Source organism: Pseudomonas alkylphenolica, from assembly GCF_004025535.1.
GTDB classification, from domain to species: Bacteria; Pseudomonadota; Gammaproteobacteria; order Pseudomonadales; family Pseudomonadaceae; genus Aquipseudomonas; species Aquipseudomonas alkylphenolica_A.
The window spans coordinates 170,573-228,243 of record NZ_QJRG01000047.1; the positions used below are offsets into that span (position 1 = coordinate 170,573).

At 61.1% G+C, this 57,671-nt stretch carries 50 protein-coding genes and 1 other RNA gene (1 of these 51 cut by a window edge); 15 read left to right on the forward strand and 36 right to left on the reverse strand.

All coding sequences use genetic code 11. The features are described 5' to 3' along the window. The 9 genes from DM813_RS16170 to gcl all read right to left on the reverse strand — a co-directional run. Positions 1-427 carry the start of a mechanosensitive ion channel family protein gene (locus DM813_RS16170; RefSeq protein ID WP_128324397.1) on the reverse strand. Its footprint begins 1,610 nt before the window's first position, so only the first 427 of its 2,037 coding nucleotides appear in the window; the start codon lies at positions 425-427; its stop codon lies off the left edge, out of view. 200 nt (positions 428-627) lie between these two features. Next, on the reverse strand, positions 628-1,629 hold the full coding sequence (locus tag DM813_RS16175; protein ID WP_128324398.1) for a sulfate ABC transporter substrate-binding protein: 1,002 nt from the start codon (positions 1,627-1,629) through the stop codon (positions 628-630). A gap of 93 nt (positions 1,630-1,722) precedes the next feature. Beyond that, complete coding sequence (locus DM813_RS16180; RefSeq protein ID WP_128324399.1) at positions 1,723-2,547, reverse strand: ion transporter; 825 nt, start codon at positions 2,545-2,547, stop codon at positions 1,723-1,725. Between the two features lie 44 nt (positions 2,548-2,591). Next, a complete protein-coding gene (locus tag DM813_RS16185; protein WP_128324400.1) occupies positions 2,592-3,479 on the reverse strand; it encodes an urea transporter in 888 nt (295 codons plus the stop codon). Positions 3,480-3,623: 144 nt separating this feature from the next. Next, positions 3,624-5,039 (reverse strand): pyruvate kinase, encoded by a 1,416-nt coding sequence (gene pyk / locus DM813_RS16190; RefSeq protein ID WP_128324401.1) that lies wholly within the window; start codon positions 5,037-5,039, stop codon positions 3,624-3,626. After that, positions 5,036-6,310: a glycerate kinase type-2 family protein gene (locus DM813_RS16195; protein ID WP_128324402.1), complete on the reverse strand. Its 1,275-nt coding sequence runs from the start codon at positions 6,308-6,310 to the stop codon at positions 5,036-5,038. Before DM813_RS16195 ends, pyk begins: the two co-directional genes overlap by 4 nt. A gap of 159 nt (positions 6,311-6,469) precedes the next feature. After that, positions 6,470-7,363, reverse strand: a complete 894-nt coding sequence (locus DM813_RS16200) for a 2-hydroxy-3-oxopropionate reductase (RefSeq protein ID WP_128324403.1) — start codon at positions 7,361-7,363, stop codon at positions 6,470-6,472. Between the two features lie 29 nt (positions 7,364-7,392). Next, the gene (gene hyi / locus DM813_RS16205) at positions 7,393-8,175 is read right to left on the reverse strand and encodes a hydroxypyruvate isomerase (protein WP_128324404.1); all 783 of its coding nucleotides are present in this window, start codon (positions 8,173-8,175) and stop codon (positions 7,393-7,395) included. A 56-nt stretch (positions 8,176-8,231) separates the two neighbouring features. Next, positions 8,232-10,007, reverse strand: coding sequence for a glyoxylate carboligase (gene gcl / locus DM813_RS16210; RefSeq protein WP_128324405.1), 1,776 nt, complete (start codon positions 10,005-10,007; stop codon positions 8,232-8,234). Between the two features lie 256 nt (positions 10,008-10,263). Here gcl and DM813_RS16215 point away from each other — a divergent pair, with 256 nt between their 5' ends. After that, positions 10,264-10,704, forward strand: coding sequence for a GlcG/HbpS family heme-binding protein (locus DM813_RS16215; RefSeq protein ID WP_128324406.1), 441 nt, complete (start codon positions 10,264-10,266; stop codon positions 10,702-10,704). Positions 10,705-10,771: 67 nt separating this feature from the next. On the opposite strand, the gene DM813_RS16220 is transcribed toward DM813_RS16215, so the two are convergent. After that, positions 10,772-11,380 carry a TetR/AcrR family transcriptional regulator gene (locus DM813_RS16220; protein WP_128324407.1) on the reverse strand — a complete coding sequence of 203 codons (609 nt, stop codon included), beginning with the start codon at positions 11,378-11,380 and terminating at the stop codon, positions 10,772-10,774. 115 nt (positions 11,381-11,495) lie between these two features. Then, the gene (locus DM813_RS16225) at positions 11,496-11,933 is read right to left on the reverse strand and encodes a DUF3757 domain-containing protein (RefSeq protein ID WP_164897259.1); all 438 of its coding nucleotides are present in this window, start codon (positions 11,931-11,933) and stop codon (positions 11,496-11,498) included. Positions 11,934-12,113: 180 nt separating this feature from the next. Between DM813_RS16225 and DM813_RS16230 the strand changes: the two genes are divergently transcribed. Next, positions 12,114-13,022 (forward strand): DUF808 domain-containing protein, encoded by a 909-nt coding sequence (locus DM813_RS16230; RefSeq protein WP_128324409.1) that lies wholly within the window; start codon positions 12,114-12,116, stop codon positions 13,020-13,022. Between the two features lie 72 nt (positions 13,023-13,094). Here the strand turns inward: DM813_RS16230 and DM813_RS16235 are convergent, their stop codons facing one another. The 7 genes from DM813_RS16235 to puuE all read right to left on the reverse strand — a co-directional run bounded on the left by DM813_RS16235 (position 13,095) and on the right by puuE (position 20,005). After that, on the reverse strand, positions 13,095-13,883 hold the full coding sequence (locus DM813_RS16235) for an outer membrane protein OmpK (RefSeq protein ID WP_128324410.1): 789 nt from the start codon (positions 13,881-13,883) through the stop codon (positions 13,095-13,097). A 361-nt stretch (positions 13,884-14,244) separates the two neighbouring features. Continuing rightward, on the reverse strand, positions 14,245-15,030 hold the full coding sequence (locus DM813_RS16240) for an outer membrane protein OmpK (RefSeq protein ID WP_128324411.1): 786 nt from the start codon (positions 15,028-15,030) through the stop codon (positions 14,245-14,247). Between the two features lie 131 nt (positions 15,031-15,161). Beyond that, entirely contained in the window at positions 15,162-16,517 is a 1,356-nt protein-coding gene (locus DM813_RS16245) for a nucleobase:cation symporter-2 family protein (protein ID WP_128324412.1), read from the reverse strand. A gap of 118 nt (positions 16,518-16,635) precedes the next feature. Next, positions 16,636-17,961, reverse strand: coding sequence for a urate hydroxylase PuuD (locus DM813_RS16250; RefSeq protein ID WP_128324413.1), 1,326 nt, complete (start codon positions 17,959-17,961; stop codon positions 16,636-16,638). A 50-nt stretch (positions 17,962-18,011) separates the two neighbouring features. Further along, on the reverse strand, positions 18,012-18,515 hold the full coding sequence (locus DM813_RS16255; RefSeq protein WP_128324414.1) for an ureidoglycolate lyase: 504 nt from the start codon (positions 18,513-18,515) through the stop codon (positions 18,012-18,014). A gap of 48 nt (positions 18,516-18,563) precedes the next feature. Next, the gene (uraD, locus tag DM813_RS16260) at positions 18,564-19,079 is read right to left on the reverse strand and encodes a 2-oxo-4-hydroxy-4-carboxy-5-ureidoimidazoline decarboxylase (protein WP_128324415.1); all 516 of its coding nucleotides are present in this window, start codon (positions 19,077-19,079) and stop codon (positions 18,564-18,566) included. Then, positions 19,076-20,005 carry an allantoinase PuuE gene (gene puuE / locus DM813_RS16265; protein ID WP_128324416.1) on the reverse strand — a complete coding sequence of 310 codons (930 nt, stop codon included), beginning with the start codon at positions 20,003-20,005 and terminating at the stop codon, positions 19,076-19,078. Before puuE ends, uraD begins: the two co-directional genes overlap by 4 nt. 384 nt (positions 20,006-20,389) lie before the next feature. Between puuE and uraH the strand changes: the two genes are divergently transcribed. Continuing rightward, positions 20,390-20,743, forward strand: coding sequence for a hydroxyisourate hydrolase (gene uraH / locus DM813_RS16270; protein ID WP_128324417.1), 354 nt, complete (start codon positions 20,390-20,392; stop codon positions 20,741-20,743). Positions 20,744-20,987: 244 nt separating this feature from the next. Here uraH and DM813_RS16275 read toward each other — a convergent pair whose 3' ends face one another. Next, the gene (locus DM813_RS16275) at positions 20,988-22,337 is read right to left on the reverse strand and encodes an NCS2 family permease (protein WP_038613228.1); all 1,350 of its coding nucleotides are present in this window, start codon (positions 22,335-22,337) and stop codon (positions 20,988-20,990) included. 359 nt (positions 22,338-22,696) lie between these two features. Here DM813_RS16275 and DM813_RS16280 point away from each other — a divergent pair, with 359 nt between their 5' ends. Further along, entirely contained in the window at positions 22,697-23,461 is a 765-nt protein-coding gene (locus DM813_RS16280) for a GntR family transcriptional regulator (RefSeq protein ID WP_128324418.1), read from the forward strand. A gap of 190 nt (positions 23,462-23,651) precedes the next feature. Then, complete coding sequence (aqpZ, locus tag DM813_RS16285; RefSeq protein WP_128324419.1) at positions 23,652-24,350, forward strand: aquaporin Z; 699 nt, start codon at positions 23,652-23,654, stop codon at positions 24,348-24,350. Here the strand turns inward: aqpZ and guaD are convergent. From guaD to xdhA, 4 genes are all read right to left on the reverse strand, one after another. After that, the gene (guaD, locus tag DM813_RS16290; protein WP_128324420.1) at positions 24,347-25,651 is read right to left on the reverse strand and encodes a guanine deaminase; all 1,305 of its coding nucleotides are present in this window, start codon (positions 25,649-25,651) and stop codon (positions 24,347-24,349) included. The two genes, aqpZ and guaD, sit on opposite strands and share 4 nt — an antisense overlap. Before the next feature lie 10 nt (positions 25,652-25,661). Further along, complete coding sequence (gene xdhC, locus DM813_RS16295; protein ID WP_128324421.1) at positions 25,662-26,507, reverse strand: xanthine dehydrogenase accessory protein XdhC; 846 nt, start codon at positions 26,505-26,507, stop codon at positions 25,662-25,664. Between the two features lie 88 nt (positions 26,508-26,595). Beyond that, on the reverse strand, positions 26,596-28,992 hold the full coding sequence (xdhB, locus tag DM813_RS16300; protein WP_128324422.1) for a xanthine dehydrogenase molybdopterin binding subunit: 2,397 nt from the start codon (positions 28,990-28,992) through the stop codon (positions 26,596-26,598). Continuing rightward, positions 28,985-30,439: a xanthine dehydrogenase small subunit gene (gene xdhA / locus DM813_RS16305; RefSeq protein WP_128324423.1), complete on the reverse strand. Its 1,455-nt coding sequence runs from the start codon at positions 30,437-30,439 to the stop codon at positions 28,985-28,987. The genes xdhB and xdhA overlap by 8 nt, the downstream gene beginning before the upstream one ends. Positions 30,440-30,734: 295 nt before the next feature. Here xdhA and DM813_RS16310 point away from each other — a divergent pair, with 295 nt between their 5' ends. The 7 genes from DM813_RS16310 to DM813_RS16340 all read left to right on the forward strand — a co-directional run bounded on the left by DM813_RS16310 (position 30,735) and on the right by DM813_RS16340 (position 41,120). After that, a complete protein-coding gene (locus DM813_RS16310; RefSeq protein ID WP_128324424.1) occupies positions 30,735-31,394 on the forward strand; it encodes a GntR family transcriptional regulator in 660 nt (219 codons plus the stop codon). Between the two features lie 2 nt (positions 31,395-31,396). After that, entirely contained in the window at positions 31,397-34,885 is a 3,489-nt protein-coding gene (gene smc / locus DM813_RS16315; protein WP_128324425.1) for a chromosome segregation protein SMC, read from the forward strand. A 203-nt stretch (positions 34,886-35,088) separates the two neighbouring features. Then, positions 35,089-35,967: a cell division protein ZipA gene (zipA, locus tag DM813_RS16320; RefSeq protein ID WP_128324426.1), complete on the forward strand. Its 879-nt coding sequence runs from the start codon at positions 35,089-35,091 to the stop codon at positions 35,965-35,967. A 99-nt stretch (positions 35,968-36,066) separates the two neighbouring features. Then, a complete protein-coding gene (gene ligA / locus DM813_RS16325; protein ID WP_128324427.1) occupies positions 36,067-38,421 on the forward strand; it encodes an NAD-dependent DNA ligase LigA in 2,355 nt (784 codons plus the stop codon). A 59-nt stretch (positions 38,422-38,480) separates the two neighbouring features. Further along, positions 38,481-39,620: a zinc-binding metallopeptidase family protein gene (locus DM813_RS16330; RefSeq protein WP_128324428.1), complete on the forward strand. Its 1,140-nt coding sequence runs from the start codon at positions 38,481-38,483 to the stop codon at positions 39,618-39,620. Positions 39,621-39,734: 114 nt separating this feature from the next. Then, positions 39,735-39,831, forward strand: an RNA gene (ffs, locus tag DM813_RS16335) — signal recognition particle sRNA small type. Between the two features lie 233 nt (positions 39,832-40,064). Continuing rightward, a complete protein-coding gene (locus DM813_RS16340; RefSeq protein ID WP_128324429.1) occupies positions 40,065-41,120 on the forward strand; it encodes a restriction endonuclease in 1,056 nt (351 codons plus the stop codon). Here DM813_RS16340 and DM813_RS16345 read toward each other — a convergent pair. Next, entirely contained in the window at positions 41,110-41,886 is a 777-nt protein-coding gene (locus DM813_RS16345) for a substrate-binding periplasmic protein (RefSeq protein WP_128324430.1), read from the reverse strand. The two genes, DM813_RS16340 and DM813_RS16345, sit on opposite strands and share 11 nt — an antisense overlap. Before the next feature lie 129 nt (positions 41,887-42,015). Here DM813_RS16345 and dnaX point away from each other — a divergent pair, with 129 nt between their 5' ends. From dnaX to recR, 3 genes are all read left to right on the forward strand, one after another. Then, entirely contained in the window at positions 42,016-44,091 is a 2,076-nt protein-coding gene (gene dnaX, locus DM813_RS16350; RefSeq protein ID WP_128324431.1) for a DNA polymerase III subunit gamma/tau, read from the forward strand. A 69-nt stretch (positions 44,092-44,160) separates the two neighbouring features. Next, positions 44,161-44,487, forward strand: a complete 327-nt coding sequence (locus tag DM813_RS16355; protein ID WP_128324432.1) for a YbaB/EbfC family nucleoid-associated protein — start codon at positions 44,161-44,163, stop codon at positions 44,485-44,487. 95 nt (positions 44,488-44,582) lie between these two features. After that, positions 44,583-45,185, forward strand: coding sequence for a recombination mediator RecR (gene recR, locus DM813_RS16360; protein ID WP_128324433.1), 603 nt, complete (start codon positions 44,583-44,585; stop codon positions 45,183-45,185). 100 nt (positions 45,186-45,285) lie between these two features. Here the strand turns inward: recR and DM813_RS16365 are convergent, their stop codons facing one another. From DM813_RS16365 to ccoN, 12 genes are all read right to left on the reverse strand, one after another. Next, positions 45,286-45,834, reverse strand: a complete 549-nt coding sequence (locus DM813_RS16365; RefSeq protein ID WP_128324434.1) for an adenine phosphoribosyltransferase — start codon at positions 45,832-45,834, stop codon at positions 45,286-45,288. Positions 45,835-45,888: 54 nt separating this feature from the next. After that, complete coding sequence (gene fnrA / locus DM813_RS16370; RefSeq protein ID WP_128324435.1) at positions 45,889-46,623, reverse strand: Crp/Fnr family transcriptional regulator FnrA; 735 nt, start codon at positions 46,621-46,623, stop codon at positions 45,889-45,891. Positions 46,624-46,805: 182 nt separating this feature from the next. Further along, the gene (gene hemN / locus DM813_RS16375; protein ID WP_128324436.1) at positions 46,806-48,188 is read right to left on the reverse strand and encodes an oxygen-independent coproporphyrinogen III oxidase; all 1,383 of its coding nucleotides are present in this window, start codon (positions 48,186-48,188) and stop codon (positions 46,806-46,808) included. Between the two features lie 83 nt (positions 48,189-48,271). After that, positions 48,272-48,955 (reverse strand): sulfite exporter TauE/SafE family protein, encoded by a 684-nt coding sequence (locus DM813_RS16380; protein ID WP_128324437.1) that lies wholly within the window; start codon positions 48,953-48,955, stop codon positions 48,272-48,274. Then, on the reverse strand, positions 48,948-49,160 hold the full coding sequence (gene ccoS / locus DM813_RS16385; RefSeq protein ID WP_128324438.1) for a cbb3-type cytochrome oxidase assembly protein CcoS: 213 nt from the start codon (positions 49,158-49,160) through the stop codon (positions 48,948-48,950). Before ccoS ends, DM813_RS16380 begins: the two co-directional genes overlap by 8 nt. 12 nt (positions 49,161-49,172) lie before the next feature. Then, the gene (locus DM813_RS16390; protein WP_128325244.1) at positions 49,173-51,626 is read right to left on the reverse strand and encodes a heavy metal translocating P-type ATPase; all 2,454 of its coding nucleotides are present in this window, start codon (positions 51,624-51,626) and stop codon (positions 49,173-49,175) included. Positions 51,627-51,713: 87 nt separating this feature from the next. Further along, positions 51,714-52,253, reverse strand: coding sequence for a FixH family protein (locus DM813_RS16395; RefSeq protein WP_128324439.1), 540 nt, complete (start codon positions 52,251-52,253; stop codon positions 51,714-51,716). Positions 52,254-52,265: 12 nt separating this feature from the next. Next, entirely contained in the window at positions 52,266-53,681 is a 1,416-nt protein-coding gene (gene ccoG / locus DM813_RS16400) for a cytochrome c oxidase accessory protein CcoG (protein ID WP_128324440.1), read from the reverse strand. A 267-nt stretch (positions 53,682-53,948) separates the two neighbouring features. Further along, complete coding sequence (gene ccoP, locus DM813_RS16405) at positions 53,949-54,929, reverse strand: cytochrome-c oxidase, cbb3-type subunit III (protein ID WP_128324441.1); 981 nt, start codon at positions 54,927-54,929, stop codon at positions 53,949-53,951. After that, complete coding sequence (locus tag DM813_RS16410) at positions 54,926-55,129, reverse strand: cbb3-type cytochrome oxidase subunit 3 (RefSeq protein ID WP_128324442.1); 204 nt, start codon at positions 55,127-55,129, stop codon at positions 54,926-54,928. The genes ccoP and DM813_RS16410 overlap by 4 nt, the downstream gene beginning before the upstream one ends. 5 nt (positions 55,130-55,134) lie before the next feature. Then, positions 55,135-55,743: a cytochrome-c oxidase, cbb3-type subunit II gene (gene ccoO, locus DM813_RS16415; protein ID WP_128324443.1), complete on the reverse strand. Its 609-nt coding sequence runs from the start codon at positions 55,741-55,743 to the stop codon at positions 55,135-55,137. Beyond that, positions 55,743-57,185 (reverse strand): cytochrome-c oxidase, cbb3-type subunit I, encoded by a 1,443-nt coding sequence (gene ccoN, locus DM813_RS16420; RefSeq protein ID WP_128324444.1) that lies wholly within the window; start codon positions 57,183-57,185, stop codon positions 55,743-55,745. Before ccoN ends, ccoO begins: the two co-directional genes overlap by 1 nt. Positions 57,186-57,671: the final 486 nt, after the last annotated feature.

The following is a 57,671-nucleotide window of genomic DNA, read 5'->3' on the forward strand; positions in this document are numbered from 1 at the left end:
CCAGCAGGTATTTGATCACATGGCTGGCGCGCGGTCGTTCGCGCAATACACGTGACTGGCTGGACTTGCGTGTCAGCAGGCGGCCACCGTGGGTGAGCAGGGCATAGGCGAGTAACCAGGTGATCGTCAGCAGGGCGAAGTCGGTCCACAGCTCCAGAGAGGTGAAGCCTGCGGGCTGGCTGACCAGTTGATCGACTTCATCGGCAGCGCGATCGGCGCGCAGGCGCCAGTTGTCGATCAGGTGATTGTCGACCTCCAGCTCCTGGCTGACATCGTCCAGGCCGTCGGCAATCGCGCCGAGCAGGCCGCCCTGAACCACGGGCTCTGCAGGTTCGGCCGGCTTTGCCGTGGGCAGCAATGCTGCGGCGTACGCCAACTGCACGCTGAGCAGGCAACCGAGCAGGGCGGCGATGAGGGATCGGATCACTGGGTACTCCTTGAACCGTGGATGACGGAAAGGGTAGTCAATGAACGCGAGGGGCAGGGGAGGAAGTGAGGTGAATGGGCGGTCCGGTGGCCCGGTAAATCCGCCCCTACAGGCTTTTCGCGGGTAAACCCGCTCCCACAGGTAGGGGCAGGTCTCAACCATTGCACTTCCCTGTGGGAGCGGGTTTACCCGCGAAGTTGTTACTGCCCGGTGTAGATCTGGTCGAACACGCCACCGTCATTGAAGTGGGTTTTCTGCACGGTGCGCCAGTCACCGAAGGTTTTCTCTACCGACAGGAAGTCGACTTTCGGGAAACGGTCGGTGTACTTGGCCAGCACGGCCGGGTCACGTGGGCGCAGGTAGTTGTTGGCGGCGATTTCCTGAGCTTCTGGCGACCACAGGTACTTCAGGTAAGCCTCGGCGGTGGTACGGCTGCCTTTCTTGTCGACGACCTTGTCGACCACGCTCACTGGCGGTTCGGCTTCGGCAGAGACGCTTGGGTAGATGACTTCGAACTGATCACGGCCAAACTCGCGGGCGATCATTTCGGCTTCGTTCTCGAAAGTCACCAGTACATCGCCAATCTGGTTGGTCATGAACGTGGTGGTGGCGGCACGGCCACCGGTATCGAGCACAGGCGCCTGCTTGAACAGCTTGCCGACGAAGTCCTTGGCCTTGTTTTCGTCGCCGCCGTTCTTCAGGACATAGCCCCAGGCGGAGAGGTAGGTGTAGCGGCCGTTACCCGAGGTCTTGGGGTTGGGGACAATGACCTGGACGCCGTCTTTGAGCAGGTCCGGCCAGTCTTTCAGAGCCTTGGGGTTGCCCTTGCGCACGATGAACACGGTAGCCGAAGTGAACGGCGCGCTGTTGTTCGGCAGGCGGGTGACCCAGTTGTCTGGTACCAGCTTGCCGTTGTCGGCCAGGGCGTTGATGTCGGTGGCCATGTTCATGGTGATGACATCGGCAGGCAGGCCGTCGATGACCGAGCGCGCTTGCTTGCTCGAGCCACCAAAGGACATCTGCACGGTGATTTTCTCTTTGTGCTCGGCTTCCCAGTGCTTCTGGAACGCGGCGTTGTAGTCTTTGTAGAAGTCGCGCATCACGTCATAGGAGACGTTCAGCAGCGGCGCCGGAGCGGCCTGGGCGAGGGAGCCGAAGGCCAGGCCTGCGGCCAGAAGCGAGGCACTGAAGAGTTTTTTCACTGCGCTTTCCTTGTTCGAATTAGCGTTAAAGGCATTATGCCAGCGACTATAGCGGTTGGCGCTTAGGCGCTAAAAGATTAAAAAGTACTTTACTTATTCCAATTTCTTGAATAGCGCGTTGCCACAGCGTGAACAGAAGGCTGCGCCATGTTCGTGGTGGTTTTTGTTGCATACCGGGCAGTCGTGCTTGAGCTGTTCACCGCGCATGGCATTGGCCAGTTCGGCGGTGAAGATCCCGGTGGGTACGGCGATGATCGAGTAGCCGGTGATCATCACCATCGAGGAAATCACCTGACCGAGCGGTGTCTTGGGCACGATGTCGCCGAAGCCGACCGTGGTCAGGGTGACGATTGCCCAGTAGATCCCTTTGGGAATGCTGGTAAAGCCGTGTTCGGGGCCTTCGACCACATACATCAGGGTGCCGAACACCGTAACCAGGGTCGAGACACTGACCAGGAACACGATGATCTTCTGCTTGCTGCCGCGCAGGGCCTCGAGCAGGTAATGCGCCTGCTTGAGGTAGGGGCTGAGCTTGAGCACGCGAAAGATCCGCAGCATCCGGATCACCCGGATGATCAGCAGGTACTGGGCATCGCTGTAGTAGATGGCAATGATCCCCGGCACGATCGCCAGCACGTCGACCAGCCCGTAAAAACTGAAGGCATAGCGCAACGGCTTGGGTGAGCAATACAGCCGCGTCAGGTACTCGACCAGAAAGATCGCGGTGAACACCCACTCGATAATCGCCAGCACCCTGGCATAGTTCTGGTGAACCTCGTCGATACTGTCGAGGATCACTGTCACCAGGCTGGCGAGGATGATCAGCAGCAGGGTTTTGTCGAAGCGCCGGCCGGCGACGGTGTCGGTCTGGAAGACGATGACGTAGAGCCGCTCGCGCCAGCTCGAAGGGGTGTCCATATTCAGCTCCATTGCACAATGGAGCTGAGCCTAGGGGCAGCCTCTCAGCTATGCAAGCGACCGGCACGGCGAGCCAGGGGCTGGCGCATCAGGCGCTGGCCGATCAGTACCAGCCAGCAGGCAAGGATGAACGGTGCAGTCAGGCCGGGAACCGGCAGGTGCGCCACTATCGGTTGCAGAATGATCGCCAGGAGCATCGCCAGCAAGGGCAGCCAGGGCTGTTTGCGGGTCTGGCTGAAAGCCAGGGCAGCGAGTGCGGCATTGAAGCCGTAAAGCCCGGCATAAGCAGCATTGGCGTCGCCACCGAGCAGCGCGACACTACCGCCCAGCGCGGCGCCGAGCAACGCCCAGGCGGCGGCATAGCGGTTGGCGATGAGCAAGCCGATGGCGATCAGCAGACCGGCAAGCGGGTTGTCCAGCAGGAAGATCTGACCCAGGCCTCGGGCCAGGGCGTAAAGCGCATTGTGTTCGACCGGGCTGGCGGCGCTGGCGTCCGGGCTGCTTGCCAACAGCACGGCCCAGCCGATCAGCACGAACGGCGCGGTGTAAGCCGGCAGCAGCAGGTTGGAGCTGGCCCGTTTGAGCCACTGGTGCACGAACATGCTGCTCAGGCCACCGGCGGCGATGATCAACGGCGGCAGGATCGCCGACCACGGCAGGGCGTAGCTGAGCAGCAGGCCGATCAGCACGCCGTTGTAGCTGTACAGGCCGGCCTGGCGATCAGTGCGGTTGTAGCCACGGCGTTGCGCGGTAAGCAGCCCGGCCAGTGCGCCGAGCAGGGCGCCGCCTACCAGGTCGGGGGCGGTCAGGGTGATGGCCAGCAGGCAGAACAGGCCGCACAGCGGGTTGCGCTGCAGCAGCACCTGGCTGAAGCCATTGAGTAGCGCCGTAGCCCAGTCGGGGCACGGGTTGACGAAATTTTTGGTGTACATGGGGGCAGTCTGGGTTGATGTGGAGTGGGGGAGCCTCTTTGGGCCGGGTTTTCCCACGTTAATGTCTGTTTGGCGGTCTGGCCCCATCGCCGGCAAGCCGGCTCCCACAAGGCAGGAGCCGGCTTGCCGGCGATGGGGTTCAACTCAGATCAATGTCTCGATCCGCAGCGTGTTAGTCGACCCCGGCTTGCCAAAAGGCACACCGGCGGTGATCAACAGGGTATCGCCACGGCTGGCCATGCCTTGTGCCTGGGCGATTTCCAGCGCGGTGGAGCAGATTTCATCAACCTGACGCAGGCGATCGTTGACCACCGAGTGCACACCCCAGGCCACGCTCAGACGGCGGGCAGTGGACAGGTTGGGGGTCAGGTTGAGAATCGGTGCCCGTGGCCGCTCGCGTGCAGCGCGCAGCGTCGAGGCGCCCGACTCGCTGTAGTTGACCAGCACCGCCACCGGCAGAATACCGCTGATGCGGCGGATCGCGCAGCTGATGGCGTCGGAAACCGTCGCTTCGGCTTTCGGACGGCCGACGTCCAGTTGCACCTGATAATCCGGGCCGTTTTCCACCTGGCGGATGATCTTGCTCATCATCTGCACGGCTTCCAGCGGGTAGTCGCCGGAGGCGGTTTCGGCCGACAGCATCACTGCATCGGCGCCTTCTGCCACCGCATTGGCAACGTCGGTGACTTCAGCGCGGGTCGGCGCCGGGGAAAAACGCATCGATTCCAGCATCTGGGTGGCAACCACCACCGGTTTGCCCAGCTCGCGGCAGGTGTTGATGATGCTCTTCTGGATCTGCGGCACGCTCTCGGCGGGAACCTCCACACCCAGGTCACCACGGGCGACCATGATCGCGTCGCTGAGCTCGGCGATGGCGCGCAGTTGGGTAACGGCCGAGGGTTTCTCGATCTTGGCCATCAGGTAGGCACGGTCACCGATCAGCTGGCGGGCTTCGACGATGTCCTCAGGACGCTGCACGAACGACAGCGCCACCCAGTCCACGCCCAGCTCCAGGCCGAAGGTCAGGTCGCGGCGGTCCTTGGCAGTCAGCGGGCTGAGGTCCAGCACCGCTTGCGGGACGTTGACACCTTTGCGGTCGGACAGCTCACCACCGTTGAGCACTTCGGTCTCGATGGCGTCGCTGTGCTTGGCGGTCACCCGCAGGCGCAGCTTGCCGTCATCGAGCAGCAGGTCCATGCCCGGCTCCAGTGCAGCGATGATTTCCGGATGCGGCAGGTTGACCCGCTCGACGGTGCCCGGGGTGCTGTCCAGATCCAGGCGCAAGGCCTGGCCGCGTTGCAGCTGGACCTTGCCTTCGGCAAAGCGGCCGACGCGCAGCTTGGGGCCCTGCAGGTCCATGAGGATACCCAGCGGGTAATTGAGCTGGCTCTCTACTTCACGGATCCACTGGTAGCGCAGGGCGTGGTCTTCGTGTTCGCCGTGGCTGAAGTTGAGGCGAAAGATGTTCACCCCGGCCTCGACCAGCTGGCGGATGTCGTCGATACCCTTGATGGCAGGCCCCAGGGTGGCGAGGATTTTGACTTTTTTATCAGGCGTCATGGTTTGGCACTCTCGAGAATCAGAATCGCGCGAAAATCGTTGACGTTGGTCCGCGTCGGCTCGGTGACGATCAAGGCATCCAGAGCGGCGAAGTAGCCATAGCCATTGTTGTTGTCCAGTTCGTCGCTGGCCGACAGGCCCAGGGCGGCTGCGCGGGCATAGCTGTCCGGGGTCATCAGGGCGCCGGCGTTGTCTTCGGAGCCGTCGATACCGTCGGTGTCACCGGCCAGGGCGTAGACCCCGGGCAGGCCCTTGAGGCTTTCGGTGAGGCTCAGGAGGAATTCGGCGTTGCGTCCGCCACGGCCGTTGCCGCGCACGGTCACCGTGGTCTCGCCACCGGAAAGGATCACGCAGGGCGGCGACAACGGTTGACCGTGCAATACGATCTGCCGGGCGATACCGGCATGCACCTTGGCCACTTCCCGCGATTCGCCTTCCAGGTCGCCAAGGATCAGCGGGCTGAAACCGGCCTGGCGGGCTTTAACCGCCGCCGCTTCCAGCGACTGCTGGGGCTTGGCGATCAGCTGGAAGTGGCTGCGCGCCAGGGCCGGGTCGCCAGCCTTGACGGTTTCCGAGGCCGGGTTGTTCAACCAGGCCGTAACCGCCGCCGGGGCATCGATGTTGTAGCGCTTGAGAATTGCCAGCGCTTCGGCCGAAGTGCTCGGGTCTGCCACGGTCGGGCCGGAGGCGATGACCGTGGCCAGGTCGCCCGGTACATCGGAAATCGCATAGGTGTAAACGGTGGCTGGCCAGCAGGCCTTGGCCAGGCGGCCGCCCTTGATCGCCGAGAGGTGCTTGCGCACGCAGTTCATCTCGCCGATGGAGGCGCCGGACTTGAGCAGCGCCTTGTTGATCTGTTGCTTGTCGGCCAGGGTCAGGCCCTCGGCAGGCAAGGCCAGCAGTGCAGAGCCACCGCCGGAGAGGAGGAAGATCACCCGGTCGCTTTCGCTGAGGTTGCTGACCATCTCCAGCACGCGTTTGGCCACGGCCAGACCGGCGGCATCGGGAACCGGGTGTGCGGCTTCGACCACTTCGATTTTCGAGCAGCTGGCGCCGTGACCGTAGCGGGTCACCACCAGGCCGGAAACCGGGCCTTGCCAGTTGCGTTCGACGACTTCGGCCATGGCGGCGGCAGCCTTGCCGGCGCCGATGACAATGACGCGACCGCTGCGGTCGCTGGGCAGGTGTGCTTCAAGAACCTGACGCGGGTGCGCGGCATCGATGGCCGTAGCGAACAGGTCGCGCAGAAAGTGTTGCGGATCGAGCGACATGGCAGGCTCCAATCTTATTATTCTTCAGAATCGAAAACGCCCCTGGATCTGCCTCCGTGCAGGCCGACCCAGGGGCGGTGGTGCTCTTTGAGCGGCAAGCCTCAAGAACATGCGGGTCGATGCGCGGCCCGGCGTTTCTTACGGCGTGAAGCTTGCTGCTTACTCGTCGCCGCGGATCGAGAAATTGGCCATGTGCTCAAGGCCTTTGATCAGCGCTGAATGGTCCCAGTTGGCACCACCGATGGCCGCGCAGGTGCTGAACACTTGCTGGGCGTTGGAGGTGTTGGGCAGGTTGATGTTCAGCTCTTTGGCGCCTTGCAGGGCGAGGTTCAGGTCTTTCTGGTGCAGGCTGATGCGGAAGCCTGGATCGAAGGTGCCTTTGATCATGCGCTCGCCGTGCACTTCGAGGATTTTCGAGGAGGCGAAGCCGCCCATCAGTGCTTCACGGACCTTGGCCGGGTCGGCACCGTTCTTGGCAGCAAACAGCAGCGCTTCGGCGACGGCCTGAATGTTCAGGGCGACGATGATCTGGTTGGCGACTTTGGCCGTCTGGCCGTCACCGTTGCCACCGACGCGAGTGATGTTCTTGCCCATGGCCTGGAACAGCGGCAGGGTGCGTTCGAACGCGTTCGGGCAACCACCGACCATGATGCTCAGGGTCGCGGCTTTGGCGCCGACTTCACCGCCGGATACCGGGGCGTCGAGGTAGGCAGCGCCGGTGGCCTTGATTTTCTCGGCGAAGGCTTTGGTGGCGGTAGGGGAGATCGAGCTCATGTCGATCACTACCTTGTTCGGGCCCACGCCCTGGGCGACGCCGTTGTCACCGAACAGGACCGCGTCGACCTGTGGGGTATCCGGCACCATGACGATGATGAATTCAGCTTCCTGGGCCACTTCTTTCGGGTTGGCCAGGGCGACGGCGCCAGCGGCGACCAGGTCGGCCGGGGCGGCATCGTGGTGGGTGGAGAGGAACAGGCTGTGACCGGCTTTTTGCAGGTTCTGCGCCATTGGGCGGCCCATGATGCCGGTGCCGATAAATCCGATTTTAGCCATGAGAGATGCCTCTTGTAATTGTTGTCAGGTCAGATCGCGTTGTGGGTTTTCAACCAGCCCAGGCCAGCTTCGGTGGTGGTCAGCGGCTTGTATTCACAGCCCACCCAGCCCTGGTAGCCAATGCGGTCCAGGTGTTCGAAGAGGAAGCGGTAGTTGATTTCGCCCGTGCCCGGCTCGTTGCGGCCCGGGTTGTCGGCCAACTGGATGTGGTTGATCTTGGCCAGGTTGCTTTCCACGGTACGGGCCAGGTCGCCCTCCATGATCTGCATGTGGTAGATGTCGTACTGCAGGAACAGGTTGCTGCTGCCGACCTCGGCCTGGATTTCCAGGGCCTGCTTGGTGGTGTTCAGGTAGAAACCCGGGATGTCGCGGGTGTTGATCATTTCCATGACCAGCTTGATCCCGGCAGCCTCGAGCTTGTCGGCGGCGTACTTGAGGTTGTCGACGAAGGTCTTGCGCACGGTGGCGCAGTCCGGGCCTTGTGGACGGATACCGGCCAGGCAGTTGACCTGGGTGTTGCCCAGTACCTTGGCGTAGGAAATGGCCAGGTCGACCCCGGCGCGGAACTGCTCGACGCGGGCCGGATCGCAGGCGATGCCGCGATCACCGTTGGCCCAGTCGCCAGCGGGCAGGTTGAACAGCACCTGGGTCAGGCCATGAGCATCGAGTTGCTGCTTGATTTCAGCCGAGCTGAAGTCGTACGGGAACAGGTATTCGACACCGCTGAAGCCGGCATCGGCTGCAGCTTTGAAACGGGCGAGAAAGTCCTGCTCGGTGAACAGCATGGACAGGTTGGCGGCAAAACGTGGCATGGATGTCTCCTTGCAAAGGTGGGCCCCGGGCATCACGCACCGGGGCCAATCTGCGATCAGTCGAGCAGGGAAATCGCGGTTGGCGCGTCGTTGCCGACCAGTGCCAGGTCTTCGAATTCGTTGACCGCGTTGATTTCGGTGCCCATGGAAATGTTGGTGACGCGCTCGAGGATAACCTCGACCACCACCGGAACCTTGAACTCTTCAGCCAGCTTTTGCGCCTTGAGCAGGGCCGGGGCGATTTCGCCAGGCTCGGTCACGCGCAGGGCCTTGCAGCCCAGGCCTTCGACCACGGCGACGTGATCGACGCCGTAGCCATTGAGTTCCGGTGCGTTGACGTTTTCGAACGCCAGCTGCACACAGTAATCCATCTCGAAGCCACGTTGGGCCTGACGAATCAGCCCCAGGTACGAGTTGTTCACCAGTACGTGGACGTACGGCAGGTTGAACTGTGCACCCACGGCCAGCTCTTCGATCATGAACTGGAAGTCATAGTCACCCGACAGTGCGACGACCTTGCGGGTCGGGTCAGCCTTGACCACACCCAGGGCGGCAGGAATGGTCCAGCCCAGTGGGCCGGCCTGGCCGCAGTTGATCCAGTGACGCGGCTTGTACACGTGCAGGAACTGCGCGCCGGCGATCTGCGACAGCCCGATGGTGCTGACGTAGCAGGTGTCTTTGCCGAACACCTGGTTCATTTCCTGGTACACGCGCTGTGGCTTGACCGGCACGTTGTCGAAATGGGTCTTGCGCTGCAGGCTCGATTTGCGCTGCTGGCAGTCTTCCAGCCAGGCGCTGCGGTCCTTGAGCTTGCCGGCGGCTTTCCACTCGCGAGCCACTTCGAGGAACACGTCCAGGGCGGCGCCAGCATCGGAAACGATACCCAGGTCCGGGGTGAATACGCGACCGATCTGGGTCGGTTCGATGTCGACGTGAATGAAGCGACGGCCTTCGGTGTAGACGTCGACCGAACCGGTGTGACGGTTGGCCCAACGGTTACCGATACCCAGCACCACGTCCGACTTGAGCATGGTGGCGTTGCCGTAGCGGTGCGAGGTTTGCAGACCGACCATGCCGACCATCAGCGGGTGATCGTCCGGGATGATGCCCCAGCCCATCAGGGTCGGGATAACCGGGATGCCGGTCAGTTCAGCGAACTCGACCAGTTTGTCGCAGGCATCGGCGTTGATGATGCCACCACCGGCGACCAGCAGCGGACGCTCGGAGCTGTCGAGCATGGCCAGGGCTTTTTCGACCTGGATGCGGTTGGCGGCAGGCTTTTGTACCGGCAGCGGCTGGTAGGCGTCGATGTCGAATTCGATCTCGGCCATCTGCACGTCGAACGGCAGGTCGATCAGCACTGGGCCTGGACGGCCGGAGCGCATTTCATAGAAGGCTTTCTGGAACGCGTAAGGCACCTGGCCTGGTTCCAGAACGGTGGTCGCCCACTTGGTCACCGGCTTGACGATGCTGGTGATGTCGACGGCCTGGAAATCTTCCTTGTGCATGCGGGCACGCGGCGCCTGGCCGGTGATGCACAGGATCGGGATGGAGTCGGCGGAGGCGCTGTACAGACCGGTGACCATGTCGGTACCGGCGGGGCCGGAGGTGCCGATGCACACGCCGATGTTGCCGGCTTTGGTGCGGGTGTAGCCCTCGGCCATGTGCGAGGCGCCTTCAACGTGGCGAGCGAGGACGTGATCGATACCGCCGACTTTCTTCAGGGCCGAGTACAGCGGGTTGATTGCAGCACCCGGAATACCAAACGCGGTTTCAACACCTTCGCGGCGCATCACCAGAACGGCTGCATCGATTGCTCTCATTTTGCTCATGGTTTTGTGCCTCTTTGATTTTGTAATTGTATACAAATGGCTTTTCGTCAGAGTGTATTCACGCCAGGCGACTCTGGTCAATCCATTTTCATCGGCGATGGGGGCATTCGTCGGGAAGGCCTTAAGAAAGGCGTTTCGTCAGAATTGGTTTGTCGCGCTGAAAATATTGTATACAAAAAAATTCGCCATTGTGTTCTATTTGTTCTATTGATTTCACACCTGCCCTCAGGGCTTCTAACAACAAGAGGACCTTTCCATGAACGCTTTGACTCTGAAAGTCGCTGTCAGCCTGGTGAACGCCGCGCTGGCTGCAGGCCGCAAGATTTCCTCCGCTCCGTTAACGGTGGCGGTGCTCGACAACGGTGGTCACCTGCTGGCGCTACAGCGTGAAGACGGCGCCAGCCTGCTGCGTCCGCAAGTGGCGATGGGCAAGGCGTGGGGCGCGATTGCGCTGGGTAAGGGCTCGCGCTTGCTGGCGCTGGACGCGCAGCAACGCCCGGCATTTTTTGCCGCGCTCAATGGTCTGGGGCAAAGCCCGGTGGTGCCTGCGCCTGGCGGCGTGCTGATCCGCAATCAGCAGGGCGTGGTGCTGGGGGCGATCGGTATCAGTGGTGATACGTCTGATATCGATGAGCAGTGTGCGATCAGTGCGATCGAAGAGGCAGGTTTGACTGCAGATGCTGGTGTAGCGGCCTGACGAATTTGGGGCTGCTGCGCAGCCCTTCGCCGGCAAGCCTGGCTCCTACGGATCCAGGCGCTGCCTGTCAGGCGTCTGGCTCACACCCTTTGAGCACCAGGCGAATGATGGTCTGCGTCGCCGCTTCGTAATCGCTGTCTTCAAGCTTGGCCTTGCCGGTAACCACCGAGATCTGCCAATCGAAGTCGGCGTAGGTTTGCGTCGCAGCCCAGATGCTGAACATCAGGTGGTGCGGGTCGACCTTGGCGATCTGGCCGCGGTCGATCCAGGCCTGGATGCATTCAATGTTGTGGCGGGCCTGGTCGTTGAGTTGCTCGACCTGGTTGGGGCTCAGGTGCGGGGCGCCGTGCATGATCTCGCTGGCAAACACCTTGGAGGCGAAGGGCAGGTCGCGGGAGATGCGCACTTTCGAGCGGATATAGGCGCTGAGCACTTCTTTGGGGTCACCCTCGGCATTGAACGGGGTGGACGCCTGCATGATCGGCTCGATAATGCTTTCCAATACCTCGCGGTAGAGGTTTTCCTTGGACTTGAAATAGTAATAGACGTTTGGCTTGGGCAGCCCGGCCTTGGCCGCGATGTCGCTGGTCTTGGTGGCGGCGAAGCCCTTGTCGGCGAATTCTTCACTGGCCGCGCGCAGGATCAGCTCCTTGTTGCGCTCGCGAATGGTACTCATGGTGCTGGCGGTCCTTTGACGCTGCGAGCACGGATGGTAGCAGGATCATTGAATTAGAGCACCACACGTTGTGCACCCGACCGCTTCAAACGCGGATCGGGGCATGGCCTTATGGCTATTTAGCCTCTTTGAACGCGCAGCCTTGGAGGTCCTGATGGCGGCACTCGAAATAGGTTGAACCGAACGCACCCTTTTTCTTTTCCCATGCAGGGGCCCAGGCCAAGCGGATCGAGATGTCTGGGGCTACGTCCGGACGGTAGTGCATATCCACCATTTGATTGTCCGAGGAAGCAAACCTGCAGGCTCGAAGTCGTCCTACGCCTTCGACGGCATTGTCATAAGAGTAGAATATGGCGCTGTCGAAGGCAGTAATTGATGCCTTGGGGTTTCTCAATACACCAACCCACTCTCCTTCGCCGCTCTCTGTCTTCACAGTGAGGACACCGAGGGTGTTCTGGATTTCTTTCGGGTTGGGGCAAAATTCAACAGTGCTGGCCATGGCGTGGCTGGCGAACAGGGCAGGTAGCAACAGCAACAGTGCCGGTTTTAACATGAAAACGCTCCTTGGTTTGAATGAGGTGTCGCATTGATGCGGCTCCTGCATGCTAGAAACGTCTATGTTTGAGCGCTGTAGTTCGTTACTTATGGTCATGTGGCTTTGTTCAACCTGCAACGTAGGCTATTCGGTATCTGCACTACGCTGGCTCAGGTCAATGTTTTTTGGGAGTAACGCATGGCAGGAAGTAGCTTATTGGTATTGATCGACGATATCGCCACCGTACTCGACGATGTGTCGGTGATGACCAAAGTCGCGGCAAAAAAGACCGCCGGTGTGCTGGGCGACGACCTGGCGCTCAATGCGCAGCAGGTCACCGGCGTGCGTGCCGAGCGGGAGATCCCGGTGGTCTGGGCGGTGGCCAAGGGTTCGTTCCTGAACAAGCTGATCCTGGTGCCGGCAGCGTTGTTGATCAGCGCCTTCATCCCTTGGGCGGTGACCCCGCTATTGATGGTGGGCGGTGCGTTTCTGTGTTTCGAGGGCTTCGAAAAGCTGGCGCACAAGTTTCTTCACAACAAGGAAGAAGAGCAGGCCGAGCAGGCGGCGCACGTCGAGGCGGTGGCCGATCCCGCAGTTGATCTGGTGGCCTATGAGCAAACCAAGATCAAGGGCGCGATCCGTACCGACTTCATTCTTTCGGCAGAAATCATTGCGATTACCCTGGGCACGGTCGCCGATGCGCCGTTGACCCAGCAAATCATCGTGTTGTCGGGTATTGCCATTGTCATGACCATCGGTGTGTACGGCCTGGTTGCCGGTATCGTCAAACTTGATGACCTGGGCTTGTGGCTGACCCAGAAAGCTTCTCGGGCGGCACAGGCGCTGGGCAACGGCATCCTGCGTGCGGCGCCGTACATGATGAAGAGCCTGTCGGTGATTGGCACTGCGGCGATGTTCCTGGTCGGCGGCGGCATCCTGGTGCATGGCGTGGCGCCGCTGCATCACGCCATTGAAGCGTTCAGCGAAGGGCGGGGCGGGGCGTTGACCGGTGCCTTGCTCAATGGCGGGGTGGGGATTGTGGCAGGTGCTGCGGTACTGGCGGTGGTCGCGGTGGTCGGCAAGCTCTGGCGTGCTGCCAGAGGCTGATGGCGTTAGCGTTGGCAAGGCCAGCCCCTACAGGGTCGGGTGTTGATCCAGACCCTGTGGGAGCCGCTTCGATCAGAAGTGCGCTTTGATCAGGAAACTCGCCGTGTTCTGGTCGGTATCAAACGCGTCGCTGTCCTTGATCCCGTACTTGTTCTTCCAGTAGTCGTATTCGAAACCGACATAGAGTTGCTTCTCGCCCCAGTTCAGCGCTTTACCCAGGTCATATTTGACCTGTGGGTTGAAGTGCAGGTTGGCGTGGTAGGTGCCACGGCGGCTGGTCGCGTCATTATCCACAACCCAGTCCATGAAGCCGTCGATGAGAATGTCCGAGTTACCCACAGGGATGGTGTAGGCCCATACCGGGGTGATCTGCCAGACGTTGTCACCGGCGCGGCTGCCTTCGGTGTTGCGCTGGTAGAAGTTCAACTGGAAGTAGTCAAAGCCTGGGATCGCCAGGTCAAAGCCCGGGCCGATCAGGTAGGACTCGGTGTCGCCTTCGCCAAACTCGTAGGTCATGGCCAGCAGCACGTCCTTGACCGGGCCGAATTCCAGCTTCTGGTCGAAGATCTTGCCGAACGACAGGCGCGGGCTGAATTCGCCGTAGTAGGTGTTGTCGCCGTTGTTGAAGTCTTTATCGCCGTTGTAGAAGATCTTGTCGACGAAGAAGAAGTTGTCACCGTACTTCCAGGCATCGGCGTGCTCGAAGGTCACGGTCTGCTGGATTTCCGGGTTGACGGCGAAGTTCTTGCCCCACAGGTAGGTCAGGCTGTTGTTCTGCCATTGCAGCAGGTCGTCGGCGCTGGCGGCCGTGCTGGCCGCCAGCAGGCTGCCGGCGAGAATCAGGCTAGTGGTCATGCGCATCGCTGTGTTGCTCCCTTGATTGATTCTGTTGTCGGTACTCTGGGTGGCACCGTTACGTTGTAATACTTGTCTTTTGAGTCAGTTTTTTTCGATTGGCCACAGCTAATTGGCAAGTGCTGCGCCAACTTTCCGGGTACGGCACAACAATCCTGCTCGACGTCTCTCTGAACAGCTGAAAAGGGTCTTTCAGGTTGGCGTTACGCCTGCCAACCGCCCGAATTCATTGACTGAGCGGTCAGCAAACGCAGGCAGGATCCGTCCTGCCCTGATCGAGGGGCCGCGCAGATTACTGACTTGCGCGTTGCTCCTCAAGTACTCCGTCCTGGAGTGGTGGAACTAAAGATGATCAATTGGTCAGGAATCAAAAGTGAAACTTGACCAGGGCACTGGCAACGCTTTGCTGGGTGTCCAGTCGACCGCTGTTTTCGATGCCGTATTTGTCCTTCCAGTAGCTGTACTCAAAACCTACGTACAGCTGCTTGGCGCCGTAGTTCAGCGCCTTGCCCAGGTCATATTTGACCTGAGGGTTGAAGTGCAGGTTGGCGTGATAGGTACCGCGGCGGGTCTCGTCGTTGTCGACGACCCAGTCCATGTAGCCATCGACGAGAATGTCCGATTTGCCCGCAGGAATGGTGTAGGAGAATGTTGGTGTGATCTGCCAGACGCCATCACCCGGGCGGCTGCCTTCGGTGTTGCGCTGCATGATGTTGAGGGTGAAGTAGTTGAAGCCGGGAATCGCCAGGTCGAAGCCTGGACCGATCAGGTAGGCTTCGTTGTCACCTTCGCCAGACTCGTAGGTCATGGCGATCAACACGTCTTTGATGGGGCCGAATTCGAATTTGCGGTCGAAGATCTTGCCGAACGACAAGCGTGGGCTGAACTCACCGTAATAGGTGTTGTTGCCTTTGTTGCGGTCTGTGCCGCCGTTGTAAAAGATCTTGTCGATAAACAGGAAGTTATCGCCGTATTTCCATTTGTCGGCGTGCTCAAAGGTCACTGTCTGCTGGATCGCAGGGTTGACCTCGAATTTGGTGCCGTACAGGTAGGAGAGGCTGTTGGTCTGCCAAAGCAGCAGGTCTCCTGCGGTGGCTGGCAATGCGGCCAGCAGACTGCTACCCAACAGGAGTGAGGTGGTGATGCCCTTCATGTTGTGATTCCCGGCTTTGTTATTGTTGGTTTGGGTATTCGGCGCGAGACGCCCCGGCCGACCCGCTCCCACGGGTCGACGGTCCTGCGTAGTGCTCGGGTGATACCGGGCGGCAAGCGCCGCCCCAAGACTCAGTGCTGGTGGGCGGCTTCGTTGTGCGCTGCGCGCTCGGCGCCGCCAAGAATGTTGAACAGCAGGTTGAGGATCAGCGCGCTGACCGTGGCCATAGCGATACCGCTGTGGGTGATGGGTTCCATCCATTGCGGCATCTGCGCGAAGAACTCCGGGCGCACCACGGGAATCAGGCCCATGCCGACGCTGACGGCGACCAGCAACTGGTTGCGGCGGTCGGCGATATCGGCTTCCTGGAGGATCTTGATCCCGGTGGCGGCGACCATGCCGAACATGGCGATGGACGCGCCGCCCAGTACCGCTGGCGGAATCGAGGCGATCAGGAAGGCGGCCTTGGGCAGCAGGCTGAGCAGGATCAGGAAACCACCGGCAACCACCGTGACGTAACGGCAACGTACGCCGGTCATCTGCACCAGGCCGATGTTCTGGGCGAAGGAGGAGTGGGTGAAGGTGTTGAAGAAACCGGCAACGAAGGAGGCGCCGGCGTCGCACATCAGCCCGCGGCGCAGCATGCCCGGGGTGACTTCGCGGTCAGTGACCTTGCCAAGGGCCAGGAACATCCCGGTGGATTCGACGAAGATGATCACCACCACCAGGCACATCGACAAGATCGGCGCCAGGCTGAAGGTCGGCATGCCGAAGTGCAGCGGCGTTACCACTTGCACCCAGGGTGCCTCGTCGAGGCCGGAGAGGTCGACCATGCCGATCGAGCCGGCCAGGATATAACCCAGGCCCATGCCGATCAGTACCGAGACATTGACCCAGAAACCGCGCATGAAGCGGTTGACCAGGAGGATGGTCGCCAGCACCAGGCCAGCAACAATCAGGTAGATGGGGGAGCCGAAGGTTTCGGCGCTGGCACCGCCGCCGGCCCAGTTGACCGCAACCGGAAACAGCGAAAGACCAATCGAGGTGATGACCGTGCCGGTCACCAGTGGTGGGAAGAAACGCACCACCTTGGACATGAACGGGGCGATCAGCATGCCGAAGAAACCGGCGGCGATGGTCGCACCAAAGATGCCTTGCAGGCCGACACCGGGCATTCCGGCCATGGCCACCATGCTGCCGACTGCAGCAAAGCTTGCGCCCATCATCACCGGCATACGGATGCCGACTGCGCCAATGCCGAACGACTGGACGATGGTGGCGACACCAGCGACCAGTAGGTCGGCATTGATCAGGAAAGCGACTTCTTCACGAGAAAGGCCGGCGGCCTGGCCGATGATCAGTGGCACGGCAATCGCGCCTCCGTACATCAGCAAGACATGTTGAAGACCCACCAGGAACAGTTGGAGCATTGGCAGTGGCTGTCGTGGGGGCGCAACGGGGATGTACGCCTTGCGTGACTCGGACATGCAACACCTCGGTTTTGTTTTTATTCTTTGAGCTGCAAGCTTCAAGCGCCACGCCTCAAGGAGAGCAGGTGGTGGCGCTTGGCTTGCAGCTTGTAGCTTGCCGCTTGAAGCCTGTTGCTTAGTTCGTTGGAGCACCTTTGGCGATCCACGCGCCAATCAGTTCACGTTCCTGCTGGGTCATCTGAGTGATGTTGCCCAGGGGCATGATCTGCGTGGCGACGGCTTGCGCCTGAATGCGCGCGGCCTGTTGCTGGATCTGTTGCGGAGTGTCGAGCATGACCCCGGCAGGGGCTGCGCTGAACAGCGGGCTGGTCGGCTTGGCCGAATGGCACACGGCGCAACGTTCCTGGATGACGCTGTGGATCTTGTCGAAGCCGGCATCGTCCAGTTTCGCCACAGGGGCAGCCTGTTCTTCAGCCGGGGCAGCTGCCTGGGCAGGTTCGGCGGCTTTCTCTGCAGCTTTCTCGGCGGCAGTCTTGCCACCCAGCGCCGTTTCCGGCAGCGGTTGGTATTCGATCTTGGCCGCAGCCTGCTCAGGTGCGGTCGGCATCGGCGCAGGGCCGGTGACGTACGCCAGGCAGATCATCGACAAGGCACCGACTGGCAGGGTCCAGGCGTATTTGTTGCTGTCGTGACGGGTGTTGAAGTAGTGACGTACCAACACTGCAGCCACAGCGATGCCGCCCAGGATCAACCAGTTGTACTGGCTACCGTAGGTGCTCGGGAAGTGGTTGCTGATCATGATGAACAGCACCGGCAGGGTGAAGTAGTTGTTGTGACGCGAGCGCAGCAGGCCCTTGGCCGGCAGGAGCGGATCCGGGGTCTGGTTGGCTTCGATGGCAGCGACCAGCTGACGCTGGGCCGGCATGATGATGCGGAATACGTTACCGACCATGATGGTGCCGATGATCGCGCCGGTGTGCAGGTACGCACCACGACCGCTGAATACCTGGCTGAAACCGTAGCAGGCGGCAATGACCAGCACGAACAGCACCAGGCCGAGCAGGCCAGGGCGCTTGCCCAGTGGCGAGTCGCAGAGGAAGTCGTAGATGAACCAGCCGGCGATCAGCGAGCCGACACCGATGGCGATACCTTCAGCGCCGCTCAGGGTGCTGCCAGGTGCCAGCAGGTACAGCGTCGGGTTCCAGTAGAACACCAGGCACAGCAGGGCAATACCCGACATCCAGGTGAAGTAGGCTTCCCATTTGAACCAGTGCAGGTTCTCCGGCATTTTTGGCGGAGCCAGCTTGTACTTCTCCAGGTGGTAGATCCCGCCACCGTGAATCGCCCAGAGATCGCCGGACAGACCGTCGCGCGGGTTGGCGCGATTGAGGTTGTTTTCCAGCCAGACGAAGTAGAACGACGCGCCAATCCATGCCACGCCAGTGATCATGTGAACCCAACGCACGCTCAGGTTCAGCCATTCCAACAGATGTGCTTCCACAGTCTTTACCTCTACCCTGGCACCCTGTATCCGGGTGCTCAGGTCTTCTCTTATTGGTGGGGGGCGAGGATCAGTTGCTCATCCTCATTGAAAAAATGCTCATCGCAGTTGTTGCCAGTGCCACTGCGATCAACCACCAGGAAGTCATCCCGCTTTTCGATCGTCAGCACCGGGTGGTGCCAGACGCCGCGATGGTAATTAATGCCCTGCTTGCCATTGCTGACAAAAGCACGGACCAAACCTGATACAGGTGCATCGCCAACGGGCGCGACCACGATCAGAAAGGGGTTGCCGAGCAGCGGAATAAACGCCTGGCTGCCCAGCGGATGGCGCTCCAGCATGCGTACGGTCAGTGGCATGTCCTGTGCGTCGGCACGGAAGATGCTGATGATCGCGTTGTCCTCAGGCTGGGCGGTTTGTACCGTGGCCAGCTTGTGGAAGCGCATGGTCGAACCGTTGTTGATCATGAAGTGGTCGCTGCCGTCGGTTTCGATCACGTCACCGAAAGGGGCGAAGGCTTCTTTGGTCAAGGGCTCAATCACTAAAGTGCGCATGCGGTATCTCTTTATTCTGTGTTGTGGAGGGTAAGGCTGGCCTTGCCCTTAAAGTTGCAGCAGGCGGAACAGGGCAATCAGGTTGATCTGCGCCAGCGCTTCCTTGAACTCGGCTTCTACCGAGTTGTGGATGCGTTTTTCGAACGAGGCGAGGATCTGGTGCCGATTGCTGCCTTTTACCGCCATGATGAACGGAAACTGGAACTTGGCCTTGTAGGCGTCGTTGAGTTCGGTAAAGCGCTCGAACTCTTCGGCGGTGCACTGGTGGATACCGGCGCCGGCCTGTTCATTGGTGCTCGATTCGGTCAGTTCGCCCTGGATCGCGGCTTTGCCGGCGAGGTCCGGGTGAGCGTTGATCAAGGCCAGCTGGGCGGCGTGATCGGCACTCAGGAGAATGTCGCTCATGCGCTGGTGCAGGGCTTCGATCTGATCGATTTCCTGCAGTTGGCCCAGGTCGTAGGCTTTTTCGGCAACCCACGGCGAGTGTTCGTAGATGTCGGCAAACGCTTCAACGAATGCCTGGCGTTCCAGGGTCGAAGGCGTGAGGGTTTTGAACGCGGTCATGAGACGGTCTCGGCTTTGTAAGGGTGGGTGGCATGCCAGTGACGGGCGATGTCCACGCGCCGGGTGAACCAGACCTGGTCATGGCTCTTGGCGTATTCGATGAAGCGCTTGAGCGCGGCCAGACGTGCAGGGCGGCCGACCAGGCGGCAGTGCAGGCCGATGGAGAGCATTTTTGGCGCTTCGGCACCTTCTTCGTAGAGCACGTCGAAGGCATCTTTCAGATACTGGAAGAACTGCTCGCCACAGTTGAAACCCTGAACCTGAGTGAAACGCATGTCGTTGGTGTCCAGGGTGTACGGGATCACCAGGTGCGCTTTGCCGGTCGGGTTGTTCGGTTCCCAGTAGGGCAGGTCATCGTCATAGGTGTCGCTGTCGTAGAGGAAGCCGCCTTCCTCCATCACCAGGCGGCGGGTGTTCGGCCCGGTGCGGCCGGTGTACCAGCCCAGTGGGCGTTCGCCGGTCAGTTCGGTGAGGATACGGATGGCTTCGAGCATGTGCTCGCGCTCCTGCGCCTCATCCATGTTCTGGTAGTCGATCCAGCGGTAGCCGTGGCTGCAGATTTCGTGGCCGGCTTCGACCATGGCACGGATCACGTCCGGGTGACGCTGGGCAGCCATGGCGACGGCAAAGATAGTCATCGGCACGCCAGTGTCCTTGAACAGCTTGAGCAAGCGCCAGACACCGGCACGGCTGCCATACTCGTAGAGCGATTCCATGCTCATGTTACGAGCGCCCTGCAGGGGCTGGGCGGCGACCATTTCCGAGAGAAAGGCTTCTGATTCCTTGTCTCCGTGAAGAATGTTGCGTTCACCACCTTCTTCGTAATTGAGCACGAAAGACAAAGCGATGCGGGCATTCCCCGGCCAGCGCGGATGGGGTGGGGTATTGCCGTAACCGATCAGGTCGCGAGGATAATCAGCGCTCACTGCAGTCTTCCTTCTTATACGTGTAAACGGATGGCGTGGTGCCCGGGTAGGGTATCGCCCACGTCGATGAGATGATTGTATACAACTTTGTTTGCGGTTTGTAAGCCTGTTTTTTCGTATTTCTTCATGGCTGGCCCCGGAAAACCCTCTGCAAGAAATCTGCCTGATTGGTCAGCTTATGACGCGATCAATGGCCAGCTGTATGGTTTTGCGACTGATGGCGTATTTACAGGGGGGTAGGGCGCTGCCAGGAAAGAATACCTAATTATTGTGTACAATTTTACAGAAAAATGTCTTAATAATCCGACAGTCGTACGTTGCCGTGCCCCCTGCCGGTGCCGTGCGGGATTTTTTGCCCACAGACAGAACAGAGGCGAGCAAGCAATGGGACGATTGACCACGCATGTACTGGATGCCGCACATGGCTGCCCTGGCAGCTCGATCAAGGTCGAGCTGTACCGGGTCGAAGGCCAGCAGCTGGAACTGGTAAACACTGCCCTGACCAACAGCGACGGTCGTTGCGATGCACCGCTGTTGCAGGGCGAGGATTATCGCAGTGGCGTTTACCAGCTGCAGTTCAATGCCGGCGATTACTACCGTGCCCGTGGTGTGCAGTTGCCCGAGCATGCATTCCTGGACGTTGTGGTTCTGCGTTTTGGCATCAGCGCCGAGCAGGATCACTACCACGTGCCCCTGTTGATCTCGCCGTACAGTTACTCGACCTATCGTGGAAGCTAGTTGGTCGCTAGAAGAATCTTCGTAGGTCCTTGCCCGCTATCACACTGGCGGGCTTTTTTTTGCCCAGGTTTTGGTAGGAGCGGATTTGCCGGGACGCCGGACCGCCGCGATGGACTGCATGGCAGTCCCAAGGTCTGGGGCCGCTGCGCGCTCCATCGCGGATTAATCTGCTCCTACAGAGGTTGTGCGCGATGAATAAAAAAGCCCCACCCGAAGGTGAGGCTCTGTTTACACGGCGTTGTGTTTACAGGAACACGAACTTGGCAATGAAAATCGCGGTCAGCACCCACAGGCTCGCCGAGATCTCGCTGAAACGCCCGGTACCGGCCTTGAGCACCACATAAGTGATAAAGCCCAGGGCAATACCGTCGGCCACCGAGAAGGTCAGCGGCATCATGATTGCGGTCACGATGGCCGGAATGCTGTCGGTGGCCTCATCCCAGTTGATGTGGGCCATGCTGCCCATCATCAGCATGGCGACGTAGATCAACGCACCCGCCGTGGCATAGGCGGGAATCATCCCGGCCAGTGGTGCGAAGAACATTGCAGCGATGAAGAACAGGCCGACCACCACCGCCGTCAGGCCAGTACGCCCCCCTGCAGCGACACCGGCAGCACTCTCCACGTAGCTGGTGACCGGCGGTACGCCGACCACCGCGCCGAATACGCTCGATGCGCTATCAGCCTTCAGGGCCCGCGAGAGGTTTTCGATGCGACCGTCGGCGTTTACCAGATTGGCCCGCTGGGCGACGCCCATCAGGGTGCCGGCGGTGTCGAACATGTGCACGAAGAGGAAGGCAAACACCACGGCAATCATGCTGACGTTGAACACGCCTGCAACATCCATGGCCATCCAGGTCGGCGCCAGGCTTGGCGGCAGCGAGAACAGGCCGCCGTACTCGACCAGGCCCAGGCCCCAGCCAGCGAGGGTGACGCTGATGATGCTGATCAGGATCGCGCCAAACACGCGGTGATAGCTGAGTACCGCGATCATCAGGAAGCAGATCGCCGCCAGCAGCGGGCCAGGCTCGTGCAGGGAGCCGAGCTTGATCAGGGTGGCCGGGCTGTCGACGACAATTCCGGCAGTTTTAAGACCGATCAGTCCGAGAAACAATCCGACGCCGGCACCCATTGCATGACGCAAGCTCACGGGAATGCTGTTGAGCAGCCATTCACGTACGCGCGACAGGGTCAGTAGCATGAACAGCACCCCGGAGACGAACACTGCGCCCAGTGCCGCTTCCCAGGTGTAGCCCATGGTTCCGACCACTGTGTAGGTGAAGAAGGCGTTGAGCCCCATGCCCGGAGCCAGGCCGACCGGCCAGTTGGCATACAGGCCCATCAACAGGCAGCCCAGGGCGGCAGCGATGCAGGTGGCGACGAACGCCGCACCGTGATCGATGCCGGCATCGGCCATGATGTTGGGGTTGACGAAAATGATGTAGGCCATGGTGATGAAGGTGGTCAACCCGGCGATCATTTCGGTTTTGACGGTGGTGCCATGTAGCTTGAGTTTGAAAATCCGCTCCAGCCAGCTCGTTTCGAGCGGTGGGGCAAGATCCAGCGTAGGGGCTTCGGATTTGCGGCTTTCCACAGCATGTACTCCTCAAGTCTTTTCTTGTTTTTCAGAGCCAGTCCTGCGCACGCACTGGGGAGCTCTGTGAGGCGGATGGGATGGCAGGCGACCGGACCGTTTGTTGACTTCTGAGTCAGGAAGTTGCACGCATGGATTATGCGTTTGTATACAAAGAATGCAAATAATGTTTTTGGTGTTGTGCTCAAATAATTTCTGCGTCTAGCTATAAAGGCCATCATCCCCTGCAGAAATCGCTGCGCCTGTGTACAATGCGTCCATACCTTAATCGTTTAATTTTCTGACCAGGACTTGCCTTCGCCCCGCTGACTGCTATTAAAGTCAGGGTCCGATTGGTGGATTTCCGTGCACGAGCGCCCATGAACGAACAGCTGCAACCCCTCAAGAAACCTGTACGTACCGGCAAGGCCGGACGCAGTGGAACCCAGGACGATATCGTCTACGCGCACATTTTCGAGGCCATTCTCGAACAGCGCCTGGCGCCGGGTACCAAATTGAGCGAGGAAGCGCTGGGGGAAATCTTTGGTGTCAGCCGCACCATCATTCGTCGTGCGCTGTCGCGCCTGGCCCATGAAAGCGTGGTGCTGCTGCGGCCCAATCGCGGCGCCGTGGTCGCCAGCCCGACCGTCGAAGAAGCGCGTCAGGTGTTCTTCTCGCGGCGCATGGTCGAGCGTGCAATCACCGAGCTTGCGGTCGAGCATGCAACCGCCGAGCAGCTCAACGAGCTGCGCCAGATGGTGCGTGACGAGCGCGACAGCTTCTCCCGTGGCGACCGCGGTGCAGGCATTCGCCTGTCCGGCGAGTTCCACCTGAAACTGGCTGAAGCTGCAGGCAATGCGCCCTTGATCAGCTTTCAGCGCAGCCTGGTGTCGCAAACCTCGCTGATCATCGCCCAGTACGAAAGTGGCAACCGCTCGCACTGCTCCTACGACGAGCACATGCAGTTGATTGATGCCATCGAGGCCCGCGACGTCAACCTGGCGGTCAGCCTGATGATGCATCACATGGACCACATCGACAGCAAGCTCAACCTCGACGAAGACAGCGCCTCGGATGACCTGCACGCGGTGTTCTCGCATCTGCTGCAAACCAAAAAACGCGGTGCCGCTCCCCTCAAGGGCTGAAGCCCTATCGCTCTATCACCGCAAGCCGACTCCCGCGAAGCAGGAGCAGGCTTGCCGGTGATGCGTTTCAGGCCAACTGGCACTTCAACCATCCTCTGCTAGATTCTCACCTGTTCATTACCGCAAACCTTCATCCAGCAGTTGGGCTTGCGCGTTAAGCGTGGAACTTCAACTCGATGAGGAATGGAATATGTCGATGCCTCTGGGCAAGCGCATGGGTGCGGAGCTGATCGGAACCTTCTGGTTGGTGTTGGGCGGCTGCGGCAGTGCGGTGTTAGCCGCCTCGTTACCGGCGGGGATCGGGCTGGTCGGGGTGGCGTTGGCCTTTGGCCTGACCGTGCTGACGATGGCTTTTGCAATCGGCCACATTTCGGGGTGCCATCTGAACCCGGCCGTCTCGCTGGGGCTGGTAGTTGGCGGGCGTTTCCCGGCTAAAGAACTCATTCCTTACGTTGTTGCTCAAGTGATCGGGGCCATCATTGCTGCGGGCGTGATCTACTTCATCGCCAGCGGCAAGGCGGGCTTCGAGTTGTCTTCGGGCCTGGCTTCCAACGGCTATGCCGAGCATTCGCCGGCCGGCTATTCATTGGCGGCAGGTTTTGCCAGTGAAGTTGTGATGACTGCGATGTTCATCCTGATCATCATGGGCGCCACCGACAGCCGTGCACCGGCAGGCTTTGCGCCGATTGCCATTGGCCTGGCACTGACCCTGATCCACTTGATCTCGATTCCGGTGACCAACACCTCGGTCAACCCGGCGCGTAGCACCGGGCCTGCGCTGTTTGTCGGCGGCTGGGCGCTGCAGCAGCTGTGGCTGTTCTGGGTGGCGCCGCTGATCGGGGCAGTGATCGGCGGCGCGCTGTACCGCGGCCTGGCTCGTGAGCCTTAGCGCTGGTGCACGCAGCGCCCGGCGGCGAACGTCTGTTTGACGGTACGGTCGTCGCCCAGGGTCATCAGCACGAACAGCGTCTCGTCGATGCTGTTCGATTGCTGGATGCGGTAGTCCATCAACGGCGTCGCTTTATAGTCGAGGACTACGAAGTCGGCATCGTTGCCCGGCTTGAGGCTGCCGATGCGGTCATCCAGGTACAGCGCCTGGGCACCGCCCAGTGTCGCCAGGTACAGTGACTTGAACGGGCTCAGGCGCGCCCCCTGAAGTTGCATGACCTTGTACGCCTCATTGAGGGTGTTGAGCAGCGAGAAGCTGGTGCCTGCGCCGACATCCGTCCCCAGGCCGACCTTGACCTTGAAACGTTCCGCCTGTGGCAGGTTGAACAAGCCGCTGCCCAGAAACAGGTTGGAGGTCGGGCAGAACGCCACGGCCGAACCGGTTTCGGCCAGACGCTGACATTCCTCGTCGCACAGGTGCACACCGTGGGCGAACACCGAGCGCTCACCGAGCAGCTTGAAGTGGTCGTAGACGTCGAGGTAGCCCTTGCGCTCCGGGAACAGCTCCTTGACCCAGTCGATTTCCTTGAGGTTTTCGCTCAGGTGCGTGTGCATGTACAGGTCAGGGAATTCGCCCAGCAATTGACCGGCCAATGCCAGTTGTTCCGGTGTGCTGGTGGGGGCAAAGCGCGGGGTGACTGCATAGTGCAGGCGGCCCTTGCCGTGCCAGCGCTCGATCAGCGCTTTGCTTTCGGTGTAGCCGGACTCAGCGGTGTCGGTCAGGTAGTCCGGGGCATTGCGATCCATCATCACCTTGCCGGCGATCATGCGCAGGTCCAGCCGCTCTGCTTCTTCAAAGAAGGCATTGACCGACTCGGGGTGCACGCTGCCAAACACCAGGGCGGTGGTGGTGCCGTTGCGCAGCAGTTCTTCGACGAAGATCTTCGCCACCGTGTCGGCGTGTGCCTTGTCGGCAAACTGCTTCTCGCACGGGAAGGTGTAGGTGTTGAGCCAGTCCAGCAGTTGCTCACCGTAGGAACCGATCATGCCGGTCTGCGGGAAGTGGATATGGGTATCGATAAAGCCAGGGGTGATCAGTGCGTCCTGATGGTGCTGCACTTCAATGTCGGCAGGCAGTGTCGGCAGCAGTTCGCTGGCATGCCCCAGGGCGCTGATCTTGCCGTTGTCGACCACCAGCAGGCCGTCTTCGAAATACTGGTACGACGCCTCGATGCCCACTTCGGCAGGGTCGGCGATGCTGTGCAGGATGGCGGCACGGTAGGCTTTGCGGGTTGCGCTCATAGGGCTCTCGTCATATGGCTTGGCTGCGCCGTGAAGGCGGCAGCAATTGGGCAATGGGGCCGGCGTTGGTAGCATTGTCGTGCTGGCCAAAGCTGGCGTTGTAGGTGGCAATGATTTCTGCGGCGATGGACACGGCGATCTCGATCGGCAGCTTGCCCTTGACCTCGGCCAGGCCCATCGGGCAACGCATGCGTTGCAGGCGCTCGTCGGTGTAGCCGCGTTCGCGCAGGCGATGCTCGAACTTGACGCGTTTGGTTTTCGAGCCGATCAAACCGAACCAGGTGAAATCGTTGCGTTTGAGGATTGCGGCCGTCAGTTCCAGGTCCAGTTGATGGTTGTGGGTCATGACGATGCAATAGCTGCCGGCGGGCAGGTCGTCTACTTCATCGACCGGCTCTTCACTGACAATCTTGCTGACTCCGGCGGGAATGCTTTCGGGGAATTCCTGTTCGCGTGAGTCGATCCAGCGCACCCTGCATGGCAGCGCGGCGAGCAAGGGTACCAGAGCTCGGCCGACATGGCCTGCGCCGAACACGGCGATCTGCGCTTGAACCTGGCCCATAGGCTCGAACAGCAGCACCGTGGCGCCACCGCAGCACTGGCCAAGGCTGGCGCCGAGGCTGAAACGCTCCAGGTGGGGAGATTCGCGACGTTCGGCAAGCATTTGCCGGGCGATTTTCATCGCCTTGTATTCCAGGTGCCCGCCACCGATGGTGTCGAACAGCTGTTCGGCGCTGACTACCATCTTTGAGCCGGCGTTGCGCGGCGTCGAACCGCGCTCTTCGATGATGGTCACCAGCACGCAGGCTTCACCGCGGGCTTGCAGGTCGGCGAGGGCGTTGATCCAGGTGTGCATATTCACTTACCTATCGGGTGCCTGTGCTGGCCTCTTCGCGGGCAAGCCCGCTCCCAAAGCAGGAGCAGGCTTGCCCGCGATGGGCGCGTTACGGAGCTACGGTTTCAACCTCGACAGCCGCCTCGCGGGCTGCCACCGCCTTGCGCATCTGCTCACACCCCCACAGCACACGCTCAGGGGTTGCCGGTGCATCGACCTTTGGCTGCACGCGGTAGTCAGCCAGGCTGGCCACGGCATCCTTGATCGCACACCAGGCGGCGATGCCCAGCATGAACGGCGGTTCGCCCACGGCTTTGGAGTGGAACACGGTGTCTTCCGGGTTCTTGCGGTTTTCTACCAGCTTGACCCTGAAGTCGATCGGCATGTCGGCCACGGCCGGGATCTTGTAGCTCGCCGGGCCATTGGTCATCAGCTTGCCCTTGGCGTTCCACACCAGTTCTTCAGTGGTCAGCCAGCCCATGCCCTGTACGTAGCCGCCTTCCACCTGGCCGATGTCGATGGCCGGGTTCAGCGAGGCGCCGACGTCGTGCAGGATGTCGGTGCGCAGCATCTTGTATTCGCCCGTCAGGGTGTCGACGATGACTTCGGCGCAGGCCGCGCCGAACGCGAAGTAGTAGAACGGACGGCCACGGGCCTGGCTGCGGTCGTAATAGATTTTCGGGGTTTTGTAGAAGCCGGTACTCGACAGCGACACCTGGGCAAAATACGCCTGCTGGATCAGTGCGTCGAAGCTGACAATCTCGTCGCGGATACGCACATGGTTGTTGCGGAATTCGACATCTTCTTCAGTCACCTTGTACTGGCGAGCGGCGAATTCGACCAGGCGTTTCTTGATGGTCTCTGCCGCATTCTGCGCTGCCTTGCCGTTGAGGTCGGCGCCGGAGGAAGCCGCCGTTGGCGAAGTGTTGGGTACCTTTTCGGTGTTGGTGGCGGTGATTTGAACCCGGTCAAAATCGACCTGGAACACTTCGGCCACCACTTGCGCAACCTTGGTGTTCAGGCCCTGGCCCATTTCGGTGCCGCCGTGGTTCAAGTGGATGCTGCCGTCGGTGTAGACGTGCACCAGCGCACCGGCCTGGTTGAGGAAACTGGCAGTAAAGGAAATGCCGAATTTAACCGGAGTCAGCGCCAGGCCTTTTTTCAGGATCGGGCTGTGGGCGTTGAAGCGACGAATCGACTCGCGGCGCTCGTGGTAGTCGGCACTGGCTTCCAGCTCTGCGGTCATTTCCTCGAGCATGTTGTGCTCGACGGTCTGGTAGTAGTGGGTAACGTTGCGCTCGGTCTTGCCGTAGTAGTTGGCCTTGCGCACCGACAGCGGGTCGGTTGCCAGGTGGCGGGCGATGTGGTCCATCACCTCCTCGATGGCAACCATCCCCTGCGGGCCGCCGAAGCCGCGGTAGGCGGTGTTCGATGCGGTGTTGGTCTTGCAGCGGTGGCCGTTGACCGTGGCATCGCCCAGGTAGTAGGCGTTGTCGGAGTGGAACATGGCGCGGTCGACGATCGATGCCGAAAGGTCCGGCGAATAACCGCAGTTGCCGGCCAGTTCGAGGTTGATACCGTGCAGGCGGCCGCTGTCGTCGAAGCCGACGTCGTATTCGACATAGAACGGGTGACGCTTGCCGGTCATCAGCATGTCCTCGACCCGCGGCAGGCGCATCTTGGTGGGCTGGCCGGTCAGGCGCGCGATCACTGCGCACAGGCAGGCCGGGCTGGCGGCCTGGGTTTCCTTGCCGCCGAAGCCGCCACCCATGCGACGCATGTCGACCTGGATCTTGTTCATTGGCACATCGAGCACTTCAGCGACCAGCTTTTGCACTTCGGTGGGGTTCTGGGTCGAGCAGTAGACGATCATCCCGCCGTCTTCGGTGGGCATCACCGAGGAGATCTGGGTTTCGAGGTAGAAGTGTTCCTGGCCGCCGATGTGCAAGGTGCCTTGCAGGCGGTGCGGCGCGCTGGCCAGGGCGCTGACCGAGTCGCCGCGCTTGTGGGTGTGGCTGTCGAGCACGAAGTGCTTTTTGCGCAAGGCTTCGACGACATCCAGAACCGGTTCCAGGTCTTCGTATTCAACAATGGCGGCCATGGCCGCACGGCGTGCAGTGTCGAGGTCGCGCGCGGCGACGGCGAGTACCGGCTGGCCGACGAACTCGACGGTGTCGATGGCCAGCAGCGGGTCGCCGGGCATGATCGCACCGATGTCCTTGAGGCCGGGGATGTCTTCGTGGGTGATAGCGATACGCACCCCTTCGAAGGCATAGCAGGGGCTGGTATCGATCTTCAGCACCCGGGCATGGGCGCGGTCGGACATGCGCGCATACACATGCAGCTGGTTGGGGAATTCCAGGCGGTCATCGATGTACTGCGCCTCACCGCTGACCTGTTTGTCGGCGCTGTCGTGCTTGAGGCTGCGACCGACACCGGTGGTCAGGTCCTGGCTGAACAGTGCGGCCATTTCTGCCTGGCTTTTGGCGACGTGATGATTAGACATAAGCGGTCACCCGGGTTTCGATGTGCGGCGTTTGCAGTTCAATGAAGTATTTGCGCAGCAGGTTCTGCGCGCTCAGCAGACGGTATTCCTTGCTTGCGCGGAAGTCCGACAGCGGCGTGAAGTCTTCGGCCAGGGCCTGGCAGGCACGCTCGATGCTGGCCTGGTTCCAGGCTTTGCCCACCAGTGCGGCCTCACAGGCACGGGCGCGCTTGGGGATCGCGGCCATGCCGCCGAAGGCGATGCGTGCGGCTTCGACCACGCCGTTTTCAATGCGTAGGTTGAACGCTGCGCACACGGCGGAAATATCGTCATCCAGGCGCTTGGAGACTTTGTAGGCGCGGAATGTCCAGCCGCTACGGGCGCGCGGCACGATGATCTTCTCGATGAACTCGCTTTCCTGGCGGGCAGTGATGCGGTAGTCGATGAAGTAGTCTTCCAGTGCCAGGGTGCGGGTGTTTTCACCTTTGCGCAGCACCACCTGTGCGTCCAGGGCAATCAGCAGCGGCGGGGAGTCGCCGATCGGCGAGGCGTTGCCGATGTTGCCGCCCAGGGTGCCCTGGTTGCGGATCTGCAACGAGGCGAAACGGTGCAGCAGTTCACCGAAGTCCGGGTACTCGCGGCTCAGGGCGTCGTAGCAGTCGGTCAGTGGCGTGGCGGCACCGATCTCGAGCTGCTCATCGTTGCTGTCGATACGCTTGAGCTCAGCAACGTTACCGACGTAGATCATCACCGGCAGGGTTTTATGGAACTGGGTCACTTCCAGCGCCAGGTCGGTCCCGCCGGCGAGCAGGCGGGCTTCGGGGTGCGAGCCATAAAGGTCGGCGAGATCAGCCACGGTCAACGGCACCAGGCAGCGCTTGTCGCCACTGTTGAGCTCACCGGTTTCGCTTGGTGCGATGGCTTTCAGGCGGGCGATGGTTTGCGCCTGGTTGGTATCGAACTGGTCAGGTTTGGCCTGGCAGCAGGATTGTTCGGCAGCAGCGAGGATCGGGCGGTAACCGGTGCAGCGACAGAGGTTGCCGGCCAGGGCTTCCTGGGCCTTGTGCAGATCCGGTGCATCGCTGTTCTTTTGCAGGGCAAACAGCGACATGACAAAGCCCGGGGTACAGAAGCCGCATTGCGAGCCGTGACAGTCGGCCATGGCCTGCTGCACGCTGTGCAGTTGGCCCTGATGCTTGAGGCCCTCAACACTGATCAGTTGCTTGCCGTGCAGCGACGAGACGAAGGTCAGGCAGGAGTTCAGGCTGCGGTAGCGGATGTGCTCGCGGCCATCGTCGTCTTCACTCAGCTCGCCGACCACCACGGTGCAGGCACCACAATCGCCGCTGGCGCAGCCTTCCTTGGTACCGGACTTGCCCAGGTGCTCGCGCAGGTATTGCAGCACGGTCAGGTTGGGATCCAGGGCATGCTCACTGCGCAGCTCCTGGTTAAGAAGAAACTGGATCACGGGAAGGCCTCACACGCGGTTTATTGTTGTTGAGCGGACTGTAAGCAGACTTGATTTTTAGGTCAACATTTTTCTGACCTCTGGGTCAGGAAATTTTCCAGCCCATTACCCACCTGCAACAGGTGCTTCTTCTATAGAGCATAGCCCCGCGCTCCTGGCAGAACTGTTTGCATAACTATTTGCAACAGAGGTGCGTGATTCGTGCCAACTTCTGCACCCAGGCCCCTGCGCGACGCAGGGGCAAGTGCGCTACAATTGCGCCCTTTGCACCGTTCAATGATTTTGAAGGACAACCATGACGTTCAAGGCGCCGGACAGCCTCTCCGAGCAAATTGCCCACTACCTGGCCGAGCGGATTATCCGCGGCGAGCTAAAGCCTGCTGAACGGATCCAGGAACAGAAGGTCACCCAGGCGTTGAATGTCAGTCGCGGCTCGGTGCGTGAAGCCTTGCTGATCCTTGAACGTCGCCACCTGGTGACCATCTTGCCGCGCCGTGGCGCGCACGTGACCGAACTCGACGAGCACGGTGTACGCAGCCTGTGCACGCTGATGGGCGAGCTTTACACCTTGCTGGGCAATGCCGTGGCCAAGGGCTGGCGTCATGACACCGACCTGCTCGCATTCCTCAAGATCCAGCAGCGCCTGACTGTGGCGCTCGAGAGCCAGGACATCAAGGCATTCGTCGAAGAAAGCTTCGCGGTGATGCGCGCAGCCTATCCGTTCGCCAACAATCCTTACCTGCAGGAAACCGTTGAAAACCTGCAGCCGGCGATGAGCCGCGCTTATTACCTGGCGCTGGATCAACGCAAGGCCGAGATGAGCGATTTTCTGGCCCTGTTCGCCAACCTGCTCGAGGCCGTGATTGCACGCGACCAGGCACGGATTCGCACGGTGCTGGCCGAATACTGCCAGCGCAGCTGCGAGCTGGTGCTGGCGGCATTGGCGTCTGCCTGAGCATGCGCCTGAAGTGCATTCGCCTGGCCGGGTTCAAGTCGTTCGTCGACCCCACTACGGTTAACTTCCCCAGCAACATGGCGGCCGTTGTCGGCCCCAATGGCTGCGGCAAGTCCAACATCATCGATGCGGTGCGCTGGGTGATGGGCGAAAGTTCGGCGAAAAACCTGCGTGGCGAGTCGATGACCGACGTCATCTTCAATGGCTCGACCAGCCGCAAGCCGGTCAGCCAGGCCAGTATCGAGCTGGTGTTCGATAACTCCGACAGCACCCTGGTCGGCGAATACGCCGCCTATGCGGAAATCTCCATCCGCCGCAAAGTTACCCGTGACGCGCAGAACACCTATTACCTCAACGGCACCAAATGCCGGCGCCGCGATATCACCGATATCTTCCTCGGCACGGGCCTGGGGCCGCGCAGCTACTCGATCATCGAGCAGGGGATGATCTCCAAGCTGATCGAGGCCAAGCCTGAAGACCTGCGCAACTTCATCGAGGAAGCGGCGGGGATCTCCAAGTACAAGGAGCGTCGGCGCGAGACCGAAAACCGTATTCGTCGCACCCACGAAAACCTCGAACGCCTGACCGACCTGCGCGAAGAGCTGGAGCGCCAGCTTGAACGCTTGCACCGTCAGGCCCAGGCCGCCGAGAAGTACAAGGAATACAAAGCCGAAGAGCGCCAGCTCAAGGCGCAGTTGTCGGCGTTGCGCTGGCAGGCGCTGAACCTGCAGGTGGCCCAGCGCGAAGCGGTGATCGGTGACCAGGAAGTGGCCTTCGAGGCGCTGATGGCCGAGCAGCGCAATGCCGATGCCAGCATCGAGCGCTTGCGCGATGGTCATCATGAGCTGTCCGAACGCTTCAATCTGGTGCAGGGCCGCTTTTATTCTGTCGCCGGTGACATCGCCCGGGTCGAGCAGAGTATCCAGCATGGCCAGCAGCGTTTGCGCCAGTTGCAGGATGACCTCAAGGAAGCAGAGCGCTCGCGCCTTGAAACCGAGTCGCACCTGGGGCACGACCGCACCTTGCTGGCCACGCTGGGTGAAGAGCTCGAACTGATCGAGCCCGAGCAGGCCATGACCCTGGCCGCCGCCGAAGAGTCGGCGGCGGGCCTGGAAGAAGCCGAAGGCACCATGCACGGCTGGCAGGAGCAGTGGGACACGTTCAACACCCGTTCCGCCGAGCCGCGCCGGCAAGCTGAAGTGCAGCAGGCGCGCATCCAGCAGCTTGAGCAGGCACTGGAGCGGCTTGCCGAGCGCCAGCGCAAGCTGGGCGAAGAGCGTGACCAGCTCAGCGCGGATCCGGAAGACGCCGCCATTCTGGAGCTGGGCGAACAGCTGGCCAGCAGCGACCTGGTGCTTGAAGACCTGCACCTGCAGGAACAGCAGGTAGTGGAACAGCTGGAAGCACTGCGTGAGCAACTTCAGCAGGCAGCAGCGGCGCAGCAGCAGGCTCAGGGCGAGTTGCAACGCCTGGGCGGCCGTTTGGCGTCGCTTGAGGCCCTGCAGCAAGCCGCTCTCGATCCTGGCACCGGCACTGCGCAATGGCTGCGTGAGCAAGGCCTGGAGCAGCACCCGCGCCTGGCCGAAGGCCTTCGGGTAGCGCCGGGGTGGGAACTGGCGGTAGAAACCGTGCTGGGCGCCGACCTGCAGGCCGTGCTGGTCGACGATTTCACTCAGCTTGACCTGGGCGCATTCAGTCAGGGCGACCTGCGCCTGCTTGAGTCCACGGCCGATAGCGCGCGAATTGCCGGCAGCCTGCTCGACAAGGTCGAGGGGCGAATCGATCTGGCGCCCTGGTTGGGGCAGGTCGTGCCTGTGGAAGACCTGGAGCAGGCCTTGGCGCGGCGCAGTCAGTTGAGTGCCGGTCAAAGCCTGGTGAGCCGCGATGGGTATTGGGTGGGTCGCCACTTCCTGCGGGTCAATCGCGCCAGCGACGCACAGGGTGGCCTGCTGGCCCGTGCCCAGGAGCTGGAGCAACTGGGACTCGAGCGTCAGGAGCAGGAGACGGCACTTGAGCTGCTCGACGCCCAGCTTCAGCAGCAGCGTGAGCAGCAGCAGGCGCTGGAAGAGCGCCGCGAGCAGTTGCGTCGCCATGCTCAGGATCAAGCCCGTCAGCAGAGTGAGCTGAACGCACGCCTGTCCGCGGGCAAAGCGCGCGCCGAGCAATTGAGCTTGCGGCGCCGGCGTCTGGAAGAAGAGCTCGTCGAGCTGGTCGAGCAACGCGCCCTCGAAAGCGAAAACCTCGGTGAGTCGCGTCTGCAACTGCAGGAAGCGCTGGAACTGATGGCCCAGGACACCGAACAGCGCGAGCTGTTGATGGCCCAGCGCGACAGTTTGCGCGAGCGCCTTGACCGGGTGCGTCAGGAGGCGCGTCAGCACAAGGATCATGCCCATCAGTTGGCCGTGCGTCTGGGTTCGTTGCGCGCCCAGCATGACTCCACGCGTCAGGCCCTGGAGCGCCTGGAGCTGCAATCGGAGCGCCTGACTGAAAAGCGCGAGCAGCTCAGCCTGAATCTGGAAGAGGGCGAAGCGCCGCTCGAAGAGCTGCGCCTGAAACTCGAAGAACTGCTGGAAAAACGCATGAGCGTCGATGACGAAATGCGCCAGGCACGCTTGCACATGGATGAAGCGGATCGCGAACTGCGGGACGTGGAAAAGCGCCGTACCCAGGCCGAACAGCAGGGGCAGTTGCTGCGTGGTCAGCTGGAGCAGCATCGCCTGGAGTGGCAGGGCTTGAGCGTGCGGCGTAAAACCCTGCAGGAGCAACTGCAGGCCGACGGCTACGACTTGCAAGGGGTGTTGAATACCTTGAGCGATACGGCCAGCGAGCAGGAGTCCGAGCAGGAGCTGGAGCGTATCGATGCCCGTATCCAGCGTCTGGGCGCAATCAACCTGGCCGCCATCGACGAGTACCAGCAGCAGTCCGAGCGCAAGCGCTACCTCGACGCGCAGAATGCCGACCTGGTCGAAGCCCTGGACACCCTGGAAAACGTCATTCGCAAGATCGACAAGGAAACCCGCAACCGCTTCAAAGATACCTTTGATCAGATAAATGCCGGTTTACAGGCACTTTTCCCAAAAGTTTTCGGTGGCGGCAGCGCTTACCTGGAACTGACGGGCGAAGATCTACTCGATACAGGGGTGACAATTATGGCGCGGCCACCAGGCAAGAAGAACAGCACCATCCATCTGCTCTCGGGCGGAGAGAAGGCGCTGACCGCACTGGCCCTGGTATTTGCCATTTTCAAACTCAACCCGGCACCGTTCTGCATGCTCGATGAAGTCGATGCGCCATTGGACGATGCCAACGTCGGGCGCTATGCCCGCCTGGTCAAGGAGATGAGTCAGACCGTGCAATTCATCTATATCACCCACAACAAGATCGCCATGGAAATGGCTGACCAGTTGATGGGGGTAACCATGCACGAGCCGGGTTGTTCACGTCTTGTAGCAGTTGATGTGGAGGAGGCGATGGCCATGGTCGACGCCTGATTGGAGGCGATATAGCGTGAACCTGCGCTAAATGGCCCTGTCAGTTGCGACAGACGGTGTAAAGTTATCTTTGGTCGTGCTAGCTTAATGTCACTTATTTTTTGCGTGGGTAAAACGCCTGTCAGAACATAGAGTTGGCGCCACGTTTTAAAGGGGTTTAAACCCTTTATTTTTCAGCATTTTTTACAGAGGCACAGGATTACATGGAAATCGGTCTGCGCGAGTGGCTGATCGTCATCGGCATCATTGTCATTGCCGGTATTCTTTTTGACGGCTGGCGCCGCATGCGCGGTGGCAAGGGCAAGCTGAAATTCCGTCTGGATCGCAGCTTCTCCAACCTGCCGGATGAAGACAGCAGCCCCGAGGTGATCGGCCCGCCACGGGTATTGGACACCCACAAGGAACCTGAGCTGGATGAGCATGACCTGCCGTCCATGACTGCCCCTGCGCGTGAACGTGACGGCGGCAAGCCGTCGAAAGGGTCCAAGCGCAAGCGTGGCAACGAGCCGCAACAGGGCGACCTGAACCTGGCTGCCGAGCCGCGTGAGCAAGAGCCGGATCTGTTCGCCGCTGTTGACGATGACTACCCGGATGAAAGCCGCGGCAGCAGTACCGGCTTCGGTTCCAGTGAAAGCCGCGACCTGCCGCCGGTTGAAGAAGTGCTGGTGATCAGCGTGATTTCCCGCGACGAAGGTGGCTTCAAGGGCCCGGCCCTGTTGCAGAACATTCTTGAAAGCGGCCTGCGCTTTGGCGAAATGGACATCTTCCACCGGCACGAAAGCATGGCCGGTAATGGCGAGGTGCTGTTCTCGATGGCCAATGCGGTCAAGCCGGGTGTGTTCGACCTCGATGACATCGACCATTTCAGCACCCGCGCCGTGAGTTTCTTCCTCGGTCTGCCGGGGCCGCGTCATCCCAAGCAGGCGTTCGACGTCATGGTCGCAGCAGCACGCAAGCTGGCCCACGAGCTCAATGGCGAGCTCAAGGACGACCAGCGCAGCGTAATGACCGCCCAGACCATCGAGCACTACCGTCAGCGCATCGTCGAGTTCGAGCGTCGCGCACTGACCCAGAAACGCTGACAGCGTCGCCGGTCTGGCCGGCGAGATACACTGCAGCGAGTAGAGACATGCCCAAAGAGCAGCCCCGGCTGCTCTTTTGCTTTGCAAGAGAATACGAAAATGACCGCCGAATCCCGAATCCTCGAACTGCGCGCCGAACTCGACCAGCACAACTATCGCTACTATGTGCTCGACGAACCCAGCGTTCCGGACGCCGAATATGACCGCCTGTTCAACGAGCTCAAGGCTCTGGAGGCCGAGCACCCTGAACTGGTGACGGCCGATTCACCGACCCAGCGCGTCGGTGGCGCGGCGTTGTCGGCGTTCAGTCAGGTGCGTCACGAAGTGCCGATGCTCAGCCTGGGCAACGCCTTCGAGGAAAACGACCTGCGCGAGTTCGATCGGCGCGTGGTCGAGGGGCTCGACCTGCCGGCCGGCGACCTGTTCGGTGACGGGGCGGCGGTGGATTACAGCTGTGAACCTAAACTCGATGGCCTGGCCGTGAGCCTGCTGTACCGGGACGGCCAGCTGGTGCAGGGCGCTACCCGTGGCGACGGCACCACCGGTGAAGACATCAGTGTCAACGTTCGTACCGTGCGCAACATTCCCCTGAAACTGCAGGGCGAGGGCTGGCCGGCCGTGCTCGAGGTGCGCGGTGAAGTGTTCATGTCCAAGGCCGGCTTCGAGCGCCTCAACCAATCGCAGATCGAGGCCGGCGGCAAGACCTTCGCCAACCCGCGCAACGCTGCGGCGGGCAGCTTGCGCCAGCTGGATTCGAAGATCACCGCCAGCCGCCCGCTGGAGTTCTGCTGCTACGGCCTGGGTCAGGTTTCGGCGCCACTGGCAGACACCCACATCGGGACCCTGGAGCAGCTCAAGGCCTGGGGCATGCCGATCAGTCGCGAACTGCGCCATGCGGCGGGCGTGGCCGAATGCCTCGAGTACTACCGTGATATCGGTGCGCGCCGTAATGACCTGCCGTACGAAATCGACGGTGTGGTGTTCAAGGTCAACAGCCTGGCCGCGCAGCGTGAGCTGGGTTTCCGTGCCCGCGAGCCGCGCTGGGCAATTGCCCACAAGTTTCCGGCCATGGAAGAGCTGACCGAAGTGCTGGATGTGGAATTCCAGGTTGGGCGTACCGGCGCGGTAACACCGGTGGCGCGCCTCAAGCCGGTGAAGGTCGCCGGGGTGACAGTGTCCAACGCCACCCTGCACAACATGGATGAAGTGGCGCGCCTGGGTCTGATGATCGGCGATACCGTGATCATTCGCCGGGCGGGTGACGTGATCCCGCAGGTCATGCAGGTGGTGACCGAGCGCCGTCCCGCCGATGCCCGGCCTGTACATATTCCTACCGAGTGCCCGGTGTGTGGTTCGCAGGTCGAGCGTACGCAGTTGATCAAGCGCAGCAAGGGCAAGGAATCGGTCAGTGAAGGCGCGGTATACCGTTGCGTTGGTCGGCTGGCGTGTGCAGCGCAGCTCAAGCAGGCGATCATTCACTACGTCTCGCGACGGGCCATGGACATCGACGGGCTGGGTGAGAAAAGTGTCGAGCAGTTGGTGGACGAAGGCCTGATCCGCTCGCCGGCCGATCTGTATCTGCTGACGTTTGAGCAAATCGTCGAGCTCGAAGGTTTTGCCGAGATGTCGAGCAAGAAGCTGCTGGCCGCGATTGCCGCCAGTAAAACGCCGGGCCTGGCGCGCTTCATCTATGCCTTGGGCATTCCCGATGTCGGTGAGGAGACCGCCAAGGTGCTGGCGCGCTCGCTGGGCTCGCTGCAGCGGGTCATGGTGGCACTGCCGCAGGTGCTGACCTACTTGCCTGATGTCGGCCTTGAGGTGGCTTACGAGATCCATAGCTTCTTCGAAGACGACCACAACCGTACCGTCATCGCACAACTGCTTGAGCATGGCCTGCAATTGCAGGACGAGGGCGAACTGGGTGCCGAGTTTGCCGCCAGCGCGACCCTGGCCGGCCTGATTGCCAAGCTGGATATTCCCTCGGTAGGGCCTACCGGGGCGGAAAAGCTGGTGGCCAAGCTCGACAGTCTGGAGAAAATCATCGCCGCCGACGGTATTGACCTGCGCCAGGCGCTGGCGGCCAAACCGGCCGAGGCGGTGCGCGCGTTCTTCCAGGTGCCGGCCAATGCCGCCCTGGCCTTGGCGATCGAGGCCCAGTTGCTGGAGTTCGGCATGCACTGGACGAGCGAGAAGAAGGTCGCTGCCGGCTTGCCGCTGGCGGGGCAAACCTGGGTGTTGACCGGTTCGCTGGAGCGCATGAGCCGCGACGTGGCCAAAGACAAGCTGGAAAGCCTGGGTGCCAAGGTGGCCGGTTCGGTTTCTGCAAAGACCCATTGCGTGGTGGCCGGGCCGGGTGCCGGCTCGAAGCTGGCCAAGGCCAATGAACTGGGACTCAAGGTGCTGGACGAGGATGCCTTCGTGGCCTTCCTCGCCGAGCAGGGTATTGCCGTGTAAACACGGCAACGCCTCGCTGTGGCGATGGTCTAGTCTTGGCGGCAGCCAGGAGGATCGCCATGTACCGTTTTTTTGAGCAACTGGGCGCCAGGATTGCAGCGTCGTTCGTCAGTCGGGAGCGCCCGCCGGACCGGGTCTGGCAATGCCAGTGCGGGCAGTCGGTGTTCTTTCGCAACAGCCAGTGCCTGGCATGCCAGGCAGCGCTGGGCTACTGGCCACCGAGCAATCGGGTGGCCAGCCTGCTGCCCGGCGCTGGCGAGGGCCTCTGGCTGCTCGACGGCGAGCCGGAGGCGGGTGCGCTACGCCGCTGCGCCAATCTCGATACGCCAGCGGCCTGCAACTGGCTACTGAGCGCTGACGAACCCGACGGTTTTTGCCTGGCCTGTCGCCTGAACCGGACCATTCCGGACCTGTCGGTTACCGACAATCACCCGCGCTGGCGCAAGCTGGAGATCGCCAAGCGCCGCCTGGTGGCGCAGCTCCTGCACCTTGGTTTGCCGGTTGAGCCCAAGCAGGGGGGCGAGGGTGCAGGACTGGCGTTCGACTTCCTGGGCGTCGACCTTGAAGGCAATGCGCCGATCACCGGCCATGCCAATGGCCTGATCACCCTGGATGTGCGCGAAGCCGATGACGACTGGCGCGAGCGTGTGCGCGTGCAGTTGCACGAGCCCTATCGAACCCTGCTGGGCCATTTACGCCATGAGGTGGGGCATTACTATTGGGACCGTCTGATTGCCAGCAGTGATTGCCTTGAAGGCTATCGCGCGCTGTTCGGCGATGAGCGCGAAAGCTACAGCGACGCGCTGGAACGCCACTATCAGCAGGGCGCACCGAACGACTGGGCAGCAGCCCATGTCAGTGCCTATGCGACCATGCACCCCTGGGAAGACTGGGCGGAAACCTGGGCGCACTATCTGCACATGACCGATGCCCTCGATACCGCGCTGGCGCTGGGCATGAACGCAAGCAGCCTGGAGCTGGACTACCCGCCGTTCCAGCGTCAGGACCTGTACCGACCGGACGACCCCGAGGCGGATCTGTTCCTGGCGTTTATCAACGCCTGGATCGAGCTCTCGGCAATGCTCAACGAGCTGTCACGGAGCATGGGGCAAGCGGATTTTTACCCGTTCATCCTCAGCACGCCGGTGGTGGCGAAGCTGCATTTTATCCACCTGGCGGTTCAGGGGCGGGCCGCCTGAGCGACACAAGTGCTTGAGCTAGAGTGGTTTTTTCTCGTCGGGGAGGTTGTATCTTGGCGCCAGACCGGTACAATGGCCCCGCTCGCTGCCAGGCGAGCGTCGTTATGGTGACCCCATCGGTCCCCCCGCAACGATTACCCGTTAACCTGGTCAGGCCCGGAAGGGAGCAGCCACAGCGGGAACATTGTGTGCCGGGGTGTGGCTGGTGGGGTCGCCACCTAATTCAAGGCTCTTGAGTTCTCAAGGCTTTCGCAGCAAAAAATCTCGAAGCGTGACAGCGTTCAGGTGCACCTGGGTGGTGAATCATGCTGTGCATTTTAATCGGCGATACCTCAATCCTCCAAGCTCGATGTTTATGTAGCCTCGAAAAAACGGCGACAGGCATTCTGCTGTCTGCCACCTTTTAATACGTCATCCACAATCAAAGCATCACTACGGACAACAATGCAAAATCGCAGAAGACGGAAAGGCCACAAAGCCGCAAAAGGAAACGTAGAGGCCATCGTGACTACGGCGGCAATCTGCTTCGGGCTCATAATAATCCTGTCCATAGTGAACGGGTTGATTTCCTTCTTCAGTTCTCACCCGTTAGCGCTTTTCGGGTTATTCGCCGCAGCCTTTGTGCTTGCATGTGTTTACATGTATTTAATTCTCCCGATGATTGTTGATAAAAAACTTTCAAAGCAAAGAAAAGTCCTTGAGGTGCTTGCTGCCACAATTAAATCAATGTCAAAAGGTCATCCCGGGTACGACTTGTCAACCTTTACGAAGGGCAGTGATTATACTGCGATCAAGGACAGTCTTTGCTGGCGGCTGCTTGAGTGCGTTGCCCTGAAGTCGGTAGAGCCACATTTGAAAACCTTGACGCGTAAGCGATCCCAACTCGTCTATGTCGATGAATATGGCCGGGAAAATAATTCGAAGTGGAAGAAGGAACTGGATTACTTCGTCGGGGAAGTGATGCTTCCCATTGACGTAGGGGGACTTCCACAGCAAGCACTAAGCCTACTGGAGGGAGGGTATGCATCGTTTCTGTCGGAAAGTGACGATAAGACAGTAAAGCTGCATTGGATCAACTGGCTTGAGGGTATCACTGCAGAAAGTCAGCCAGGTGCCAGGGTGCATGGCGATATGACGGGTCATGAATATGAACACTACGTTGCTGAAATCATAAGGGACAATGATTGGAGTGCAAGCGTGACCAAGGGGTCTGGTGATCATGGTGCCGACATTATTGCTACGCAGGAGGGCGTGCGTTTGGTGGTGCAATGCAAACAGTATTCATCGGCCGTCGGCAACAAAAGTGTCCAGGAGGCCTACTCGGCAAAGGGGTTCTACGAGTGCCATTACGCTTGCGTAGTCACAAACTCAAGTTTTACGCCTGCCGCTAAACAGGCTGCAACAAAGCTGGGTGTTCAACTATTACACCACGATGATCTTCCTGACTATCTGGTGGGGCTTGAGACTGAACGGCTCCCGCTAGGTGCTGCTACTGGCTGATGGCATTACCGGTGTTCAGATCACCGAGGTGCCTGCCCGTATGGTGTTGCACGATCCGCTCGATCTCCCCCGACATCTTCATGACCAGCAACTCACGCAAAATGCTTTGCGTCGGGACTTCGGGATCATTGCGCACATAGCAGCTCAGCGCCTGCTCTTCGAGCAGGGCAACGGGCATCAGGCGTCGGTCCGGGGGTTGTGAGCGATTGAACCAGTCCAGGCTCAACTGGCTGCTCACCGCATAGTGGTAGCGCCCGGCTTGTAGCTTTTGCAGAACTTGCTGCTGGTTGCGTGCGTCGTCGCGGGCAAAATGCGCGTTGTCGAATTCAGACTGCAGGGTGGCGTAGCGGTAGCCGAGCACGGTGCCGATGGTCTGGCTGGGCAGGTCGCTCAGTGTGGCGGGGGTGGTTTCCGGGTGGCGGGCCACCAGCCAGTCGCGCTGCTCGAACAGTGGCAGGCTCCAGGTGAAGTTGCCCGATTGGCCACCCAGCCATGAGGGCATCACAAAGCAACGGATGTCGACGCTGCCGCGCTCCATCGCCGCCTGCAGGCGCAGGCGTGCCAGCACATGGAACTCGGGGCGGCGTTGCAGGCGGGCGGCGAGGGCGGTCATCAGATCGAACATGATACCGTCGACGGGTTGATTGTTCTCGATACGCACCAGTGGCATTGCCCAGCTTTCTGCAATGGCAAAGCGCAGGGGCGGCAGTTCATTGGCGGGCAGGTGGCCGACGTACAGCAGCAACAGGCTTAAAACCCAACGCATCGGCCTCTCCCTGTCTGGCATACGCATCCTGGCGAACAAAGCTTAGTCGTTGTACTGCTTAGCGGATGCAATTTCAGGCCTGCTCCGCTAGGATTAGCGGTCTTTGGTCTATCAATTTGACGGTTTTCGATGAGTTATCAGGTTCTTGCACGTAAATGGCGTCCGCGCTCGTTCCGCGAAATGGTCGGCCAGACCCATGTGCTCAAGGCTTTGATCAACGCACTGGATAACCAGCGCCTGCACCACGCCTACCTGTTCACCGGTACCCGCGGCGTGGGCAAGACTACCATTGCGCGGATCATCGCCAAGTGCCTGAACTGCGAAACCGGCATCACCTCGACCCCCTGCGGCACCTGTTCAGTGTGCCGGGAGATCGATGAGGGGCGTTTCGTTGACCTGATCGAGATCGACGCCGCCAGCCGCACCAAGGTCGAAGACACCCGTGAACTGCTCGATAATGTGCAGTACGCGCCAAGCCGCGGCCGCTTCAAGGTCTACCTGATCGACGAAGTGCACATGCTGTCCAGCCACTCGTTCAACGCCTTGCTCAAGACGCTGGAAGAGCCGCCGCCCTACGTCAAGTTCATCCTCGCGACCACCGATCCGCAGAAGCTGCCGGCGACCATTCTGTCGCGCTGCCTGCAGTTCTCCCTGAAGAACATGACCCCCGAGCGCGTGGTCGAGCACCTGAGCCATGTGCTTGGTGCCGAGAACGTGCCGTTCGAAGACGATGCGCTGTGGCTGCTCGGGCGCGCTGCCGACGGTTCGATGCGCGATGCCATGAGCCTCACCGACCAGGCCATCGCCTTTGGCGAGGGCAAGGTGCTGGCGGCCGATGTGCGCGCCATGCTCGGTACCCTCGATCATGGTCAGGTTTATGGTGTGCTGCAGGCGCTGCTTGAGGGCGATGCGCGGGCCCTGCTCGAAGCGGTGCGTCACCTGGCCGAGCAAGGGCCGGACTGGAGCGGTGTGCTGGCAGAAATGCTCAATGTGCTGCACCGCGTCGCCATTGCCCAGGCCTTGCCCGAGGCCGTGGATAACGGTCAGGGCGACCGTGACCGGGTGCTGGCCCTGGCTCAGGCACTGCCGGCTGAAGATGTGCAGTTCTATTACCAGATGGGCCTGATCGGCCGCCGCGACCTGCCACTGGCGCCGGATCCGCGGGGCGGTTTCGAGATGGTCTTGCTACGGATGCTGGCGTTCCGCCCGGCTGACACCGACGATGCGCCGAAACCGGTACTAAAGCCGGTGGGGATCAGCCAGGCCACAGCTGATTCTGCAAATAGCGTGGCAGCGGCCATACCGGCTGCGCCGGCGGTGGTACAGGCGCCAGTAGCCCAGCCTGCGGTCGTTGTTGCCGAGTCCGCAGCCGTTGCCCCTGAACCTGAAGCTGAGCCTGAGCCGGTTGTGCAACCCGAACCGGTCGAAGCTGCGGCACCAGCGCCCGAGCCTGTTGTCGATCTGCCCTGGAACGACCCTGTCGAGGCTCAGGCCGTTGCCGAGCCCGAAGTCGAGCCTGAGCCCCAACCTGAGGCTGAACCGGTTGTCGCGGAGCCACAGCCCGAACCCGCACCGGTTCAGGCCGCCGTGCGTCACGACGAGCCGCCTCACGACGACGGCGTCGGCTACAGCCCGGCCGGCATGGAGCGCGACGACGAGCCGCCGCTGGACGAAGATTACTACGAACCGGAGATGGATCCGGCCAGCTACAGTTACCTGGATGAGCTGGCGATCGAACATGTCCACGAGGAAGCACCTGTCGCTGCCCCTGAGCCCATGCCCGCTGCGATGCCGGCCACCGGGCTGGCGCTGCAATGGCTGGAATTGTTCCCGCAGTTGCCGATCTCCGGGATGACCGGCAGTATCGCCGCCAACTGTACGCTGATGGCCGCAGATGGCGATGACTGGCTGCTGCACCTGGACCCTGCGCACAGTGCGCTGTTCAATGCCACGCAACAACGGCGCCTGAACGATGCCCTGAACCAGCATTTCGGGCGCACGCTGAAGCTGACCATCGAGCTGATTCGCCCGGAGCAGGAAACCCCGGCCCAGGCGGCAGCCCGCAAACGTGCCGAGCGTCAGGGCGAGGCCGAGGCTTCGATCGAGTCCGACCCGCTTATCCAGCAAATGATCAAGCAGTTTGGCGCCATGGTTCGACACGATACCATTGAGCCTGTAGACGCCCCGGTAACCCAGGGCGAATGACCGAATGACACAAGCGGCCCGGGCACGACCCTCGCCGCACCCCGTAAGTCTAAATTTGAGGTGATCCCCATGATGAAAGGTGGCATGGCCGGCCTGATGAAGCAGGCCCAGCAGATGCAGGAAAAAATGGCCAAGATGCAGGAAGAACTGGCCAATGCCGAAGTGACTGGCCAATCGGGTGCTGGCCTGGTCAGCGTGGTGATGACCGGTCGTCACGACGTCAAGCGCATCAGCCTGGACGACAGCCTGATGCAGGAAGACAAAGAGGTTCTCGAGGACCTGATCGCCGCCGCCGTCAACGACGCGGTGCGTAAAGTCGAACAGAACAGCCAGGACAAGATGGGCAGCATGACTGCCGGCATGCAGCTGCCACCTGGCTTCAAGATGCCGTTCTGAAGCAACCCCGTAGTACCCTCGGTGGGAGCACGGCTGTGAAGCCGTTGCTCCCATTGTCGTTTTTCCGGCTTTATTGAATTTTCAGGCTAATGACCATGAGCTTCAGTCCTCTGATTCGCCAACTGATCGATGCCCTGCGTACGCTGCCAGGTGTCGGCCAGAAAACCGCTCAGCGTATGGCCCTGCAATTGCTGGAGCGTGACCGCAGCGGCGGGCTGCGCCTGGCGCAGGCCTTGAGCCAGGCCATGGAAGGGGTCGGCCATTGCCGTCAGTGCCGTACCTTGACCGAGCAGGAGCTGTGCCCGCAATGCGCGGACCCGCGCCGGGACGACACGCTGTTGTGCGTGGTCGAAGGGCCGATGGATGTCTATGCGGTGGAGCAGACCGGCTACCGTGGTCGCTACTTCGTGCTCAAGGGGCACCTGTCGCCGCTCGATGGCCTTGGTCCGGATGCTATCGGCATTCCGCAACTGATGGCGCGTATCGAGGCGCAGGGCAGCTTTACCGAAGTGATCCTGGCCACCAATCCGACGGTGGAAGGTGAGGCGACGGCGCATTACATCGCCCAGCTACTGGCCGACAAAGGCCTGGTGGCCTCGCGCATTGCCCATGGCGTGCCGTTGGGTGGTGAGCTGGAGTTGGTGGACGGTGGGACGCTGGCGCACTCCTTTGCGGGGCGCAAGCCGATTGCGTTGTAGGAGCGGATTTATCCGCGATGGGGCGCATTGCGCCCCCAAAAGATGGGCCTGCTACGCAGTCCATCGCGGATAAATGCACTCCTACGCAAGCGTGGGGTATTCAGTATTCGCTCAACGAGAACTCGGTCAGGCAGAAAGTCGGCACACCCAGTGATTGCAGCTTCTGCGAGCCACCCAGCTCCGGCAGATCAATGATCGCTGCTGCTTCGAACACCTGTGCACCCATGCGGCGCACCAGGCTGGTGGCGGCCACGAAGGTGCCGCCGGTAGCGATCAGGTCATCGAAAATCAGTACCGCATCACCTTCGCACAGGCTGTCGGCGTGCACTTCGAGGAAGGCTTCGCCATATTCGGTCTGGTAGCCTTCGGCGAGCACGTCGGCGGGCAGTTTGCCCTGCTTGCGGAACAGGATCAGTGGCTTGTTCAGCTGGTGGGCGATGATCGAGCCAATCAGGAAGCCACGGGCATCCATGGCGCCGATATGGCTGAATTCGGCCTCGACATAACGCTCGATGAAGGCGTCGGCTACATGGCGCAAGCCCCGTGGCGACTGGAACAGCGGGGTGATGTCACGAAAGATCACGCCGGCCTTGGGGAAATCCGGTACCGGGCGAATCAGGGCTTTGAGGTCGAACGTGTCGCTGTGCATGAGGCGGGTATCCTGAGAAACGAATACCCGCCAGTATACCTGTATCCGGCGAAATCAGCTGTCCAGCGAGCCGCCGGCCAGCGCACACAGCTGGATCGGATCGAGGATATGGATTTCCTTGCCTTCGGCGGCGATCAGGCCATTTTGCTGAAAACGGGTGAAAACTCGTGAAACAGTTTCCACAGCCAACCCCAGGTAATTGCCGATTTCGTTGCGCGACATGCTCAGGCGGAACTGATTGGCCGAGTAACCGCGGGCACGGAAGCGCGCCGAGAGGTTGACCAGGAAGGTGGCGATACGCTCGTCGGCGGTTTTCTTCGACAGCAGCAGCATCATTTGCTGGTCATCGCGAATCTCGCGACTCATCACCCGCATCAACTGGCGGCGCAGTTGTGGCAGCTGCACGGACAGCTCGTCGAGGCGTTCGAAAGGGATCTCGCAGACCGACGTGGTTTCCTGGGCCTGGGCCGATACCGGGTAGGCCTCGGTGTCCATGCCGGACAGGCCGACCAGTTCGCTGGGCAGGTGGAAGCCGGTGATCTGTTCCTCACCGCTGTCGCTCAGGCTGAAGGTTTTCAGAGCGCCGGAGCGCACAGCGTAAACCGAAGAGAAGTTGTCACCCTGACGGAACAGAAACTCGCCTTTTTTCAGTGGTCGCCCACGCTTGACGATATCGTCCAGTGCATCCATGTCTTCCATGTTCAACGACAATGGCAGACACAGGGGCGCCAGGCTGCAATCCTTGCAATGGGCCTGGTTGTGGGGGCGCAGTTTGACTGGCTCTGACATTTCTTCATTCCTTGGTGTAAAGCACACATAAGCCGTAAGGGTAACTCAGGGCATGGGGTTAGGGCCAGTCCGCACCCGGGTAGGGTGCACTGGCAGGGGTGCGACTTTTCGTCAGACCCCCTGTCAACATTAAACATAGTGTGCTTTACAAATATCGCTGTAAACAGCGCCGGCGCAGGCGGTCAGATGACCCGGGAGAAGCGCTGCTGGCTGTGCAGGCCAAGGTAGGCGTCAAACACCATGCACACCGAGCGCACCAGCAGGCGCCCGGCGGGCAATACCTGGATGCCCTGGTTGCTGAGGGTGATCAAACCGTCCTTGTGCATGGCCTCAAGGGCCGGCCACTCCTCCTTGAAGTAGCCTCGGAAGTCCAGGGTAAATTGCTGCTCGATGGTCTCGAAGTCCAGCTCGAAATGGCAGATCAGTTGCTGGATCACCGCGCGCCGCACGCGGTCGTCGTTGTTGCAGACCAGGCCTCGGCTGGTAGCCAGTTGGGCGCTGGAGAGGGTGTCCTGGTAGTGGTTCAGGTCGCTGCTGTTCTGGCAGTACAGGTCGCCGATCTGGCTGATGGCCGACACGCCCAGGCCGATCAGGTCGCAATGGCCGTGGGTGGTGTAGCCCTGGAAGTTGCGCTGCAGGGTCGACTCTTCCTGGGCGATGGCCAGTTCGTCATCGGGCAGGGCGAAGTGATCCATGCCGATGTAGCGGTAACCGGCCTGGGTCAGTTGTTCGATGGTGCGTTGCAGCATCTGCAGTTTCGCCGCAGGTGCCGGCAGGTCGTTGCTGTCGATGCGTCGCTGGGGTTTGAAGCGCTCCGGCAAATGGGCGTAGTTGAACACCGACAGGCGGTCCGGTTGCAGCTTGATCACTTCGTCCACGGTGCGGGCAAAGCCTTCCGGCGTCTGCTTGGGCAGGCCGTAGATCAGGTCGAGATTGATCGAGCGAAACTGCAGGGTACGCGCCGCGTCGATGATGGCGCGGGTCTGCTCCAGGGTCTGCAGGCGGTTGATCGCCCGCTGTACCTCAGGATCGAGGTCCTGCACGCCGAGGCTGACGCGGTTGAAGCCCAATTCGCGCAGCAGGCCCATGGTCGGCCAGTCGGCTTCGCGCGGGTCGATCTCGATGCCATAGTCGCCGGAGTCGTCATCCAGCAGGTTGAAATGCTGACGCAGGCTGCTCATCAACTGGCGCAGCTCGACATGGCTGAGGAAGGTCGGGGTGCCGCCGCCGAAATGCAGTTGTTCGACTGTCTGTTTCGGGTCCAGGTGACAGGCGATCAGCTGGATTTCCTGCTCCAGTCGCTGCAGGTATGGCTGAGCACGTGCACGGTCCTTGGTGATGACCTTGTTGCAGGCGCAGTAATAGCAAATGTTCGCGCAAAACGGCACATGCACGTACACCGACAGCGGTCGTACGGCGCGGCGACTGTCGCGCAAGGCGTGCAGCAAATCGAACGAGCCGACTTCGCTGTGCAGTTGCATGGCGGTCGGGTAGGAGGTGTAGCGAGGGCCAGACAAGTCGTAGCGACGGATCAGGTCTTCGTCCCAACGAAGTGCGTCGAGCATGTGGGTAGTCCCTGGAATGAGCAGCAGTGGGCAAATTCTAGGGGGCAGTGCAAAAGCGCTTGTTGATTTGCATCAACGGCGCTTCAGTGGCCCATCAGCCAGTGCTGGTGGGGGCCAGGTAATGTCCAGATACCGAACAGGATCACCAGCACGCCGCCAGCGACACGTACGCCGCGATTGCGCAGCAGGGCGTTGGTGCGCTCTGCGGCCAGTCCGGTGGCCAACAGCACCGGCCAGGTGCCAAGGCCGAACGCCAGCATCAACAGCGCACTGTCGACGGCATTGCCCTGGCTCGCGGCCCACAGCAGGGTGCTGTACACCAGTCCACACGGCAGCCAGCCCCACAGCGCACCCAGCAACAGCGCCCGTGGCAAGCTGGACACCGGCAGCAGGCGGTTGGCAACCGGCTGGATGTGGCGCCACAGCCCACGGCCAAGGCGTTCGATGCGGGTCAACCCGCTCCACCAGCCGGCCAGGTACAAGCCCATGCTGATCAACAGCAAGCCTGCCACGACACGCATACCCAGGGCGAGCGGGCTGCTGGCCACGGCCCAGCCGGCCAGGCCAAGCAGCAAACCGGCAGCGGCATAGCTGAGGATGCGCCCGAGGTTGTAGGCCAGCAGCAGGTTGAAGCGTCGGCTGCGCTGTTCCTTGGGGATGGCCAGGGTCAACGCACCCATCAGGCCGCCACACATGCCCAGGCAGTGGCCGCCGCCGAGCAGGCCGAGAATCAGCGCCGAGCTGAGCAGTGGCAACAGTTCAAGCACGGGGTGGGGCGCCGTCGTCGGGTTTCTTGCCGTCGGCTTCGTCCATGGCAGCGGTGTGCTGTGGGTCCTGGTCGTCGAAGAGGATACTGTGGGCCGGGCTGTCGAGGTCGTCGTACTGGCCGCTGTCCACCGCCCAGAAGAAGATGTACACGGCAATCGCAACGATGAGCAGCGCCGCCGGAATCATGATGTATAACGCGGGCATGGGAGCTCCTGATCAGGCCGTGGCCGGGTGTGAGGTGCGCGTGTCTGCGCCGGTGACGGTCACCGCACTGATGCGGGTCAGGCGCAGGGCGTTGAGCACCACGATCAGCGAACTGGCCGACATGCCGACGGCCGCCCAGATCGGTGTGATCCAGCCCAGGGCCGCAAAGGGCAACATCAGGCCATTATACAGCGCTGCCCACAGCAGGTTTTCGATAATGATCCGCCGCGTGCGACGTGCCAGGCTGAAAGCCTCAATCAGGGCGTCCAGACGGTTTGACAGCAGCACGGCATCGGCGCTGGTTTTGGCAAGGTCAGTCGCCGAGCCCATGGCAATACTGATATCGGCCGCAGCCAGTACCGGTACGTCGTTGACCCCGTCGCCGAGCATCAGCACTTTGTGACCCTGTTGCTGCAGGGCCTTGAGTTTTTCCAGCTTGGCGTCCGGCCGCAGGCCGCCAATGGCCTGGTCGATGTGCAACTCGGCGGCCACGCTCTGGACCATCGGCGAGCTGTCGCCGGACAACAGCAGGGTGTGCCAGCCGCGGTCGCGACAGGCCGCAAGCAGGTCGGCGGCGTCGCTGCGCAGGCGGTCATCGAGCACCAGCCAGGCCAGCGCACCGTGTTCATCACCCAGCAGCAACCATTGGCCAGGCTCCGCCGGCATGGGTGGCGTCGTGGCGCCGCTCAAGGCGCAAACGAACGCCGGTTCACCGATGCGCAGGTGCCGGCCTTCGACCCGGCCCTCCAGGCCGAGCCCGGGCACCGCCTGGACATCATCGGCGGCAACGCTGGCGCGGCCAAAGGCACGGGCGATCGGGTGTTCGGAGCGGTTCTCGAGGGCGGCGGCGAGCATCAGGCACTGGTCCGCGTCGGCAGCGCCCAGCGGGCGGATGGCGCGCAGTGTCAGGCGGCCCTCGGTGAGGGTACCGGTTTTGTCGAAGATCACCGTGTCGATCTGGTTCAGGCCCTCCAGGACATGGCCGCGGGTCAGCAGCAGGCCAAGTTTGTGCAGGGTGCCGGTGGCGGCGGTCAGCGCAGTTGGGGTGGCAAGCGACAGGGCACAAGGGCAGGTGGCAACCAGCATGGCCAGGACAATCCAGAACGCCCGGTCCGGGTCCAGGTGCCACCACAACAGGCCAATCGCCGCAGCGGCGACCAGGGAGAACAGCAGAAACCATTGCGAAGCACGATCAGCGATTTCAGCCAGGCGCGGCTTTTCCGACTGGGCGCGTTCAAGCAGGCGCACGATGGCTGAAAGCCGGGTGTCCTGGCCCAGGGCCTGGACTTCGACGGTCAGCGCGCTTTCGACGTTGAGGGTGCCGGCCGTGACCACATCGCCGGCGCGACGGGCTTGCGGCAGGTATTCGCCGGTCAGCAGCGACTCGTCGACGCTGGACTGGCCGCTGACAATGCGCCCGTCGGCGGGCACCACATGGCCGGGCTGGATCAATACGCAGTCGCCCAGTTGCAGCTCGCTCAGCAGGATCCGTTCGCTCTGGCCTGCTGCCCCCAGGCGCAGGCACGAGGCGGGCAGCAGGTTGACCAGCTGCGCGGTGGCCGCAGCCGTGCGTTCACGGGCCCGGCGCTCGAGGTAGCGTCCGGCCAGCAGGAACAGGGCGAACATGCCCACCGCGTCGAAATACAGCTCGCCACTGCCGGTGATCGCGGTCCAGATCCCGGCGCTGTAGGCCAGGCCGATGGCCAGGGATACCGACACGTCCATGGTCAGGTGGCGGGTGCGCAGGTCACGGGCGGCACCGCGGAAGAATGGCGCGCAGCTGTAGAACACGATCGGCGTGGTCAGGAACAGCGCGACCCAGCGCAGGATGGTGTGCAGCTCCGGGCTCAGGTCGATGTTGAATTCCGGCCAGGTGGCCATGGTTGCCATCATTGCCTGAAACCACAGCAGGCCGGCGACACCCAGTTGCCGCAGGGCGGTACGGTTTTCGTTGGCCAGTTGTTCGGCGGCGCGGTCGGCCTGGTAGGGGTGGGCGGCATAACCGATGTGGCGCAGTTCGGCCAGCAACTTCGACAGCGGCAGTTGGCTGTCGGCCCAATTGACGTGCAGGCGATGGTTGGACAGGTTCAGCCGCGCCTCGCTGACCCCGGGCAGGTTGCGCAGGTGTTTTTCGATCAGCCAGCCGCAGGCGGCGCAGCTGATGCCTTCGATCAGCAGGGTGGTTTCGGCAAGCTCGCCGCTGTGGCGAACGAAGGGTTTCTGAACGTCGGCACGGTCATACAGGGCCAGCTCGTCGACCAGTTGCTGAGGCAGGGCATCGGGGTTGGCGCTTGCTTCACTGCGGTGCTGGTAATAACTCTCGAGGTTGCCGGCAACAATTGCCTCGGCCACAGCCTGGCAACCCGGGCAGCAGAACAGCCGGTCCTCGCCGAGTACCACGGCGGTGAAGTGGCTGCCGGCGGGAACGGGCAGGGCGCAGTGGTAGCAAGGCGTGGGGCTGGTCATGGCAATCTTCGCTGTCATTTCAGGTGCCATCGCCGACGCGGCCAGCACCCACCGGGTGGGGCTGGACGTGCAGGCGACGCAGGCAACTCATTTTTCGAGGTGTTCAGCCCCTTGCAGCGCTTCATCGCCCAGCTGCAGGGTGGTGTCATGGCCGACTTGCTCTTCTTCGAACAGGCGCCAGGTGTGTTCGTCCTGGCTGCCCAGCAGTTCGACGAAGCGGCGTCCTTCGACCTTGTCATTGAGCTGGCCGACGTAGCGGCCGGCTTCGTTGGTGCTCAGGGTCAGGACAATCTTGCGATCCTTCTGCGGTTGGGTGGGGGAAATCAGGTTCAGTTCCAGGGTTTTCGGCTGGCTGTTGCCGCTCAGGCGCACGTCGACTTCACCGGTCAGTTCGTCCAGGTGCACGCTGGCCTTGAGGTTCAGGGTTTGTGCCAGCAGTTCGCGGTCCAGTGAGCGGTTGATGCCTTTGCCGGCCTCGTAGTAGTTGTCGTTGACCAGGTTGTCCGGGTTGTTCACGGCAATGGTGACCATGGTCAGGCTGAGGGTCACCGAGGTGGCCAGCACCCCGATGATGATCCATGGCCAGAGGTGCTTGTACCAAGGGCTAGTGGCTGTTGCAGCAGGCATAGACTCAGTCTCTTATCGAATTTGTGGGCCGATGAAGCGGCTTTTTGCTTCAACCTGGCTGGTGCTGTCGTCGGCATCCTTGAGGGTGAAGATCACTTCGTTGGTGCTCGACGGCAGTTGTTCCGGGGCCATCGACAGTTGTACCGGCAGGCTGACAATATCGCCGGCAGCCACGCGGATTTCGCGTGCGCCTTCAAGCTTGAGGTCCGGCAAACCACCGGCTTCCAGCACGTAGACGTGGTCGCGCTGATCCTTGTTCATCACCTTCAGGCTGTACACGTTCTCGATCCGGCCCTGGGCGTTCTCGCGGTACAGCACGCGGTCTTTGCTGACATCAAAGCCCACCAGCGGACGCATGACGAAGGCACTGGCGAGCAAGCCGATCATGGCCAGCAGCACCACCGCATAGCCGATCAGACGCGGGCGCAGCATATGGGTTTTCTGGCCTGAGAGGTTGTGTTCGGTGGTGTAGCTGATCAGGCCTTTGGGGTAGTTCATTTTCTCCATGATGGTGTCGCAGGCGTCGATGCAGGCGGCGCAGCCGATGCATTCGATCTGCAGGCCGTCACGGATGTCGATGCCGGTCGGACACACCTGCACACACATGGTGCAGTCGATGCAGTCGCCCAGGCCCTTGGCTTTGTAGTCGAGGTCCTTTTTGCGTGGGCCGCGGGTTTCGCCACGGCGCGGGTCGTAGGACACGATCAGCGTGTCTTTGTCGAACATCACGCTCTGGAAGCGGGCGTACGGGCACATGTACACACAGACTTGCTCGCGCAGCCAGCCAGCGTTGCCATAGGTGGCCAGGGTGAAGAAGCCGACCCAGAAATACGCCCAGCCGTCGGCCTCGCCGGTAAAGAACTCCAGCACCAGTTCGCGGATGGGAGAGAAGTAGCCGACGAAGGTCATACCGGTAACAAAGCCGATCAGCAGCCACAGGCTGTGCTTGGCCAGTTTGCGCAGGAACTTGTTGCCGCTCATGGGGGCCTTGTCGAGCTTCATGCGCTGGTTGCGGTCGCCTTCGGTGACCTTTTCACACCACATGAAAATCCACGTCCAGACGCTTTGCGGACAGGTGTAGCCGCACCACACCCGACCAGCGAATACGGTGATGAAGAACAGGCCGAACGCGGCAACGATCAACAGGCCGGACAGCAGGATGAAGTCTTGCGGCCAGATGGTGGCGCCAAAGATGTAGAACTTGCGCTCCGGCAGGTTCCACCAGACAGCCTGGTGGTTACCCCAGTTCAGCCACACCGTGCCGAAGTACAGCAGGAACAGGACGGCGCCGCCGACCATGCGCAAATTACGAAACACCCCGGTGAAGGCGCGGGTGTAGATTTTTTCCCGGGAGGCGTAGAGATCGATGCTGTCCTTGTCTTTGTTGGCAGGCGGGGTGACATCATGTACTGGAATCTGCTTGCTCATCATTGAGTCCCACGGCAGTGGAATAATGCCGCGATCAGTACGTGCCGACCGCAGTCAGAAGTTTATGCTGCTCTAGGTCGGATAATACGCCTGTAGTGGCACTACGGGGCATGGCTGCGACGTTTAGTCGCGTTGGGTTTGTCTGGTGATTAGTGTAGTGGGCGTGTCAATTGATCTGGGTCATGCGCGGCGGTAATGCAGGCCTTGCGAACGTATAAAAAAGCCCCGCCAGTCTTCACTGACGGGGCCGTTGGCTGACCGGGCGAATTACTTCGCGTCGGCCGACTTTTCACCTTGATGCGACAAGCTGTAGACATAAGCCGCCAGCAGGTGGACTTTGTCGTTGCCCTGGATCGCTTCCTGCGCAGGCATCTGGCCCTGGCGGCCGTAACGGATGGTCTGTTGCAGCTGGGCGAAACTCGAACCGTAGATGAACGCCTGCGGATGCGTCAGGTTGGGTGCGCCCATGGCTGGTGTGCCCTTGCCTTCAGGACCGTGGCAGGCCACACAGTTGGCGGCGAAGATCTTCTGGCCATTGGCTGCGTCGGCTTTCGCGCCTTCCGGCAGCTTGCGGCCATCCAGGTTGGTCAGGACGAACGCGGCGACGTCGGCAACGCCCTGTTCGCCGATGACTTCCGACCAGGCCGGCATCACGCCGTGACGACCGCCCATGATGGTGGTCTTGATGGTTTGCGGTTCGCCGCCCCAGCGCCAGTCGTTGTCGGTGAGGTTGGGGAAGCCGTAGGAGCCTTTGGCGTCAGAGCCATGGCACACGGCGCAGTTGGAGGCAAACAGGCGGCCACCCATTTTCAGGGCTTTTGGATCTTTGGCCACTTCTTCGATAGGCATGGCTGCAAATTTGGCGAAAATAGGCCCAAATTTGGCGTCAGCGCGGACCATTTCCTTTTCCCACTCGTGCACACCGGTCCAGCCGGCCTGACCGTTGGCGAAATCGGTTTTTTTCTCGTTGTCCAGGTACTGGTAGCCGGGCAACACGCCCTTCCAGTTACCCAGGCCCGGGTACAGCACCAGATAGCCCAAGGCGAAAATGATGGTGCCGACAAACAGCCAGAACCACCATTTTGGCAACGGGTTGTCATACTCCTCGATACCGTCGAACGAATGGCCGACGATTTCATCGGTGGGTTCGCTGCGCTGCCCCCTACGGGTGGACAGCAACAGCCAGGTCAGGGCAAAGATGGTGCCCAGACTCAAAACGGTGACGTACAGACTCCAGAAGGTAGTCATTCGTTGTTACTCCTAGACGCTTTCGCTTTCGCTTGCGCTTGCTCGACGTGCTTGCTGGCTTCGGGATCATCCGCGAAGGGCAGCATGGTCGCTTCGTCGAACTCGGACTTGCGCCGAGAACTGAACACCCACAACGCCAGGCCGACAAAGGCCACCATCACTACGACGGTGCCCAGGCCACGAATCATCCCGATATCCATCAATGTCACCGTTTGCTTTTGATGATGGTGCCCAGGCCTTGCAGGTAGGCAACCAGGGCGTCCATTTCAGTCTTGCCCTTGACCGCGTCGCGGGCGCCGGCAATGTCGGCGTCGGTGTACGGGGTGCCGAGGGTGCGCAAGACTTCCATCTTCTTGACCGTGTCCTTGCCGTCGAGCTTGTTCTCGACCAGCCACGGGTAGGCCGGCATCTTCGACTCGGGCACGACGTTGCGCGGGTTGTACAGGTGGGCGCGGTGCCAGTCATCGGAGTAGCGGCCACCGACGCGGGCCAGGTCCGGACCGGTACGCTTGGAGCCCCACAGGAACGGGTGATCCCAGACGCTTTCACCGGCAACCGAATAGTGGCCGTAGCGCTCGGTTTCGGCACGGAACGGCCGGATCATCTGCGAGTGGCACTGCACGCAGCCTTCGCGGATGTAGATGTCGCGGCCTTCGAGTTCCAGCGCGGTACGAGGCTTCATGCCTTCGACCGGTTTGTTGGTGACGTCCTGGAAAAACAGCGGGACGATTTGGGTCAGACCGCCAACGCTCACGGCGATGACCATGAAGAAGGCCAGCAGGCCAATGTTCTTCTCGAGTACTTCATGCTTCATCAGTGAGCTCCAACTACAGCGATCTGAGCGGCGGCTTCAGCTTCAGCCGGCTTCGAGGCGCGAACGGTACGGAACACGTTGTAGGCCATCAGCAACATACCCGATGCGAAGAACGCACCGCCCAGGGCGCGGACGATGTAGCCCGGGTGGCTGGCTTGCAGGGCTTCGACGAAGGAGTAGGTGAGGGTGCCATCATCGTTGATTGCACGCCACATCAGGCCCTGGGTGATGCCGTTGACCCACATCGAGGCGATGTACAGCACGGTACCGATGGTCGCGAGCCAGAAGTGCGCGTTGATCAGGCCGGTGCTGTGCATCTGCTCGCGGCCGTAGACCTTCGGAATCATGTGGTACAGGGCGCCGATCGAGATCATCGCTACCCAACCGAGGGCGCCGGCGTGAACGTGGCCCACGGTCCAGTCGGTGTAGTGCGACAACGAGTTGACCGTCTTGATCGCCATCATCGGCCCTTCGAAGGTCGACATGCCGTAGAACGCCAGGGAGACCACGAGGAAGCGCAGGATCGGGTCGGTGCGCAGCTTATGCCAGGCGCCCGAGAGGGTCATCATGCCGTTGATCATGCCGCCCCAGCTTGGCGCCAGAAGGATGATCGACATGGCCATGCCCAGCGATTGGGCCCAGTCAGGCAGGGCGGTGTAGTGCAGGTGGTGGGGACCTGCCCAGATGTACAGGGTGATCAGTGCCCAGAAGTGCACGATCGACAGGCGATAGGAGTAGATCGGACGCTCGGCCTGCTTGGGCACGAAGTAGTACATCATGCCGAGGAAGCCGGTGGTCAGGAAGAAGCCCACGGCGTTGTGGCCGTACCACCACTGGATCATCGCGTCGGTGGCGCCCGAGTAGGCCGAGTACGACTTGAACAGGCTGACCGGCAGCGACATGTGGTTGACGATGTGCAGCATCGCGGTCACCACGATGAATGCACCGTAGAACCAGTTGCCCACATAGATGTGCTTGGTTTTGCGTTTGACGATGGTACCGAAGAACACCACGCCGTAGGTGACCCAGACAATCGCCAGCAAAATGGCGATCGGCCATTCCAGCTCAGCGTATTCCTTGGTCGTGGTGTAACCCAGTGGCAGGGTAATGAGCGCACCGACGATCACCGCTTGCCAACCCCAGAAGGTGAAGGCCGCGAGGCTGTCGGAAATCAGTCGCGTCTGGCAGGTTCGCTGCACGACATAGTAGGAAGTGGCAAACAGCGCACAACCACCGAAGGCGAAAATCACCAGGTTGGTGTGCAGCGGGCGAAGACGTCCAAAACTCGTCCATGGCAGGTCCAGGTTCAGTTGGGGCCATACCAGTTGCGAGGCGATGAAGACTCCAAGCCCCATGCCAAGGATCCCCCAGACCACCGTCATGATGGCGAACTGGCGGACGACCTTATAGTTATAAGCAGTCGGACTGATTGCTGTGCTCATTCTAAGGTTCCACGGTTTGGGTGTTTTTATAGGTTAAAAAATCGGCGCAAGTATGTATAAACCGTGTGGTTATTGCAACGCGATGGCTCCCGCGCCGACCCTTGCCAAAGCCCGATATACCGCTGTTTCGAGCGCTCTTGGCGGACGAAGTGTACACAATTATCTGATTGATATGTGTACTGTTATTCATATTTTCTTGTCCAATTGGTCAGGCTTGCTGTAACCATTTTCTGTTGTCCAGAAACCGGTACTGCTGAGGTCGAGCCGATCCCGTCTGCCTTTGCACGCATTCTTCAACGGCCACAACCGCCCAAGGGTTTTATCAACCCCTTGTTTGCGGTCGCTGTGGCAACAAGCTTAGTTCCGATCAAGGCGTGCGCAAGGCGCGGCGGCGGGGGAGGTGCGACGTTTGGTCGCAAGGGGAAACGAAGACGCCGCATCCGGTTGGATGCGGCGTCAGCCGTCAAGATGCAGTTACACGAAACA

Bases quoted from the DNA above. Each gene is read 5' to 3' on its own strand.
- DM813_RS16180 (WP_128324399.1), bottom strand. From the start codon at position 2,547: ATGGACACCCCTTCGAGCTGGCGCGAGCGGCTCTACGTCATCGTCTTC.
- DM813_RS16185 (WP_128324400.1), bottom strand. From the start codon at position 3,479: ATGTACACCAAAAATTTCGTCAACCCGTGCCCCGACTGGGCTACGGCG.
- pyk (WP_128324401.1), bottom strand. From the start codon at position 5,039: ATGACGCCTGATAAAAAAGTCAAAATCCTCGCCACCCTGGGGCCTGCC.
- DM813_RS16195 (WP_128324402.1), bottom strand. From the start codon at position 6,310: ATGTCGCTCGATCCGCAACACTTTCTGCGCGACCTGTTCGCTACGGCC.
- DM813_RS16200 (WP_128324403.1), bottom strand. From the start codon at position 7,363: ATGGCTAAAATCGGATTTATCGGCACCGGCATCATGGGCCGCCCAATG.
- hyi (WP_128324404.1), bottom strand. From the start codon at position 8,175: ATGCCACGTTTTGCCGCCAACCTGTCCATGCTGTTCACCGAGCAGGAC.
- gcl (WP_128324405.1), bottom strand. From the start codon at position 10,007: ATGAGCAAAATGAGAGCAATCGATGCAGCCGTTCTGGTGATGCGCCGC.
- DM813_RS16215 (WP_128324406.1), top strand. From the start codon at position 10,264: ATGAACGCTTTGACTCTGAAAGTCGCTGTCAGCCTGGTGAACGCCGCG.
- DM813_RS16220 (WP_128324407.1), bottom strand. From the start codon at position 11,380: ATGAGTACCATTCGCGAGCGCAACAAGGAGCTGATCCTGCGCGCGGCC.
- DM813_RS16225 (WP_164897259.1), bottom strand. From the start codon at position 11,933: ATGTTAAAACCGGCACTGTTGCTGTTGCTACCTGCCCTGTTCGCCAGC.
- DM813_RS16230 (WP_128324409.1), top strand. From the start codon at position 12,114: ATGGCAGGAAGTAGCTTATTGGTATTGATCGACGATATCGCCACCGTA.
- DM813_RS16235 (WP_128324410.1), bottom strand. From the start codon at position 13,883: ATGCGCATGACCACTAGCCTGATTCTCGCCGGCAGCCTGCTGGCGGCC.
- DM813_RS16240 (WP_128324411.1), bottom strand. From the start codon at position 15,030: ATGAAGGGCATCACCACCTCACTCCTGTTGGGTAGCAGTCTGCTGGCC.
- DM813_RS16245 (WP_128324412.1), bottom strand. From the start codon at position 16,517: ATGTCCGAGTCACGCAAGGCGTACATCCCCGTTGCGCCCCCACGACAG.
- DM813_RS16255 (WP_128324414.1), bottom strand. From the start codon at position 18,515: ATGCGCACTTTAGTGATTGAGCCCTTGACCAAAGAAGCCTTCGCCCCT.
- uraD (WP_128324415.1), bottom strand. From the start codon at position 19,079: ATGACCGCGTTCAAAACCCTCACGCCTTCGACCCTGGAACGCCAGGCA.
- uraH (WP_128324417.1), top strand. From the start codon at position 20,390: ATGGGACGATTGACCACGCATGTACTGGATGCCGCACATGGCTGCCCT.
- DM813_RS16280 (WP_128324418.1), top strand. From the start codon at position 22,697: ATGAACGAACAGCTGCAACCCCTCAAGAAACCTGTACGTACCGGCAAG.
- aqpZ (WP_128324419.1), top strand. From the start codon at position 23,652: ATGTCGATGCCTCTGGGCAAGCGCATGGGTGCGGAGCTGATCGGAACC.
- guaD (WP_128324420.1), bottom strand. From the start codon at position 25,651: ATGAGCGCAACCCGCAAAGCCTACCGTGCCGCCATCCTGCACAGCATC.
- xdhC (WP_128324421.1), bottom strand. From the start codon at position 26,507: ATGCACACCTGGATCAACGCCCTCGCCGACCTGCAAGCCCGCGGTGAA.
- xdhB (WP_128324422.1), bottom strand. From the start codon at position 28,992: ATGTCTAATCATCACGTCGCCAAAAGCCAGGCAGAAATGGCCGCACTG.
- DM813_RS16310 (WP_128324424.1), top strand. From the start codon at position 30,735: ATGACGTTCAAGGCGCCGGACAGCCTCTCCGAGCAAATTGCCCACTAC.
- smc (WP_128324425.1), top strand. From the start codon at position 31,397: ATGCGCCTGAAGTGCATTCGCCTGGCCGGGTTCAAGTCGTTCGTCGAC.
- zipA (WP_128324426.1), top strand. From the start codon at position 35,089: ATGGAAATCGGTCTGCGCGAGTGGCTGATCGTCATCGGCATCATTGTC.
- ligA (WP_128324427.1), top strand. From the start codon at position 36,067: ATGACCGCCGAATCCCGAATCCTCGAACTGCGCGCCGAACTCGACCAG.
- DM813_RS16330 (WP_128324428.1), top strand. From the start codon at position 38,481: ATGTACCGTTTTTTTGAGCAACTGGGCGCCAGGATTGCAGCGTCGTTC.
- DM813_RS16340 (WP_128324429.1), top strand. From the start codon at position 40,065: ATGCAAAATCGCAGAAGACGGAAAGGCCACAAAGCCGCAAAAGGAAAC.
- DM813_RS16345 (WP_128324430.1), bottom strand. From the start codon at position 41,886: ATGCGTTGGGTTTTAAGCCTGTTGCTGCTGTACGTCGGCCACCTGCCC.
- dnaX (WP_128324431.1), top strand. From the start codon at position 42,016: ATGAGTTATCAGGTTCTTGCACGTAAATGGCGTCCGCGCTCGTTCCGC.
- DM813_RS16355 (WP_128324432.1), top strand. From the start codon at position 44,161: ATGATGAAAGGTGGCATGGCCGGCCTGATGAAGCAGGCCCAGCAGATG.
- recR (WP_128324433.1), top strand. From the start codon at position 44,583: ATGAGCTTCAGTCCTCTGATTCGCCAACTGATCGATGCCCTGCGTACG.
- DM813_RS16365 (WP_128324434.1), bottom strand. From the start codon at position 45,834: ATGCACAGCGACACGTTCGACCTCAAAGCCCTGATTCGCCCGGTACCG.
- fnrA (WP_128324435.1), bottom strand. From the start codon at position 46,623: ATGTCAGAGCCAGTCAAACTGCGCCCCCACAACCAGGCCCATTGCAAG.
- hemN (WP_128324436.1), bottom strand. From the start codon at position 48,188: ATGCTCGACGCACTTCGTTGGGACGAAGACCTGATCCGTCGCTACGAC.
- ccoS (WP_128324438.1), bottom strand. From the start codon at position 49,160: ATGCCCGCGTTATACATCATGATTCCGGCGGCGCTGCTCATCGTTGCG.
- DM813_RS16390 (WP_128325244.1), bottom strand. From the start codon at position 51,626: ATGACCAGCCCCACGCCTTGCTACCACTGCGCCCTGCCCGTTCCCGCC.
- DM813_RS16395 (WP_128324439.1), bottom strand. From the start codon at position 52,253: ATGCCTGCTGCAACAGCCACTAGCCCTTGGTACAAGCACCTCTGGCCA.
- ccoG (WP_128324440.1), bottom strand. From the start codon at position 53,681: ATGAGCAAGCAGATTCCAGTACATGATGTCACCCCGCCTGCCAACAAA.
- ccoP (WP_128324441.1), bottom strand. From the start codon at position 54,929: ATGACTACCTTCTGGAGTCTGTACGTCACCGTTTTGAGTCTGGGCACC.
- DM813_RS16410 (WP_128324442.1), bottom strand. From the start codon at position 55,129: ATGGATATCGGGATGATTCGTGGCCTGGGCACCGTCGTAGTGATGGTG.
- ccoO (WP_128324443.1), bottom strand. From the start codon at position 55,743: ATGAAGCATGAAGTACTCGAGAAGAACATTGGCCTGCTGGCCTTCTTC.
- ccoN (WP_128324444.1), bottom strand. From the start codon at position 57,185: ATGAGCACAGCAATCAGTCCGACTGCTTATAACTATAAGGTCGTCCGC.